General features: G+C 69.6%; 47 protein-coding genes, 2 pseudogenes and 1 other annotated feature (1 of these 50 cut by a window edge). Of the genes and pseudogenes, 13 read left to right on the top strand and 36 right to left on the bottom strand.

What is annotated here, in order from left to right; all coding sequences use genetic code 11:
- From MET9862_RS08510 to MET9862_RS08495, 4 genes are all read left to right on the top strand, one after another.
- Window positions 1-509 carry the 3' portion of a formate dehydrogenase subunit gamma gene (locus MET9862_RS08510; protein WP_142582609.1) on the top strand. Its footprint begins 214 nt before the window's first position, so only the last 509 of its 723 coding nucleotides appear in the window; its start codon lies off the left edge, out of view; the stop codon is at window positions 507-509.
- A gap of 3 nt (window positions 510-512) precedes the next feature.
- Window positions 513-1,487, top strand: coding sequence for a formate dehydrogenase accessory protein FdhE (fdhE, locus tag MET9862_RS08505; RefSeq protein ID WP_142582608.1), 975 nt, complete (start codon window positions 513-515; stop codon window positions 1,485-1,487).
- Window positions 1,488-1,684: 197 nt separating this feature from the next.
- Window positions 1,685-2,989, top strand: a complete 1,305-nt coding sequence (locus MET9862_RS08500; protein WP_142582607.1) for an MFS transporter — start codon at window positions 1,685-1,687, stop codon at window positions 2,987-2,989.
- A 118-nt stretch (window positions 2,990-3,107) separates the two neighbouring features.
- Window positions 3,108-3,485: a 4-fold beta flower protein gene (locus MET9862_RS08495; RefSeq protein WP_142582606.1), complete on the top strand. Its 378-nt coding sequence runs from the start codon at window positions 3,108-3,110 to the stop codon at window positions 3,483-3,485.
- On the opposite strand, the gene MET9862_RS08490 is transcribed toward MET9862_RS08495, so the two are convergent.
- The 22 genes and pseudogenes from MET9862_RS08490 to MET9862_RS08380 all read right to left on the bottom strand — a co-directional run bounded on the left by MET9862_RS08490 (window position 3,486) and on the right by MET9862_RS08380 (window position 29,017).
- On the bottom strand, window positions 3,486-4,247 hold the full coding sequence (locus tag MET9862_RS08490) for a 5-oxoprolinase subunit PxpA (protein ID WP_142582605.1): 762 nt from the start codon (window positions 4,245-4,247) through the stop codon (window positions 3,486-3,488).
- 15 nt (window positions 4,248-4,262) lie between these two features.
- The gene (locus MET9862_RS08485; protein WP_142582604.1) at window positions 4,263-5,531 is read right to left on the bottom strand and encodes an MFS transporter; all 1,269 of its coding nucleotides are present in this window, start codon (window positions 5,529-5,531) and stop codon (window positions 4,263-4,265) included.
- Between the two features lie 42 nt (window positions 5,532-5,573).
- Window positions 5,574-6,413 carry a putative hydro-lyase gene (locus tag MET9862_RS08480; protein WP_185156797.1) on the bottom strand — a complete coding sequence of 280 codons (840 nt, stop codon included), beginning with the start codon at window positions 6,411-6,413 and terminating at the stop codon, window positions 5,574-5,576.
- A 13-nt stretch (window positions 6,414-6,426) separates the two neighbouring features.
- Window positions 6,427-7,443, bottom strand: a complete 1,017-nt coding sequence (locus MET9862_RS08475) for a 5-oxoprolinase subunit C family protein (protein WP_142582602.1) — start codon at window positions 7,441-7,443, stop codon at window positions 6,427-6,429.
- Window positions 7,440-8,180 carry a 5-oxoprolinase subunit B family protein gene (locus MET9862_RS08470; RefSeq protein WP_244612631.1) on the bottom strand — a complete coding sequence of 247 codons (741 nt, stop codon included), beginning with the start codon at window positions 8,178-8,180 and terminating at the stop codon, window positions 7,440-7,442. The genes MET9862_RS08475 and MET9862_RS08470 overlap by 4 nt, the downstream gene beginning before the upstream one ends.
- Before the next feature lie 152 nt (window positions 8,181-8,332).
- Window positions 8,333-9,241, bottom strand: a complete 909-nt coding sequence (locus MET9862_RS08465; RefSeq protein WP_142582601.1) for a LysR family transcriptional regulator — start codon at window positions 9,239-9,241, stop codon at window positions 8,333-8,335.
- Between the two features lie 61 nt (window positions 9,242-9,302).
- Complete coding sequence (locus tag MET9862_RS08460; RefSeq protein ID WP_142582600.1) at window positions 9,303-9,515, bottom strand: dodecin; 213 nt, start codon at window positions 9,513-9,515, stop codon at window positions 9,303-9,305.
- A gap of 119 nt (window positions 9,516-9,634) precedes the next feature.
- A pseudogene (locus MET9862_RS08455) lies at window positions 9,635-10,606 on the bottom strand (L,D-transpeptidase family protein); the annotation flags it as partial.
- A 420-nt stretch (window positions 10,607-11,026) separates the two neighbouring features.
- A complete protein-coding gene (locus MET9862_RS08450) occupies window positions 11,027-11,800 on the bottom strand; it encodes a ferredoxin--NADP reductase (protein WP_142582599.1) in 774 nt (257 codons plus the stop codon).
- A 26-nt stretch (window positions 11,801-11,826) separates the two neighbouring features.
- Complete coding sequence (gene fdxA, locus MET9862_RS08445; RefSeq protein ID WP_142582598.1) at window positions 11,827-12,165, bottom strand: ferredoxin FdxA; 339 nt, start codon at window positions 12,163-12,165, stop codon at window positions 11,827-11,829.
- Window positions 12,166-12,265: 100 nt separating this feature from the next.
- A complete protein-coding gene (locus MET9862_RS08440) occupies window positions 12,266-13,126 on the bottom strand; it encodes an ABC transporter ATP-binding protein (protein WP_142582597.1) in 861 nt (286 codons plus the stop codon).
- 89 nt (window positions 13,127-13,215) lie between these two features.
- Window positions 13,216-14,106, bottom strand: coding sequence for an ABC transporter permease (locus MET9862_RS08435; RefSeq protein WP_142582596.1), 891 nt, complete (start codon window positions 14,104-14,106; stop codon window positions 13,216-13,218).
- Window positions 14,107-14,110: 4 nt separating this feature from the next.
- On the bottom strand, window positions 14,111-15,526 hold the full coding sequence (locus tag MET9862_RS08430) for an ABC transporter substrate-binding protein (protein ID WP_142582595.1): 1,416 nt from the start codon (window positions 15,524-15,526) through the stop codon (window positions 14,111-14,113).
- Between the two features lie 162 nt (window positions 15,527-15,688).
- Window positions 15,689-16,465 carry a Crp/Fnr family transcriptional regulator gene (locus MET9862_RS08425; protein ID WP_142582594.1) on the bottom strand — a complete coding sequence of 259 codons (777 nt, stop codon included), beginning with the start codon at window positions 16,463-16,465 and terminating at the stop codon, window positions 15,689-15,691.
- Between the two features lie 208 nt (window positions 16,466-16,673).
- Complete coding sequence (locus MET9862_RS08415; protein WP_142582592.1) at window positions 16,674-17,633, bottom strand: HEAT repeat domain-containing protein; 960 nt, start codon at window positions 17,631-17,633, stop codon at window positions 16,674-16,676.
- Between the two features lie 5 nt (window positions 17,634-17,638).
- Window positions 17,639-17,872: a 4Fe-4S dicluster domain-containing protein gene (locus tag MET9862_RS08410; RefSeq protein ID WP_142582591.1), complete on the bottom strand. Its 234-nt coding sequence runs from the start codon at window positions 17,870-17,872 to the stop codon at window positions 17,639-17,641.
- Window positions 17,873-17,899: 27 nt separating this feature from the next.
- The gene (locus MET9862_RS08405) at window positions 17,900-19,645 is read right to left on the bottom strand and encodes a fumarate reductase/succinate dehydrogenase flavoprotein subunit (RefSeq protein ID WP_142582590.1); all 1,746 of its coding nucleotides are present in this window, start codon (window positions 19,643-19,645) and stop codon (window positions 17,900-17,902) included.
- A gap of 59 nt (window positions 19,646-19,704) precedes the next feature.
- Window positions 19,705-20,058: a DUF971 domain-containing protein gene (locus tag MET9862_RS08400; RefSeq protein WP_142582589.1), complete on the bottom strand. Its 354-nt coding sequence runs from the start codon at window positions 20,056-20,058 to the stop codon at window positions 19,705-19,707.
- Window positions 20,059-20,393: 335 nt separating this feature from the next.
- The gene (gene lpdA, locus MET9862_RS08395) at window positions 20,394-22,247 is read right to left on the bottom strand and encodes a dihydrolipoyl dehydrogenase (protein ID WP_142582588.1); all 1,854 of its coding nucleotides are present in this window, start codon (window positions 22,245-22,247) and stop codon (window positions 20,394-20,396) included.
- 43 nt (window positions 22,248-22,290) lie between these two features.
- The gene (gene aceF, locus MET9862_RS08390) at window positions 22,291-23,727 is read right to left on the bottom strand and encodes a dihydrolipoyllysine-residue acetyltransferase (protein ID WP_142582587.1); all 1,437 of its coding nucleotides are present in this window, start codon (window positions 23,725-23,727) and stop codon (window positions 22,291-22,293) included.
- A complete protein-coding gene (aceE, locus tag MET9862_RS08385; RefSeq protein ID WP_142582586.1) occupies window positions 23,696-26,359 on the bottom strand; it encodes a pyruvate dehydrogenase (acetyl-transferring), homodimeric type in 2,664 nt (887 codons plus the stop codon). Before aceE ends, aceF begins: the two co-directional genes overlap by 32 nt.
- 261 nt (window positions 26,360-26,620) lie before the next feature.
- A complete protein-coding gene (locus tag MET9862_RS08380) occupies window positions 26,621-29,017 on the bottom strand; it encodes a PAS domain-containing hybrid sensor histidine kinase/response regulator (RefSeq protein WP_244612630.1) in 2,397 nt (798 codons plus the stop codon).
- 141 nt (window positions 29,018-29,158) lie between these two features.
- Between MET9862_RS08380 and MET9862_RS29255 the strand changes: the two genes are divergently transcribed.
- Window positions 29,159-29,374, top strand: a complete 216-nt coding sequence (locus tag MET9862_RS29255) for a hypothetical protein (RefSeq protein WP_185156796.1) — start codon at window positions 29,159-29,161, stop codon at window positions 29,372-29,374.
- Between the two features lie 129 nt (window positions 29,375-29,503).
- Here MET9862_RS29255 and MET9862_RS08375 read toward each other — a convergent pair whose 3' ends face one another.
- Window positions 29,504-30,823 carry an NAD(P)-binding protein gene (locus tag MET9862_RS08375; RefSeq protein WP_142582584.1) on the bottom strand — a complete coding sequence of 440 codons (1,320 nt, stop codon included), beginning with the start codon at window positions 30,821-30,823 and terminating at the stop codon, window positions 29,504-29,506.
- Between the two features lie 642 nt (window positions 30,824-31,465).
- The gene (locus MET9862_RS08370; RefSeq protein ID WP_142582583.1) at window positions 31,466-33,391 is read right to left on the bottom strand and encodes a DUF5722 domain-containing protein; all 1,926 of its coding nucleotides are present in this window, start codon (window positions 33,389-33,391) and stop codon (window positions 31,466-31,468) included.
- A 380-nt stretch (window positions 33,392-33,771) separates the two neighbouring features.
- On the opposite strand from MET9862_RS08370, the gene MET9862_RS08365 reads away from it, so the two are divergent.
- The 4 genes from MET9862_RS08365 to MET9862_RS08350 all read left to right on the top strand — a co-directional run bounded on the left by MET9862_RS08365 (window position 33,772) and on the right by MET9862_RS08350 (window position 40,402).
- The gene (locus MET9862_RS08365) at window positions 33,772-34,200 is read left to right on the top strand and encodes a TadE/TadG family type IV pilus assembly protein (protein WP_142582582.1); all 429 of its coding nucleotides are present in this window, start codon (window positions 33,772-33,774) and stop codon (window positions 34,198-34,200) included.
- Window positions 34,197-35,840, top strand: a complete 1,644-nt coding sequence (locus MET9862_RS08360) for a pilus assembly protein TadG-related protein (RefSeq protein WP_142582581.1) — start codon at window positions 34,197-34,199, stop codon at window positions 35,838-35,840. The genes MET9862_RS08365 and MET9862_RS08360 overlap by 4 nt, the downstream gene beginning before the upstream one ends.
- Before the next feature lie 440 nt (window positions 35,841-36,280).
- The gene (locus tag MET9862_RS08355) at window positions 36,281-38,707 is read left to right on the top strand and encodes a bifunctional diguanylate cyclase/phosphodiesterase (protein WP_244612629.1); all 2,427 of its coding nucleotides are present in this window, start codon (window positions 36,281-36,283) and stop codon (window positions 38,705-38,707) included.
- A gap of 94 nt (window positions 38,708-38,801) precedes the next feature.
- Window positions 38,802-38,857: a sequence feature (sul1 is cis-regulatory element that is thought to sense ions involved in sulfur or methionine metabolism; They are found in Alphaproteobacteria), on the top strand.
- 60 nt (window positions 38,858-38,917) lie between these two features.
- Window positions 38,918-40,402, top strand: coding sequence for a SulP family inorganic anion transporter (locus tag MET9862_RS08350; protein ID WP_142582579.1), 1,485 nt, complete (start codon window positions 38,918-38,920; stop codon window positions 40,400-40,402).
- A 91-nt stretch (window positions 40,403-40,493) separates the two neighbouring features.
- Here the strand turns inward: MET9862_RS08350 and MET9862_RS29250 are convergent, their stop codons facing one another.
- The 11 genes from MET9862_RS29250 to MET9862_RS08300 all read right to left on the bottom strand — a co-directional run bounded on the left by MET9862_RS29250 (window position 40,494) and on the right by MET9862_RS08300 (window position 52,472).
- Window positions 40,494-40,670 carry a hypothetical protein gene (locus MET9862_RS29250; protein ID WP_185156795.1) on the bottom strand — a complete coding sequence of 59 codons (177 nt, stop codon included), beginning with the start codon at window positions 40,668-40,670 and terminating at the stop codon, window positions 40,494-40,496.
- Window positions 40,671-40,738: 68 nt separating this feature from the next.
- Window positions 40,739-41,173, bottom strand: a complete 435-nt coding sequence (locus MET9862_RS08345) for a GlcG/HbpS family heme-binding protein (protein ID WP_142582578.1) — start codon at window positions 41,171-41,173, stop codon at window positions 40,739-40,741.
- A gap of 100 nt (window positions 41,174-41,273) precedes the next feature.
- Window positions 41,274-41,576, bottom strand: coding sequence for a hypothetical protein (locus tag MET9862_RS08340; RefSeq protein WP_142582577.1), 303 nt, complete (start codon window positions 41,574-41,576; stop codon window positions 41,274-41,276).
- Between the two features lie 117 nt (window positions 41,577-41,693).
- The gene (locus tag MET9862_RS08335; RefSeq protein WP_142582576.1) at window positions 41,694-42,662 is read right to left on the bottom strand and encodes an HpcH/HpaI aldolase/citrate lyase family protein; all 969 of its coding nucleotides are present in this window, start codon (window positions 42,660-42,662) and stop codon (window positions 41,694-41,696) included.
- 233 nt (window positions 42,663-42,895) lie between these two features.
- A complete protein-coding gene (locus tag MET9862_RS08330) occupies window positions 42,896-45,658 on the bottom strand; it encodes a phosphoenolpyruvate carboxylase (protein WP_142582575.1) in 2,763 nt (920 codons plus the stop codon).
- A gap of 247 nt (window positions 45,659-45,905) precedes the next feature.
- Window positions 45,906-46,796, bottom strand: coding sequence for a succinate--CoA ligase subunit alpha (gene sucD / locus MET9862_RS08325; protein WP_142582574.1), 891 nt, complete (start codon window positions 46,794-46,796; stop codon window positions 45,906-45,908).
- 20 nt (window positions 46,797-46,816) lie between these two features.
- Complete coding sequence (locus tag MET9862_RS08320) at window positions 46,817-48,004, bottom strand: malate--CoA ligase subunit beta (protein WP_142582573.1); 1,188 nt, start codon at window positions 48,002-48,004, stop codon at window positions 46,817-46,819.
- 456 nt (window positions 48,005-48,460) lie between these two features.
- Window positions 48,461-49,087: a methenyltetrahydrofolate cyclohydrolase gene (gene fchA, locus MET9862_RS08315; protein WP_142582572.1), complete on the bottom strand. Its 627-nt coding sequence runs from the start codon at window positions 49,085-49,087 to the stop codon at window positions 48,461-48,463.
- A 9-nt stretch (window positions 49,088-49,096) separates the two neighbouring features.
- On the bottom strand, window positions 49,097-49,957 hold the full coding sequence (locus tag MET9862_RS08310; RefSeq protein ID WP_142582571.1) for an NADP-dependent methylenetetrahydromethanopterin/methylenetetrahydrofolate dehydrogenase: 861 nt from the start codon (window positions 49,955-49,957) through the stop codon (window positions 49,097-49,099).
- Between the two features lie 167 nt (window positions 49,958-50,124).
- The gene (locus MET9862_RS08305) at window positions 50,125-51,069 is read right to left on the bottom strand and encodes a D-2-hydroxyacid dehydrogenase (RefSeq protein WP_142582570.1); all 945 of its coding nucleotides are present in this window, start codon (window positions 51,067-51,069) and stop codon (window positions 50,125-50,127) included.
- A gap of 194 nt (window positions 51,070-51,263) precedes the next feature.
- Window positions 51,264-52,472: an aminotransferase class V-fold PLP-dependent enzyme gene (locus tag MET9862_RS08300; protein WP_142582569.1), complete on the bottom strand. Its 1,209-nt coding sequence runs from the start codon at window positions 52,470-52,472 to the stop codon at window positions 51,264-51,266.
- Window positions 52,473-53,021: 549 nt separating this feature from the next.
- Here MET9862_RS08300 and MET9862_RS08295 point away from each other — a divergent pair.
- From MET9862_RS08295 to rnhB, 3 genes are read left to right on the top strand one after another with little or no spacing between them, the layout of a single operon-like run.
- Window positions 53,022-53,849, top strand: coding sequence for a UDP-2,3-diacylglucosamine diphosphatase (locus MET9862_RS08295; protein WP_142582568.1), 828 nt, complete (start codon window positions 53,022-53,024; stop codon window positions 53,847-53,849).
- Window positions 53,846-54,913, top strand: coding sequence for a glycosyltransferase family 4 protein (locus MET9862_RS08290; protein ID WP_142582567.1), 1,068 nt, complete (start codon window positions 53,846-53,848; stop codon window positions 54,911-54,913). Before MET9862_RS08295 ends, MET9862_RS08290 begins: the two co-directional genes overlap by 4 nt.
- A gap of 49 nt (window positions 54,914-54,962) precedes the next feature.
- Window positions 54,963-55,559, top strand: coding sequence for a ribonuclease HII (gene rnhB / locus MET9862_RS08285; protein ID WP_142582566.1), 597 nt, complete (start codon window positions 54,963-54,965; stop codon window positions 55,557-55,559).
- A gap of 13 nt (window positions 55,560-55,572) precedes the next feature.
- On the opposite strand, the gene MET9862_RS08280 is transcribed toward rnhB, so the two are convergent.
- Window positions 55,573-56,658, bottom strand: a complete 1,086-nt coding sequence (locus MET9862_RS08280; RefSeq protein ID WP_244612628.1) for a PA0069 family radical SAM protein — start codon at window positions 56,656-56,658, stop codon at window positions 55,573-55,575.
- A gap of 193 nt (window positions 56,659-56,851) precedes the next feature.
- Here MET9862_RS08280 and MET9862_RS08275 point away from each other — a divergent pair.
- Window positions 56,852-57,181: pseudogene (locus MET9862_RS08275) on the top strand (hypothetical protein); the annotation flags it as partial.

Here is a 57,181-nt window from a genome sequence, read left to right as displayed (position 1 = left end):
AGGCGACACGGGCGATCCATCCCTGGCTCGGCGTCGCGCTGGTGGTCAGCTTCGCGCTGCTCTTCATCCGCTTCTGGAAACTCAACATCCCCAACAAGGACGATGTCGAGTGGACGAAGCATATCGGTGACGTGGTGACCAACCGCGAGGACCGCCTGCCGGAGCTCGGCAAGTACAATGCTGGTCAGAAGGGCGTGTTCTGGGGCCAGACGGCCTTGATCGGGATCATGTTCGTCACCGGGCTGGCCATCTGGCACGAGTATTTCGCCGGCTGGACCTCGATCGAGACGCAGCGCTGGGCGCTGCTGTTCCACTCGCTGGCCGCCGTGATCGCCATCGCGATCATCGTGGTTCACATCTATGCGGGCATCTGGGTGCGCGGCACCGGCCGGGCCATGGTGCGCGGCACGGTGACGGGCGGCTGGGCCTACCGGCACCACCGCAAGTGGTTCCGGCAGCTCGCCGGCGGCAAGGTGGAGCGCGGCTCCGTGGACAAGCGCGGATCCTGAGCGTTGGCCCGTTTCTTCAAGCGCAACGCCGCGCCGAAGGGCGCGGCGCCCGAGCCCGCGTCCGACGCCCCGAGACGGCCCCGCGAGCTGAAGCCCGAGCCCGAGCGCATCGGCATCTCCGGCTCGGTGCCCTTCGTGCGCCTGCCCGCGCCCGACACGCTCTTCGCCGCCCGGGCCAAGCGCCTGCGGACGCTGGCGCCCGACCACCCGCTCGGCGGCTATCTCGCCTTCCTGGCCCAGGTCGCGGAGGCACAGGCGGCCGTCCAGGCGGAGCGCCCGGCCGCCCGGCCCCCCGCCGATGCCGACACCGCGCTGCGCCTGGAGCACGGCATGCCGCCGCTCTCGCGCCAGGGGCTCGACGCCGACTTCCCCGAGGTGATGGCCGCTTTGCTCGCGAGGCTCGAACTCGGCACCGCCCCGGCCCCGGCGCGCGACGCCGTCGACACCCTGCGCAAAAGCTCCCGCGAGGACAGACTCGACCTCGCCGTGCAGCTCTTCGAGGGCGCGATCCCCGTCGAGCGGGTGGCGGAATGCGTCTACGTGGCGGCAGCGCTGCAGATCTGCCTCGCCGGGCAGGCGGCCGGGCTCGACGCCAAGGCCCTGAAGCCGGTGGCGGACGGGGTCTGCCCGGCCTGCGGCGGCGCGCCGGTGGCGAGCCTGATCGTCGGCTGGACGCCCGCCGACAAGGCGCGCTACCTCGCCTGCTCCCTCTGCGGCACCCAGTGGAACCACGTGCGCATCCGCTGCACCGCCTGCGGCTCGGGCGAGGGCATCAGCTATTACGGGCTCGACGAGGTCTCGGGCGACATCCAGGTCGAGACCTGCACGACCTGCCACAGCTTCATCAAGCACCTGCACCAGCACCGCGACCCGGCCCTCGACCCGGTCGCGGACGACATCGCCTCCTACGGCCTCGACCTGAAGATCGCCGAGGAGGGCTTCCGCAAGGCCGGACTCAACCTCCTGATGATCGGATAAGGCTCGCCGAGGCGTGAACGCCGCGGGTGGTTCGGCCGCCGCCCGCGCGCCCTATCTCGCCTCGGCACGCGCACTGCCCGACGGGAGCCACGGCCGAATGCCTTCACGACCCGACCACCTCGCCGCCCGCTGCCGGCCGGCGCCGGTCCGCCCCCGGCACGAAGCCGGCCGCTGAGCGGATCGCGGGACCGACAGGCATGGATGCGAGATCCCCCGTCCAGGCGACGCACGCGGCCCTCGACCGCAAGGCGGTCGGCGCCGTGGTGCTCGGCAACGCGCTCGAATTCTACGACTTCACCGTCTACGCCTTCTTCGCCAAGCCGATCGGCGAGGCCTTCTTCCCCGATGCCGATGCGAGCCACAGCCTGCTCGCCTCCCTCGCCCTGTTCGGCATCGGCTACGTGATGCGCCCGATCGGGGGCGCCCTCATCGGCGCCTTCGCCGACCGGGCCGGGCGCAAGCCGGCAATGCTCCTCACCATCGGGCTGATGGCGCTGGGCATGCTGATGCTCGCGGCCTGCCCGGGCTACGCGCAGATCGGCGGCTGGGCGCAGGCCATCGTCGTCGCCGGCCGGCTGATCCAGGGCCTGGCGCTCGGCGGCGAGGTCGGCCCCTCGACCGCCTACCTGCTCGAGGCGGCGCCGCCGGGCCGGCGTGGCTTCGTGGCGAGCTGGCAGATCGCGAGCCAGGGTTGCGCGGCGCTCCTCGCCGGCCTCCTGGCCACGGCCTTGGCCCTCGCGGTCGGCGACGCCGCCATGACCGCCTGGGGCTGGCGCGTGATGTTCCTCGTCGGCCTCGCCGTCGTGCCGGTCGGCCTCGTCATCCGCAGCCACCTGCCCGAGACCGCCGGGACCGGCGCGGATCCGGGCGCGGCGGCCTCGACGGCGGCCGTGATCGCCCGGCTGCTGCGCGATCACGGGCGCCTCCTCGGGCTGACCTTCCTGGTCATCGCCGCCTCGACGGTCTCGAACGCGGTCGGCACCAACATGCCGGTCTATGCCGGCGCCACGCTCGGCCTCAGCGAGACCGCCGCGACCGCGGTGCCGATCGCGCTGGGCCTCGCCTCCGTGGCCTTCCCGCTGCTCGGCGGCCTCCTCGCCGACCGCTTCGGCCGCCGGCCGGTGATGATCTGGCCGCGCGCCCTCATCCTCGTCCTGGCGGTGCCGGCCTTCGCCTGGCTGCTGCGCTCACCGGGCCCGGCCGCGGTCTATGCGGTGACCTTCCTGCTCTCCGCCCTGTCCTCGATCAACGCGGCGGCGATCATCGTCGGCATCCCGGAGTCCCTGCCGCGCTCGGTCCGCAGCGCCGGGCTCTCCATCGTCTACGCCCTCGCCGTCTCCCTGTTCGGCGGCAGCACCAACTACGTGATCAACTGGCTGATCGCCGCGACCGGCGATCGGATGGCGCCGGCCTACTACCTCGCCGCCTTCAGCCTCGTCGGCACGCTGGCCGCCCTGATGCTGCCCGAGACGCGCGGGCGCGACCTCGACGCGGAGGTCTGAGACCCCCGTCGAACCACCGCGCGCGGGCGCCGCGACATTTCGGGCCGCAGCCCTTCACAGGCGGGGCCACCTTGCGCATATCGAGACCTCGGACCCTCAGCGCGGGAGATCTGCCGCGGTGGAGCCCCTGTTCTCGCCCGCCTGCGAGCTCGTCGGCTGGATCGGCGACGACACGTTCATCTTCGACCTCGATCTGGAGACCGTCGCCTTCGTCGCGGACGGCCATGCCTGGTCGATGCGCTCCTGCGTGTGGCTCGGCCCCGTCGATCGCCTCACCTGCATGGACCGGCAGGGCCGGCCGGTCGTCTGGAGCTGGGCCCGCGCGATCACCTCGCGCGGCAGCCCGGTGAAGCCGGGGCGCCCGAAGCGCCCCCTGCCGCCGAAGCGGCCGCTCCGCCCCTTGAACCCGCATCGCCCGCCGACGCCGCTGGCCCCGACCTCCGGCTGGTCCCGCCTCACCTTCACGGAATGGCTGGACGAAGCGGCCGTCGCCTGATCAGGCCGCGAAGGCCGCGAGCCGCACGCCCGCCCCTTCGAGCCGCGCGCGCACGGTGCGGGCCGTGGCGACGGCGTGATCGGAATCGCCGTGGACGCAGATCGAGCGGATCGGCGTCGGCAGGCGCGCGCCTTGCGCCGTGATGATCGCCCCCGCCTCCACCATGGCGAGCACCCGGTCGGCGGCCTCTTGCGCGTCCGTGATCAGGGCGCCCGGCTTGCCGCGGGCGATGAGCTGGCCGTCCTCGGTATAGCCGCGATCGGCGAAGATCTCCTGATGCACCGCGAGCCCCTGCGCCTCGCCGGCCTCCACCTGCGCGGTGAGCGCGATGGCGAGCAGCGCGAGGCCCGGGTCGACGGCCTTCACCGCGCGGGCGATGGCGTCGGCGACCTCCCGCTCGGCCGCGGCGAGATTGGCGAGGGCCCCATGCGCCTTCACATAGGTGACGCGGTGGCCGGCATAGCTGGCCAGCGCCTGGGCGGCCCCGACCTGATAGGCGACGAGCCGCTCGATCTCGGCCGGCGTGAACGGCATCCGGCGCCGGCCGAAGCCCCAGAGATCGGGGAAGCCGGGAGGGGCCCCCACCGCCACGCCCCGCGCGCGGGCGAGCCGGAAGGTCGCCGCCATGATCTCGGGATCGCCCGCATGCAGCCCGCAGGCGACGTTGGCCGAGGTGACGAGGCCGAGCATGGCCCCGTCATCGCCGCAGGCATAGGCGCCGTAGCCCTCGCCGAGATCCGCGTTGAGATCGACCTCACCCATCCTTCGTCTCTCCTCTCAGGCCGCCGCCGCCTGGTCCCGGCGGGCCGGCTCACCCTGCGTGTCGAGGTCGCGGCCCACGGTCTCCGGCAGGAGGAAGGCCGCGACGATCACGAGGCAGTAAGCCGCCCCCGCCACGACGCCAATGGCGAAACCGAGCGTCAGCGAGCCGCTGAGATGCCCGACCAGCGCCGGGCAGATCGCACCGACCGCCCGGCCGAAATTGTAGCAGAACCCCTGCGCCGAGCCCCGCACCCGGCTCGGGAACAGTTCGGCCAGGAAGGCGCCCATGCCGGAGAACACGCCGGACAGGAAGAAGCCGAGGGGGAAGCCGAGCACCAGCATCATGGCGTCGGTGACCGGGATCAGCGTGTAGGCGAGCACCAGGATCCCGGCGCAGAAGCCGAACAGGATGAAGCCCTTGCGCCGGCCGATGCGGTCCGAGAGCCAGGCGCTGGTGAGATAGCCGAGGAACGAGCCGAGGATCAGGATCAGCAGGTAGCCGCTGGTGTTGAGCACCGAGAGGTTGCGCTCGGTCTTCAGGTAGGTCGGCAGCCAGGTGGTCACCGCGTAGTAGCCGCCCTGCATGCCGGTGGCGAGCAGGCTCGCCAGCGCGGTGCGGCCGACCAGGTCGCGGGAGAAGATGTCGAGGAAGTTGCCCGCGTCGCCGACCCGGCGCATCGCGGCGCGGGTCTCGCGATAGACCTCCGGATCCGCGATGCTGCGGCGGATCCAGACGATCAGGATCGCCGGCAGCGCGCCGAGCCAGAACAGCACCCGCCAGGCGAGGGCCGGCTCGGCCAGCGCGAAGACCGCCCAGAAGGCGATCGCCGCGCAGGCCCAGCCCACCGCCCAGCTCGACTGGACGAGGCCGACCGCCTTGCCGCGGTAGCGCGCCTGGATCGCCTCGGCGATCAGCACCGAGCCCACCGACCACTCGCCGCCGAAGCCGAAGCCCTGCATGGCGCGGGTGAAGAGAAGCTGCTCGTAGGATTGGGTGAAGCCGCTCAGCACCGTGAACAGCGTGAACCACGCCACCGTGCCCTGCAGGACGAGGACGCGGCCGTAGCGGTCGGCGAGGATGCCCGCGGCCCAGCCGCCGACCGCCGAGGTGACGAGGGCGGCGGTGGCGATGTTGCCCGCCTCGACCTTGGTCAGGCCCCAGACCACGACGAGGGTCGGGATGATGAAGGTGTAGACCATGTAGTCGAAGGCATCGACGCCGTAACCGGCGAACGCCGCGCCGAGCACCCGGCGCTCCTCGGGATTGGTGTCCTTCAACCACATGGCAGGGGTCCTCCTCGGGCGGGTCGTCGGGCTTTCAGGGGGTCACAGGAACGGCAGGTCGCGGTTCATGAGGTCGGTGATCAGCATGTGGCCGGGGGCGTGGGTGATGCAGAGCGGGGGCCGCGCCGCCATCGCCACCGCCTGGGGCGTCACCCCGCAGGCCCAGAAGACCGGGATCTCGTCGGGCGCGATCGCGACCGGGTCGCCGAAATCCGGCTTGGCGAGGTCGGCGATGCCGATGAGGCCTGGGTCGCCGAGATGGACCGGCGCGCCGTGCACCGCCGGCACGCGCGCCGTCACTTGAACGGCCTTGATCGCATCGGCAGCCGTCATCGGCCGCATCGAGACCACGAGCGGCCCGTGGAAGGGGCCGGCGGGCTTGGTCTCGATGGCGGTGCGGTACATCGCGACGTTGCGGCCCTCGGCCACGTGCCGCAGCGGGATCCCGGCCTCGATCAGGGCCGCCTCGAAGGAGAAGGAGCAGCCGAGCACGAAGGTGACGAGGTCGTCCCGCCACAGGCCGGTGAGGTCTGTGACCTCGGCGACCATCTCGCCGTTCTCGAAGACGCGATAGGCCGGCACGTCGGTGGCGATGTCGAGGTCGGCGCCGAGCGCCGGCAGGTCGCGCGCCCCCGGCTGCGAGACCGCGAGCACCGGGCAGGGCTTCGGGTTCTGCTGGCAGAACCGCTGGAACTCCGCCGCCAGCGCCTGCGGCAGGATCATCAGGTTGCCCTGGACATGAGCGGGCGCGAGGCCCGAGGTATGGCCGCGCCAGGCGCCGCTCCGGATGGCGCGGCGGGCCGCGGCCGCGTCGGCGAAGGGGGAGACGGTGCGGTTCGGGGCGAGCGCCCCCTCACCGATAGGCTGGGTCATCGCGGTCATTCCGTGCGGGGGCTCATCCGACGACGCCGTCGATGAGGTTGCGGCCGAGCAGGAACTCGGAGCTGAACGTGGTGCGGATCACCGGCTCCAGCGCGATCGCCGGCTCCAGCGCGGCGGCCTCGGCGCGGCGCGCCGCCACCGCCTCGGCGACGGACACGGCGCGGAAGCGCAGCCGCGTTCCCCCCTGCGCCTGGGCGAGGCGGCCGAGATCGGCCCCGATCACGGTGGCGATCTTCGGGTAGCCGCCGGTCGGCTGGCGGTCGGCCATCAGGATGATCGGCAGGCCCTGGCCCGGCACCTGGATCGCCCCCATGGCGATCCCGTCCGAGACGATGTCGTGGCCCTTGGCGTGCGTCAGCGGCGTGCCGTCGAGGAAGCAGGCCATGCGGTCGCCCTTCGGGCTCACCGTCCAGTCGCGGGCGAGGAAGGCCGCGATCTCGGGCTCCGCGAAGTAATCGTCCTGCGGCCCGAGCACGACGCGGATCGCCTCGGGCGACCGGTCGAGCCAGGGGGCGACGAGGGCGGCGGGCTCGCCGAGACGCGCGCGGGCCTCGTCCGCCGCGAGCCCGTCCCCGGGCCTGAGCGCCCGGCCGTCGAGACCGCCGAGGCCGGAGCGGGTATGGGTCGCGGTCGAGCCGAGCACGGGCGCCACGTCGAGGCGGCCGGCGACCGCGAGATAGCACCAAGCGCCCGCCCGGCCGGCACGGATCCGCAGCGCCATGCCGGGACGCAGGGTCAGCGCGGCGGCGGGCGGCAGGGGCCGGCCGTCGCAATCGATGCGGAAGGCGCCCCCGGCGAGCGCGATGTCGAGGGGCGCCTCCTCCACGGTGAGGGCGAGGCCGCCGAGCCCCACCTCGATCGCGGTGGCACCGAGGGGGTTGCCAAGCGCCCGGTTGGCGGTGGCGTGGGCGAGCGGGTCCATCGGCCCGGCCGGCGTGATGCCGTAGCGCATGGCGCCGTGCCGGCCGGCATCCTGCAGGGTGGCGCCCCCATGGGCTTCGAGGATGCGCAGGATGGGCCGGACGCTCACGAGGCCCTCCGCGCGACGATCTCGCCCCCGGCGGCGCGCCGCTCCAGGCCGCTGAAGGTGTCCGCGTCCACCGGCTCGAAGCGCAGCGTGTCGCCGCTCTCGATCAGGAAGGCGGGGTCGCGCCCCTCGACGAAGAGGCGCTCGGGGGTGCGGGCGAGGACGTACCAGCCGGTCGGCATCGGGAAGGTGCCGATGGCCGCGAGCCCTCCGCCGATCATCACCGCGCCGGGCGGGTGCGGGGGCCGCGGGCTCGGACGGCGCGGCAGGGCGAGCGCCTCGGGCAGACCGCCGAGATAGGCGAAGCCCGGCGCGAAGCCGTACATGTAGACCCGGTACTCGGCTTCCGCATGGAGCGCCGCCACGGCCGCGACGTCGCGCCCGGCCAGCTCCGCGACCTCGGCGATGTCCTCGGCGAAGGCCGGATCGTAGCAGCAGGGCATGGTCCAGCGGCGGCCCGCGCCCCGCGCGGCGCCCGGCTCCGTGAGCCGGCCCTCGACCGCCGCGACGAGGGCGGCGCGGGAGAGGACCAGCGGATCGTAGTGGACCATCAGCGAGCGGTAGGTCGGCACCGTCTCGGCGAGGCCCCGGGGCGGCTCGGCAGTCAGGGCGGCGTCGAGGGCGAGTACCCGGTCGTTGATCGCCGGATCGACGCGCGCGCCGAACTCCACCACCAGGGCCGCCTCGCCCGCGTCGAGGAAGCGCGGGCGCAGGTCCGTCTCGGGATCGGGTGCCGCCAAGGAGGGCCTCCGGGTGATGCGTCCGCATGGGTCGGCGCCGCGTCGGGAGCGGTCGTCGCCCGGCGCGGCCGTCTGCCGCGCGAAGCATCACTGTCCCATCCTGCCGCTTTGCGCGCCAATCGTGGTTGCGAATGACTCGCGATAATCGGGCGTTATCGGTCCGCCGCGCCGGCCCCGTCCGTCCAGGCCTGCGCCACCTCCTGCGCGAGGCGCGCCGCCTCGGTCACGAGGTGGTGGTCGGGCCGATTGGCGTAGGTGGCGGTGAACACGATATCCGACAGGCTCTGCTCGGCCGGCAGGATGACGAGGTCCCCGGAGGCGAGTTCACGGCGTACCACATCGGGCGGGATCAGGCAGATGCCGAGCCCCTCGACGCCCATCTTCACGATGGTGGCGAGCGAGGCGCTGGTGTGGATCTGGCTCGGCAGGAGGTTCGCGCGCAGCACGAGGTCGCGCAGCTCCACATAGGGGCTGGTGTTCTTCGGATAGGTGATGAGCGGGTGGCGCAGCAACGCGCCGAGGCTCAGGGGCGCCTCCGCGGTGATCAGCTGCGGCGCGGCGATCCAGGCCACCGTGGTGCTGAACAGGGGCCGGTTGACGAGGTTCGGCAGGGTGATCGGCCCGACCAGGAAGGCGAGGTCGAGGTCGTTGCCGAGGAGCGCCGCCTGCATGTTCGGCGAGATGTCGACGGTGATGTCGACGCTCACGGCCGGATAGACCGCCCGCATGCGCTCGACGAAGCGCATCAGCCACATCTGCACGATGGTCTCGGAGACGCCGAGGCGCAGCGTCCCGGTCATCCGCCCGGGCTCCGAGAGCGCCGCCTCCATCTCCGCCCGCAACGCCAGGAAGCGCTCGGCGAAGCCGAGCAGCGCCCGGCCGCGCCCGGTCAGAACCACATCGCGGGTGCGGCGCTCGAACAGGGTGCCGTATTCGTGCTCCAGCGCGGCGATGCGCTGGGACACGGCGGGCTGGGTGGTGTTCACCTGCTCGCTCGCCCGGCGGAAGCTCGAGAAGGTGGCGACCCAGTAGAAGATCTCGAGGCTGCGGAAATCGGCCATGGGGCAGGTTCTCTCGGGGCGGGTGGCGCGCCCAGGCGCCCCGAAGCACGGCCCGGACCGCTCAGGCGCCTTCCATGGTGAAGCCGACCTTCAGCGTCACCTGGTAGTGCTGCACCTTGCCGTTCTCGATATGGCCGCGCGTCTCCATCACCTCGAACCAGCGCAGGTTGCGCACCGTCTGGCTCGCCCGTTCCACGGCGCCCTGGATCGCATCCTCGATCGACAGCTTGGACGAGCCGACCAGCTCGACGACCTTGTAGACATGCTCCGACATCGCGGCCTCCACATCACAACCGATCGAGGATTGTGGAGGCGTCGCGATCCGGATCAAGGGCTGCCCTGTCAGCGCCCGGCGCGCGCGGGCCGGGCGGTGTCCACGATCTCCTGCGGCTCGGCCAGCGTCTCGGGCCGGCTGACCTCGCCGAGGTCATGGCGGCCGTACTCCCTGGCGCTGTAGGGCTGCTCCTCCTCCTTGCTGCCGAGGCTCGCGAAGGCCGTCATGTTGGCGGGCCGGAAGACCGGGTTCTGCCCGCCATCCTGATAGACCACCCGCGTCGCCGGCGTGCCCTTGGCCACCAACTCGGCGATCTGCCGGTCGTCCTGCGCCCGCTTCTCCGCCACCTGCGGATCGACGGCCGGGTTGCAGGAGCCGGCCGCGGCGTCGGGCCCGCCGAAGACGTATTTGGTGCCGCAGACACCGACCTGCGGCTCCTGGCGCAGGGCCTCGAAATAGTCGGCGCCCTCCTTCAGGTTTCGCCAGTACGGCGCGTTCGGATCGTTGCGGAACTTGGCCATGTTCTGGGCTGTCATCCGGAACGGATAGGACTGGAACTGGAAGGCGCGCTGGCCGCCCGAGAAGGCCTCGCGGGCGATGGCGTAGATCTCGGCCATCGAGGCGTCGGTCATGGCGAAGCAGCCGGCCGACGAGCAGGTGCCGTGTACCATCAGGTAGCTGCCGGTGCGCCCGTTGGCGCGGTCGAAGGCGTTCGGGTAGCCGGTATCGAAGGAGAGATAGTAGGACGAGTTCGGGTTCATCTGGCCCGGGCTGATCGCGTAGAAGCCTTCCGGCGCCTGCCGGTCGCCCTCCCGCATTTTCGGCCCGAGCTGTCCGGACCAGCGGCAGATCGGGAAGGTCTTGAGCAGCGCGTAGCGGCCGGAGCCGTCGCGCTTCCAGACCTCCATCTCCGCCTCCTTCTTGTAGGCGCGGATCAGGATCGGGTCGGACTGGCTCATCCCCTTCGTCTGCATCAGCGACAGGGTCTGCGCGGGAATCGGGGCGAGATGCCGGGTCGAGGAATCCTGGCAGGCCCCGAGACCGAGCATCGACACGGCGAGGCCCGCCGCCGCCAGGGAACGCACACCCATCGCAAACCCTCGTTCCAAACTCTCGCCAGCCCCTCGCGACCGCATGTCCCGGCGACCCGCCCCAGTTCGCGGCACAGTTCCGGCGGATATGAGGCAGGGCCGCCCTCAGCGTCGGGCTTGTGAATTCCGGGCATTGCGCGCCTCGGGAGGGCCGATCCCATCCTTTGGCGGGTCCAGGGCGGAGCCGGAGGCGTTCTCGTCAGGGCTCCGCCCGGACACCCCAGCGAAGCGACTCGTCCCTCTGGGATCCCGGGACTCGCCTACGGGGCCGCCCCGTGGTCGCCGAGGCGGCCCCGTGCGGTTTCGCAGCGACGGCCTCGGCATCGGACCTCCAGCGGGCGGGCCCCCTGCGCCCGCCCTTGTACGGGCGGCCGAGACCCGAGCCGGCGACGCTGTGACGAGGATGCGCCGCGCAGCTCGCTACTTCTCGACGAAGGCCTTCTCGATGACGAAGTGCCCGGCCTCGCCGTGGTTGCCCTCCTCGTAGCCGCCCTCGACCAGGAGCTGGCGGGTGTCGCGGATCATCTCCGGCGAGCCGCAGAGCATGAAGCGGTCGGCCTCGCGGCTCATCATCGGCAGGCCGATGTCGGAGAACAGCTTGCCCGAGACCATCAGGTCGGTGATCCGCCCGCTGTTGCGGAACGGCTCGCGCGTCACGGTCGGATAGTAGATCAGCTGGCGCGAGATCATCTCGCCCAGGAACTCGTGGCGCGGCAGCGTCTCGGTGATGGTCTCGCCATAGGCCAGCTCCTCCACCCGGCGGCAGCCATGGACCAGCACCACCGTCTCGAAACGGTCGTAGGTCTCGGGATCCTTGATGATCGACAGGAAGGGGGCCAAACCCGTGCCGGTGCCGAGCAGGTAGAGGTGGCGGCCGGGCTCGAGGTTGTCGAGCACGAGCGTGCCGGTGGGCTTCTTGCCGACGATGATCGGATCGCCGACCTTGAGGTGCTGGAGCTTGCTGGTGAGGGGGCCGTTGGCGACCTTGATGGAGAAGAACTCCAGCTCCTCCTCGTAGTTGGCCGACACCACCGAGTAGGCGCGCAGCAGCGGCCGGCCCTCGACCTCGAGGCCGATCATGGTGAACTCGCCGTTGCGGAAGCGGAAGCCCGGGTCGCGCGTGGTGCGGAACGAGAACAGCGTGTCCGTCCAGTGATGCACCGACAGCACACGCTCCTCGAAATACTTGCTCATCGGTCGGGTCCTCCTGCTGTCGTGACTCAGGCGGCGGCGGGGTCCGCCGTGCCGAAGGCGGTGGCGAGCTTGTCCGGCCGACCATCCCAGGCAGCGGCATCCTCCGGCGGCTCGGCGCGGGCCGTGATGTTGGGCCAGAGGGCGGCATATTTGGCGTTGAGCGCCCTCCAGCCCTCCAGGCCCGGCTCCGTATCGGCTTTGATCGCCTCGGCCGGGCATTCCGGCTCGCAGACCCCGCAATCGATGCATTCGTCCGGATTGATCACCAGCATGGTCTCGCCGACATAGAAGCAGTCCACCGGACAGACCTCGACGCAGTCGGTGTATTTGCAGCGGATGCAATTCTCGGTGACGACGTAGGTCATGGGAATTTCACGCCTTCGGGCACGGCCCCGCGCGGGCGGAGCGGGCTCCGCCGCGGGTTGGCTGGGCAGGGTCGGAGCGGGCGGCGAGCCGCCCGCGGGTTCACAGCACCGCGGCCAGGTCCTGGCCTTCGAGGTCGATCGCCAGCCCCTTCATCGCGTCGGCGCTGACCTCGCCACCCATGGCGCGCAGGCTCTCCTCGCGGATCAGCGACATCAGCCCGCGGCGAAGCCCCAGGAACTCGGAGGACAAGGTCATGGCCGGCAGGCGCGGGCGTGGCAGCGGCACCGCCACCTCGGCCTTGATGCTGCCGGGGCGGGCGGTCATCACGTAGATGCGGTCGGACAGGAAGATCGCCTCGTCGATGTCGTGCGTGACGAACAGCACCGAGATCTTCAACCGCTGCCACATGTTGGTGAGGATCTGCTGCATGATCAGCCGGGTCTGCGCGTCCAGCGCCCCGAAGGGCTCGTCGAGGAGCAGGATGCGCGGCCCCGTGGCGAGCGCCCGCACGATGCCGACACGCTGCTTCATGCCGCCGGAGAGCCGGTCGGGATAATGGTTTTCGAAGGCCGAGAGCCCGGCGAGCCCGAGCAGCGTGCGGGCCTGCCGCTCCCGCTCGGAACGAGGCAGGCCCTTCATCTTCAGGCCGAACTCGACGTTCTCGCGCACGGTCTTCCAGGGGAACAGCGAGTATTGCTGGAAGATCATCCCCCGCTCGGCGCTGGGACCTGAGACCGGCATGCCGTCGACGGTGACCGAGCCGGAGGTGGGCGTCAGGAATCCGGCGAGCGCGTTCAAGAGCGTCGACTTCCCGCAGCCCGAGGGGCCGATGATCGAGACGAACTCGCCGGGCTCCACCGTCAGCGCTGCGTCCGAGACCGCCTCGACCGACCCTTCGAGGGTCTCGTAGCGCAGGCAGAAATCGCGGACCTCGATCCGGCCCCGGCTCGGCTCCACCATGTGCGGCTCCTTCTTCAGGTTGGCGACAGCCGGGCCTTCGCCCGGCCCGGGCGCGACTGCGCGTCGGCGGATATCCGCAGACCTCGGGATCAGCGCGCGGCCCAGGGCATGACGAGGCGGCCGAGCAGGCGGATCAGCCAGGAGGAGGCGAGGCCGAGCACGCCGATCGCGATCATGCCGAGCGCGATGTCCGCGTACTGGACCAGGGAATAGGCTTCCCAGGTGAAGTAGCCGATCCCGTACTGGCCGGAGATCATCTCCGCGGCGATCAGCGAGACCCAGGCGACGCCCATGCCGACGGTGAGGCCGGTGAAGATCTGCGGCAGGCAGGCCGGCAAGTAGACCTCGCGGAACAGGGCCCCCTCCCCTGCCCCGAGGCAGCGCGCCGCGCGCACCAGGACCGGATCGACATGCGCCATGCCCTGGAGCGTGTTGATGAGGATGGGGAAGAACGAGCCCAGGAAGGTGATGAACACGATCGAGGCCTCGTTGGTCGGCCAGAGCATGATCGCCATCGGCACCCAGGCGATGGCCGGGATCGGGCGCAGCACCTCGCAGACGGGGAAGGCCACCTCGCGCAAGGCGCGGAAGCGGCCCATCAGCAGCCCGAGCGGCACGGCGATGCCGCCCGCGAGCAGGAAGCCGAGCCCGATCCGGCGGCAGGACAGCAGGACGTGGTCGGCGAAGATCGGGTTGCGCAGGGCGGCGAGGCCGCGCCCGAGCACGTCGGCGGGCGTCGGGATATTGGTGAAGCGCACGTAGAACACGACGCGGTTCGTCGTGAGCAGGTGCCAGGCCAGCACGAACAGGGCGAGGGCGAGGAGGCCGACGCAGCCGGCCCGAATCTGGTCCCGGTGCAGGCGCAGCCAGCGGCCGAGCCGCCGGCCGGGCGCGGCCGGGGCCGGGGTGGGCTCGGCCCGCTTCGGGGCGGGAGCCGGCGCCGGCAGCGACGGCACGGGGTGGAGGGCGACGGCTTTCATGGGCTCAGCCTCCCGTCACGGCGGCCTTGAGGGCCTCGTCGAAGGGCATCACCTGACCCGTCCCCTTGGCGGCCTCCGCATCCTGCTTGAGGAGGTAGGGGCTGATGCCGCCCTTGCCGTCGACCACGTAGAAGGCCTCGCTCGCGAAGAGCTTGATGCCGCGCGCCGTGTCGAAGACGTAGGCGACGTTGACGGCGCGCCCCTTGGCCTTGAGGTCGGCGAACGCCGCGAGCGTGCAGGCGGCGCTCGCATAGGGCTTGATGTCGCCGTCCTTGATCCAGATCTCGCCGGCCTTGCGCGGCTCGGTGACCGGCTTCTTGCAGTAGCTGTCCTCGCCGCTCACCTCGTAATTGGCCGTCGCGGCGACCTGCCGGTCGTAGTCGAGCCCGCGCTCGGCGAAGACCTTGCGGATGTAGCCGTCGTTGACCCACGGGCCGACATCGAACTCCTTGATGCGGTCGAGCTTCTGCAGGACCTTCACGTCCTCGCGGGCGGCGTCGATCAGCGGGGCCTTGATGGTCGGGTCGACGGTCATGATCCCGCCGGGGCCGAGGAAGATGTAGACCACCTCCTTGTCGGTGCCGGTCCAGGCGGCGATCTGCTCGGCGGCGCGCTTCGGGTCGGCGCGCACCCAGTCCTGGGCGTCGAGCACTGCCTTGAGATAGGCCTCGACGATCTCCGGATACTGCTTGGCGAAGTCGGTGCGCACCACCACGCCGTGCCAGGTCGGCAGCTTGGTCTCGACGCCGTCGAAGATCTTGCGGGCGAAGCCCCGGAAGGGCAGCAGCTCGGCGAAGGGCACGAAATCGGCGTGGGCGTCGATCTTCTTCTCCTGGAGATTGGTCGAGCCGACCTCCGGGCTCTGGCTGACGAGGCGGAACCAGGTCGGCGGGTAGCCCTTGTCCTGCAAGGCCTTCAGGACCATGCCGTGCGCGGCCGAGCCGAAGGGCACGCTGACGAGCTTGCCCTTGAGATCCTCGAAGGAGAAGAACTCGGACTCCTTGTGCACCACGATGCCGTTACCGGATCCGTGCAGGTTGTAGGCGGCGACCGCGATCAGTTCCGAGCGGCTCTCGGGGTTGTTCTGGAAGGTGTAGCCGTTGACGACGAGGGGATAGTCGCCCATCGCGCCGAACTGGAGCTTGCCCGCCATCATGCCGTTGGTGACCGGCGGGCCCGAGGTGAAGTTCTGCCAGTCGAGTTTGATCGTCAGGCCGGCATATTTGCCGGTCTTCGGCAGGTGCTTCTCGATCAGCTTGAGCTGCCGCAGCACCACGCCCACAGTGGCCGTATTGGTCGTCGTGTCCTGCGTGCCGATGCCGATTGTGAGCGTCTCGGCACGCGCCGGCAGGCCGAGGCCGACCAGCGCCAGGAGCGCGAGGGCCGAGACGGAGGCACGACCCGAACGCTTCGCTCTCATGATCCGCTCCTGCGCTGAAGATGTCCGGTCGACATCGCAGGGGCATGATCGGGCGGTCTCGCGGCCGTGATCAAACGTCGATGGGGTTCGCCGGTCGATTAGTTGCGCAAAAACCGGGACGATGACTGGGCGTGCTGCTTGTTTGTGCGAAACGCTTGCGAATCATGCTGTCTCGTCGCCGCCCCGCATCTGGGCAAGCACATCGGCGCGGCAGATCACGATCTGCGAGCGCCGCGTCGCTACCACGCCCTGCTCGGCGAGCCGCTTGAGGCTGATCGTCACCCATTGCCGCGTCGCGCCGACCATGTGGGCGAGGTCGGCATGGGTGAAGGTCGCGGCGACGAGGACGCCGTCCCCCTCCGGCACGCCGTAGAGGTCGGCGAGGTGCAGGAGCAGGTGGGCGAGCCGCTCGGTGATCGAGCGGGTGCCGAGCATCTGAGCGAGCGTCGAGTAGCAGCGGCCCTTGAAGGAGAGGCCCTCGATCACGCCGAGGGCGAGGGTGGGAATCTGCACGACGAGCTGGCGGAGCGCGCGGCCCGGCAGGTGCAGCACCGTGGAATTGGCCGCCGCCATGCCCGACCAGCTGTGCAGCCCCTCCCCGAACACCTCCGGCCCGCCGACGAAATTGCCCGCGTTCCAGTAGGCCAGGGTGATCTCGCGGCCGGAGGGCGCGGAGTAGAACACGCGCATCCGGCCGGTCTCGATCAGCCAGATGCCGTCATGGGGCGTGCCTTGCGTGAACAGCGTCGCGCCGCGGTAGAGCACGCGGCGCCGGCCGCGCTCCATCACCAGGGCGAGCTCCCGCTCGGTCAGGCCCTGCAGAAGGGGGCGCGGTCCGCCGGCCTGCGGCTCCGTCTCGGCGAGGCGGAGCGCGCTCGCCTGGGCGGGGAGCGGCCAGCCCGGGGCGGGCGGCCAGGTCATTCCGGTGCTGCTCTCCATGGCCGGCTCCTGCATCCCCTCCCAGAGGCCGCAGCAAAGCCTGTACCAGTTCCAAACTGTACGGCCTGGCCCTCAGGACGCGACCGGCGCCGGGCCAGAAGGCCGCGGCGCCGCGCGTCGTCAGCGGAGGATCCCGGCGGGGCTCTTCGCCATCCGGTCGATCCCTTCGGGATGGCGGATGGCTTCGGCGCTCAGACGCCGCGCGGGCTCAGGCCCCGCGGCAGCGGCCGATCGCCCAGCGCACGAGCTTGCGCACGTCCGGATCGGGATCGTCGTAATCCGCCTCGAGGGCGGGTAGGGCGCGCGGATCGGCGATCTCGCCGAGCGCGGCGGCAGCCTCCTTGCGCAGGTTGCTGATCTCCGATCCCAGGGCCCGGCCCAGCACCTCGACGGCGGCGGGCGCCTTGATGCGGCCAAGCGCATTCGCGGCCTTGGTGCGGACCTGCCAGACCGGATCCTCCATGCGGGCGATCAGAGGCTCGACCGCCTCGGGCAGGCGGATCTTGGCGGCGGAGACGGCGGCCTCCTCGCGCACCTGCCAGTTCTCGTCGTCGAGGCCGGCGATCAGGGTCGCGATGCCGGGCCCGCCCGCGCGCAGGAAGACGAGGGCCGACATGGTGGCCCGGCGCACGCTCGGATCGGCGTCGCCCGCGGTGGCGATCAGGGCGGGCAGCGCCTCCTCGGCCTTGAGGTAGCCGATCACCCCGAGCCCCTCGCGGCGCACCTCCGGCGCGGGGCTGCGCAGAGCCTTCAGCGCGGCGGCGAGCGCGTCCGGCAGGACGAGCTCGCGCAACGCCCGCAGGGCCGCGGCCTGGACGAAGGGGTCCGTGTGCTCCGCGCGCGCGATGAGGAGCGGGCCGCAGGCGGGCTCCTTCTTCTCCGCCAGCGTGTCGGCGGCGACCCGGCGCACCTCGGCTTCGGCATCCTCCAGCGCGTGGACGAGGCCCTCGACCACGTCCGGGCCGTCATGCTCGTCGAGCGCCTTCGCCGCCGCGGCGCGGACGCTGGCATCGTCGTCGGCGAGCCCCTTGAGGAGCAGGACCTTGGCCTCCGGCCCGACGGCCTCGGCCAGTTCCATCATCGCGACGCGGCGGATGCCGGGATCGGGATCGGCGGCGCGTCCTGCGAGGTCGTCGAGATCCTCGTCGAAGCTGTCGAATACGGGCATGGCGCTCACCGCAGCAGGTAGGGGATGTTGACCTTGACAGCGTTCGTCGGGCAGTCGACCTCGCACGGCATGCAGTACCAGCATTCGTCGTACTTCATGTAGGCCTTCTGCCGGTCCTCATCGATCGCGAGGATGTCGAGCGGGCAGACATCGACGCAGACGCGGCAGCCCTTCTCGGCGATGCACTTCTCGTCGTCGATGACGACCGCGGCGCTCTTGGCCTGGGTGATGATCGGCATGCGGAATTCTCCGGATAATCTGTCGACTTACTCGGCTGCGGCCGGCGTCTTGATGCGGAGCTGGTGGTAGGCGCTCATCTCCTCCTCGGCGACGGGCACGATGAAGGGATCGACGTCGCGCTTGGCATGGGCCATCCGGCCCTGCTCGTCCTTGAACAGGACGGTGTGGCAGTTCCAGTTGGCGTTGTCGGTCTCGGGGTGATCGGTGCGCAGGTGGTAGAAGCCCCAGCGGCTCTCGGTGCGGTAGAGCGAGGCCGCCGCCGCCATGTCGGCGCAGTCGAGGATGGTCTGCATCTCCAGAGCGCGGTGAAGCTCGTGCGGGTCGCGCGCGCAGAGGTATTCGAGATCCTCGCGGATCTCCGCGAAGCGGCGCTGGCCGAGTTCCATCTTGGCCGTGACCTTCGGCGGCTCCAGGTAGTCGTTCACGAGGCGGCGCGTCTTGAACTCCATCTCGTGCGGGGTGAGCCCGTCCTCGCGGCGGGTGGGGGCGAGCACCCGCTCCTGCTCGGCGATGAGGTCGCCGTCGTCGTAATCGGCGAGGCTCGTGGCCGCGCAATAGGCGGCGGCGTCCGCGCCCGCGATACCGCCGTTCACGAAGGCGCCGAGCATGTAGTTGTGCGGCACGCTCGCCATGTCGCCGACCGCGTAGAGGCCGGGAATGGTGGTGCGGGCATTCTCGTCCACCCAGACGCCCGAAGCCGAGTGACCGGAGCAGAAGCCGATCTCGGAGATGTGCATCTCGACCGGGCGCTTGCGGTAATTGGTGCCGCGCCGCTCGTGGAAGCGCCCGCGCGAGGGCCGCTCGTTCGAGTGCAGGATGGTCTCGATCTCCGAGATCGTCTCCTCGCGCAGGTGGTCCATCTTGAGGAAGACCGGACCGTTGCCGCCCTGCAGCTCGCGCCAGAACTCGAGCATCATCTGACCCGACCAGTAGTCGCACTCGATGAAGCGCTCACCCTTGTTGTTGGCCGTGTATCCGCCGAAAGGACCGGTGACGTAGGCGCAGGACGGGCCGTTATAGTCCTTGATCAAGGGGTTGATCTGGTAGCATTCGAGGTTCGCGAGCTGCGCGCCCGCGTGATAGGCCATCGCGTAGCCGTCGCCGCAATTGGCCGCGTTCTCGTAGGTGCCGAACAGGTAGCCGGAGGCCGGCAGGCCGAGCCGCCCGGCGGCGCCGCAGGCGAGCACCACGGCCTTGGCCTTCACCACCAGGAACTCGGAGGTGCGGGTGTTGACGCCGACCGCGCCGGCAATGCGCCCGTCCGGCCCCTTGAGCAGGCGGGTCGCCATGTAGCGGTTGGTGACGCCGACCTGGAGGCGGCGCAATTGCCGGTAGAGGACCTTCTTGACGTTGTGGCCTTCCGGCATCGGCAGCACGTAGGTCCCCATATGGTGGACCTTGCGCATATTGTATTCGCCCGAGCCGTCCTTCTCGAATTTCACCCCGAGCTTGTCGAGGTACTGGATCATCGGGAAGGAGCCCTGCGCATAGGCCATCACGGCCTTCTGGTTCACGATGCCGTCGTTGGCGACCGTGATCTCCTTCACATACTGCTCCGGCGTCGCGTAGCCCGGCACGACGGCATTGTTCAGCCCGTCCATGCCCATGCTGATCGCGCCCGAGCGCTTCACGTTCGCCTTCTCCATCAGGACGACGCGGAGCTTCGGATCGGCCTCCTTGGCCTTGATCGCGGCCATCGGGCCGCCCGTGCCGCCGCCGATCACCAGAAGGTCGGTCTCGATGATCTCGGTCTTGAGCTGGATGGCGCTCATTCTGGTCCTCTCGCGGGGTGGGCGCGGGCGACCGCGCGGGGATGTCTGCGTGATCGGGGTCAGGCCGCCTGCGGCGCGCGCTCCGCCTCCGCGGCGTCGCGGGCGAGGTCGCGCAGGGAGACGAAGGGATAGATCCCGCGGGCATGACCGTCGGAGAAGCCGAGATGGAGCGCGTAGCCGCCCATCGGCGCGACCGTCGTCACCGCCACCGCCTCGAAGGCGGACGGGAAGCGGCCCTGAATCCGGTCGCGGGTGCACCACGCGCAGCGGCATCCGAGCCGAAGGGCCTCGGCGTCGAGGCTCGCGGCCGTGCCGTCGCCCCAGGCGAGGCGCAGCACGCGGCCGCCGCGGGCGAGCGTCACACCGGTGGGAATGGCGTCCGGATCGAAGGGCGGCTCGGCGGGAGGTCTCATGGCGGCATCCGTCATCGGCCTGTTGAGGCCGCTCCATTAAGGACGCGCCGACAGATGCGAGATAGCAATTAGTTGCCCGATCCCCGAAGATGCGGCCGCGAGGGCCGACCGCCGACGAATCGGCGAGACCTCGACAGCATAGGATTCGAGCGTTTCTTATCGAAACCAGGCAGGACGGCCGAAAAATCGGGCACGGCATTGGCCACCGCGCCGCGCGAACGGTCTCCAAGGGCCGGCGCGGTCGCGCAAGCCGCGGATATCAGGGCCCGCTCACCAGGTCATGCGGCCGTCGGGCTCCGCATCCCGCGCCGCCCCGCGCGGGACGCGGACGGCGCTCAGGTCGGGGCGCGATGCGGCTTCCTGGGCATGTAGAGGTCGGTGATCGTGCCCTCGAAGGCCTCGGCCGCCATGCCGACCGTCTCCGACAGGGTCGGGTGCGGATGGATGGTCAGCCCGATATCCTCGGCATCCGCCCCCATCTCGATGGCGAGCGCGGCCTCCGCGATCAGGTCGCCGGCCGAGGGGCCGACGATACCGCAGCCGACGATGCGGTCGGTCGCCTCGTCGAACAGCACCTTGGTGAGGCCCTCGTCGCGCCCGAGCGACAGGGACCGGCCCGAGGCAGCCCAGGGGAAGACGCCCTTGCCGACCTTCAGCCCCTTGCCCTTGGCCTCGTTCTCGGTGAGCCCGACCCAGGCCACCTCCGGGTCGGTATAGGCGACGGACGGGATCACCTTCGCGTCGAAGACGCTGTTCTTGCCGGAGGCGACCTCCGCCGCGACCTTGCCCTCATGCACCGCCTTGTGGGCGAGCATCGGCTGGCCGACCACGTCGCCGATGGCGAAGATGTGCGGCACGTTGGTGCGCATCTGCTTGTCGACGGGGATGAAGCCCCGCTCGTCCACGATCACGCCCGCCTTGTCCGCCGCGATCAGCTTGCCGTTCGGGCGGCGCCCCACCGAGACGAGGATGCGGTCGAAGATGTCGGTCGCCGGCGCCGATCCTCCCTCGAAGGTCACCCGCAGGCCCTCGGGCGTCGCCTCGACATGCGTGACCTTGGTCTTGAGATGGATCGCCTCGTATTGCTTGCCGATGCGCTTGGCGAGCGGGGTGACGATGTCCTTGTCGGCACCGGGGATGATCTGGTCCATCAGCTCGACGATCGTCACCTTGGCGCCCAGCGCGTGGTAGACGGTCGCCATCTCCAGGCCGATGATGCCGCCGCCGATCACGAGCAGGCGCTTCGGCACCCCGCCGAGTTCGAGGGCGCCGGTGGAGTCGATGACCCGCGGGTCGTCGTGCGGGATGAAGGGCATGGTGATCGGCTCGGAGCCCGCCGCGACGATCGCCTGATCGAAGCCGATCACCGTCGTCTTGCCCTCGTGCTCGACCGCGATCTGGCGTGGGCTGACGAAGCGGCCGGTGCCCGTCACCACCGTGACCTTGCGCTGCTTGGCCAGCCCGCCGAGGCCGCCGGTGAGGCGCCTGACCACGCCGTCCTTCCAGTCGCGCAGCCTGTCGATGTCGATCTGCGGCGCCGTGAAGCTGATGCCGTGGGCGGCCATCGCCTGGGTCTCGTCGATGACCTTGGCCGCGTGCAGGAGCGCCTTCGAGGGGATGCAGCCGACGTTCAGGCAGACGCCGCCGAGCTGCGGCCAGCGCTCGACCAGCACGACCTTCCGGCCGAGGTCGGCCGCGCGGAAGGCCGCCGTGTAGCCGCCGGGGCCGGCGCCGAGCACCAGCACCTCGGCATGCAGGTCCTCGCCCGGAAGCGGCGCCGCGGCCTCGGGGGCGGCCCTGGTCGGCGTCCCGTCGAGCGTCGCGGCCGCGGCCGAGGAGCCGTAGCCCGCCTGGCCCTCGCCGGGCTTGTGGCCGCCGGCGGAGAGGCCGGGCGTCGCCTGGACCGCCTTGCTCGTCTTGTCGGTGGTCGAGGGCTTGGGCGCTCCCGTCTCGGCGGTCGCCTGCATGATCAGGAGCAGGTCGCCCTCGGTGACCCTGTCGCCGACCTTGATGCTCACCTCGGCGACGGTGCCGGCGACCGGGGACGGGATGTCCATCGTCGCCTTGTCGGATTCGAGGACGATCAGCACGTCGTCGACCGAGATCTGGTCGCCCGCGCTGACGTTCACCTCGATGACCGGTACGTCCTTGAAGTCACCGATATCGGGAAGTTTGACCTCGTTGCTCATCGCTTCACCTTCCTGCATGACGGGACGATCGGGAGCGGCCGCGTCAGACGACGAGGCGGCGGACATCCTCCAGGACGTGGGCGAGGTGGCGTGTGAAGCGCGCGCCGAGCGCGCCGTCGATGACGCGGTGATCGTAGGAGACCGCGAGCGGCAGGATCAGCCGCGGCACGAACGCGCTGCCGTTCCAGACCGGGGCCATCTTCGAGCGTGGCACGCCGAGGATCGCCACTTCCGGCGCATTGACGAGCGGCGTGAACGAGGTGCCGCCGATGCCGCCGAGCGAGGAGATCGAGAAGGTCGCGCCCTGCATGTCGCCGGCGCCGAGCTTGCCGTCCCGCGCCTTCTTCGAGATCGCGCCGAGCTCCTGGCTGATCTCGATGATCCCCTTGCGATCGGCCTCCTTGATGACGGGCACGACGAGCCCGTCCGGCGTGTCCACGGCGACGCCGATGTTGTAGTATTTCTTGAGGATCAGCGCGTCCTTCTCCGGGCTCAGGGAGGCGTTGAACTCCGGGTAAGCGCGCAAGCCCGAGATCGCGGCCTTGATCAGGAAGGCGAGCAGCGTGACGCGATAGCCCTTGTCCTTGCCGGCCGCGTCGAGTTCCTTGCGGTAGGCGTCGGTCTCGGTGATGTCGGACTCGTCCGTATGGGTGACGAGCGGCACGTTGAGCCACGAGCGGTGCAGATGCGGCCCCGAGATCTTCTTGATCCGCGCGAGCGGCTTCATCTCGATCGGTCCGAATTTCGAGAAATCGACCGCCGGGATCTCCGGGATGCCCATGCCGCCGGACGCCATGACCGCGCCGCCCGCGGCGGCAGGGGCCGCCGAGCGGGCGAGATGGCCCTTCACGTCCTCCTTGGTGATGCGGCCCTTGTCGCCGGTGCCCTTGACTGCGTTGAGATCGACGCCGAGCTCGCGCGCGATGCGGCGCACCGCCGGGCTCGCATGGACGTTCGAGAAGTCGGGGAGGGTCGAGGCCGGGGCAGCCGGAGGCGGAGCGGCGGCCGGCGTGGCGGCGGGGGCCGGATCCGGCTCCTGCTTCGGGGCGACCGCCGCGGCGTCGGCGGGCGCGGCTCCACCGACGGTGGCGCCCTCGCCCTTGAGCAGCAGGATCGGCGAGCCTTCGCTGACCTTGTCGCCGATCTTGATCAGGAGCTTCTCGACGACGCCCGCGCCCGGCGAGGGCACATCCATCGTCGCCTTGTCGGATTCGAGCGAGATCAGCGGATCGTCCGGGCCGATCGTATCGCCCTCCTTCACGAAGACCTCGATGATCGGGATGTCCGTGAAGTCGCCGATATCGGGAACCTTGACCTCGATGCCCATGGGTTCTCTCCCTGCATTCCTCGCGGGCCATGGCCCGGCCCTGCTGTCGTGATGGCGGTCGATGGAAGGGCTGGCCTTGTCCGTCCGCCCGGCCGCGCGGACCGGACGGGGGCCGGTCGCGTCAGACCGTCCAGGGCGCGGGCTTGTCGGGATCGATCCCGTATCGGGCGATGGCGTCGGAGACCTTGCTGATTGGCACGGCGCCCTCCTCCGCGAGGCCGTGCAGCGCCGCCAGCGTGATCCAGCGCCGATCGACCTCGAAGAAGTCGCGCAAGCGGCGGCGATAGTCCGAGCGGCCGAAGCCGTCGGTGCCGAGCACGCGGTAGCGGCCGGGGATCCAGGTCCGGATCTGGTCGGCGAAGAGCCGCATGTAGTCGGTCGACGCGATCACCGGGCCGGAGCGGCCCTCCAGGCAGGTCTCGACATGCGACTTGCGCTTGGCCTCGCCCGGATGGAGCAGGTTCCAGCGCTCGCAGGCCATGGCGTCGCGGCGCAGTTCCGTAAAGCTCGGGCAGCTCCAGATGTCGGCGGCGATCCCGTGCTCCGCCTCCAGCATCTCGGCCGCCGCGATCACCTCCCGCAGGATGGTGCCGCTGCCGAGGAGCTGGACGCGCGGGCCACCCGCCGTCCCGCCCTTGCCCTCGCGGAACAGGTACATCCCCTTGATGATGCCGGCCTCGGCGCCCTCGGGCATGCCGGGGTGCTCGTAGTTCTCGTTCATCACGGTGAGGTAGTAGAACACGTCCTCCTGCTCGGCATACATCCGGCGCAGGCCGTCCTGCACGATCACCGCGACCTCGTAGGAGAAGGTCGGATCGTAGGAGACGCAGTTCGGGATCGTGGCGGACAGGATGTGGCTGTGCCCGTCCTCGTGCTGGAGGCCCTCGCCGTTGAGCGTCGTGCGCCCGGCCGTGCCGCCGATGAGGAAGCCGCGCGCGCGCATGTCGCCCGCCGCCCAGGCGAGGTCGCCCGTGCGCTGGAAGCCGAACATCGAGTAGTAGATGTAGAAGGGAATCGTCGGCGCGTTCGAGTGCGAGTAGGAGGTCGCCGCCGCGATCCACGAGGACATGGCCCCCGGCTCGTTGATGCCCTCCTGGAGCATCTGCCCCTTCTCGTCCTCCTTGTAGTACATGAGCTGGTTGGCATCCTCCGGCCGGTAGAGCTGGCCGACCTGGGAGAAGATGCCGAACTGGCGGAACATGCCCTCCATGCCGAAGGTGCGGCTCTCGTCGGGCACGATCGGCACGATGCGCGAGCCGATATTCTTGTCGCGCAGGAGCGTGTTGAGGATGCGCACGATGGCCATCGTGGTCGAGATCTCGCGCCCCGCCGTCTCCTTCAGCTGCGCGCCGAAGGCCTGGAGCGGCGGCACGTCGAGGGATTGCGACTTGCGCCGCCGCGCCGGCAGCGGCCCGCCGAGCGCCTGGCGCCGGGCCATCAGATAGCGGTGCTCGGGGCTGCCCTCGGGGAAGCGGATGAAGGGGATCTCCTTGATCTGCTCGTCGCTGAGCTCGATCCCGAAGCGGTCGCGGAACTGGCGCAGCACCGCCTCACCCATCTTCTTCTGCTGGTGCGTGATGTTCTGCGCCTCGCCCGCCTCGCCCATGCCGTAGCCCTTGACGGTCTTGGCGAGGATCAGGGTCGGCTGGCCCTTGTGCTTCACCGCGGCCGAATAGGCGGCGTAGACCTTCGCCGGGTCGTGGCCGCCGCGGGTCAGGCGGAAGATGTCCTCGTCCGACCAGTCCTTCACCAGCGCCGCGGTCTCGGGGTACCTCCCGAAGAAGTACTCGCGGATATAGGCACCGTTCTTCGACTTGAAATCCTGGTACTCCCCGTCGACGCATTCCTCCATCAGCCGCATGAGCATGCCGGTGGTGTCGCGCGCCAGCAGCGCGTCCCAGCCGGTGCCCCACAGGCACTTGATGACGTTCCAGCCGGCGCCGCGGAAATCGGCCTCCAGTTCCTGAACGATCTTGCCGTTGCCGCGCACCGGCCCGTCGAGGCGCTGCAGGTTGCAGTTGATCACGAAGATCAGGTTGTCGAGCTTCTCGCGCGCGGCCATGGAGATGGCGCCGAGGCTCTCCGGCTCGTCCATCTCGCCGTCGCCCATGAAGGCCCAGACCTTGCGGCCGTCGGTATTGGCATGGCCCCGGTGGTGCAGGTAGCGCAGGTAGCGCGCCTGATAGATCGCCATCAGCGGCCCGAGCCCCATCGAGACGGTGGGGAACTGCCAGAAATCGGGCATCAGCCAGGGATGCGGGTAGGAGGACAGGCCCTTGCCGTCGACCTCCTGGCGAAAGCCGAGCAGTTGCTCCTCGGTGAGCCGCCCCTCGAGGAAGGCGCGGGCGTAGACGCCGGGGGCCGAGTGGCCCTGGACGTAGATCAGGTCGCCGCCGCGCCCGTCCTGGTCGCCCTTCCAGAAATGCATGAAGCCGGTGTCGTAGAGCGTCGCCGAGGACTGGAAGCTCGCGATGTGACCGCCGAGCTCGGACGAGTCCTTGTTGGCGCGCAGGATGATGGCGATGGCGTTCCAGCGGATCGCCGAGCGGATGCGGTGCTCGATCTGCCGGTCGCCCGGATGCGCGTCCTGCTTGTCGACGGGAATCGTGTTCAGATAGGCGGTGTTGGCCGAGAAGGGCACCGGCGCGCCGCGCTTGCGCGCCTCCTCGATCACCTGGTTGATCAGGAAATGCGCCCTGTCCGGCCCCTCGACCTCGAGGACGCCGTCGAGGGAATCGAGCCATTCCTGGGTCTCGATCGGATCGAGATCGTGGGTGCGTTCCAAAGCGTCCTCCCTTGGCCTGCCCGCCGGCCGGATCGCGGAGGTCCGGAGGTTTCGGGTCACCTGTTGGCTGGGAAGCTAGAGCCGATCGGCCGGCGCAGCATCACCGATCGGTGACAATATTCTCGCGCTTGGCACTCGCCCTCGAATGCGCGCTCCGGTCGCTGATCCGGCATCGATGGGTGCGGCACCGGTCGTCCGCGCCGCGCAATATTGAATCGGGCTGGAATCGTGACGGGCCGGACGGCGCCCGTGCCGCCGGGGTCAGCCCTCGCCTTCGATCAGGCCGCGGATGCGGGTCGCGAGCGCCTCCAGGGCGAAGGGCTTGACCAGGACCTGCATGCCCGGGAGGAGATGGCCGTGGTTGAGCGCCGCGTTCTCGGCATAGCCGGTGATGAACAGCACCTTCAGGTTCGGGCGCGAGGCCAGGGCGGCCTCCGCCATCTGCCGCCCGTTCATGCCGCCGGGCAGGCCGACATCGGTGACCAGCAGGTCGATGCGCACATCCGATTGCAGGACCTTGAGGCCCGAGGGACCGTCCGCCGCCTCGATCGCCGCGTAGCCGAGGTCTTCCAGGACCTCCGTCACCAGCATGCGCACGGTGGGCTCGTCGTCGACCACCAGCACCGTCTCGCCGACCTTCGCCCGCGCCGCCTCCGACAGGTCGGGAACCGCCTCGGCCTCCTCGGCCTCGCCGATATGGCGCGGGAGATAGAGGCAGACCATCGTGCCCGCGCCGACCTCCGAGTAGATCCGCACCTGGCCGCCCGACTGCTTGGCGAAGCCGTAGATCATCGACAGGCCGAGCCCCGTGCCCTCGCCGATCGGCTTGGTGGTGAAGAACGGATCGAACGCCTTGGCGACGATGTCGGGCGCCATGCCGGTGCCGTTGTCCGAGACGCAGAGCGAGACGTATTGGCCGGGCTCCAGATCACGCTCCTGCGCGGCCCGGTGATCGAGCCAGCGGTTGCCCGTCTCGATGACGATGCGTCCGCCCACCGGCATGGCGTCGCGGGCATTGATGCAGAGGTTCAGCAGAGCGTTCTCGAGCTGGCTCGGGTCGACCAGGGTCGGCCAGAGGCCACCCGCGCCGACGACGTCGACGGCGACCGCCGGCCCGACGGTCCTGCGTACCAGTTCCACCATGCCCTCGATCAGGCGGTTCACGTCGGTGGGCCGCGGGTCGAGGGTCTGGCGGCGGGAGAAGGCGAGCAGGCGGTGCGTCAGGGCCGCCGCGCGCTTCGCCGCCCCCTGCGCGGCCCCGATATAGCGCTCCAGATCCCCCATCCGGCCCTGCAGCATGCGGGTCTGCATCAGCTCCAGCGAGCCGACGATGCCGGCAAGCATGTTGTTGAAGTCGTGGGCGAGGCCGCCCGTGAGCTGGCCCACCGCCTCCATCTTCTGGGCCTGCCGCAGCGCCTCCTCGGTCTTGGCCAGCGCCTCGGCCTGCTCCCGCTCGGCGGTGATGTCACGCCCGACCGCGTTGATCAGGCCGTCGCTCGGCCGGGTCGACCAGGAGATCCAGCGGTAGCTGCCGTCCTTGGCCCGGTAGCGGTTGTCGAAGCGGGCGTGGGAGGTCCCCTCCGAGAGCTCCCGGGCGCCCGCCACGGTGTGCGCGAGGTCGTCCGGATGGACGAGTTCGAACAGGCGCGTGCCGAGAAGCTCGTCCTCGCGCCAGCCGAGCATCTCCTTCCAGGCCGGATTCACCGCCGTGATGACGCCCTCGAAGGTGCAGCGAAGCATCAGGTCGCGGGAGAGCTGCCAGAGCGCGTTCCGGTCGGCCGTGCGCTCCGCCACCTGCCGTTCGAGCTCGGCGGCGTGGCGCTTGCTCTCGTCGATGTCGGTGTTCGTCCCGACCCAGCCGGTGATGGGGCCGGCCGCGTCCCGCACCGGCTCCGCCCGGACCAGGAACCAGCGGAACACCCCGTCGGTCCGCCGGATGCGGTACTCCACCTCGTAGACCGATCCGTCCGCGCACGCGCGCGACCAGGCCTCGGCGGCGGCCGGCCAATCGTCCGGATGCACGATCCGGCCCCAGCCATCGATATCCTCGATCTCCCCCGGCGCGAGGCCGGCATAGGCGGAGAGCTGCGCGTTGAACCAGGTCAGCCGGCCGTCGGGCCGGGCCGCCCAGACCTGATTTGGGACCGTCTGGGCGAGGACGCGGAACTGCTCCTCGCTCTCGCGCAGGGCCGCCTCGGCCCGCTTGCGGCCGGTGATATCCCGGAACAGCACCGAGACCTGGCGCCGGCTCGCCGGCTCGACCCGGGAGGCCGAGACCTCGATATGCCGGTCCGCGGCCACGAATGGCCGCTCGAACCGGACCGGCACCCCGGTGCGCAGCACCCCGCCGTAGAGTTCGAGCCACCCCTCGGCCTCCTGCGGCGCGATGTCGCGCAGCGTCCGCCCGACGATGTTCGGGATGCCGGTGTGCCGCTCGTAGCCGGGATTGGCCTCGACATGGACGTAGTCGCTCAAGGGACCGTGCGGCCCGTCGAAGAACTCGATGATGCAGAAGCCGTCGTCGATCGCCTCGAACAGGGCGCGGTAGCGCTCCTTGCTCTCGCGCAGAGCGTCACGGGCCACCTCCAGCACGTCGGCGCGCCGCCCGTCCGCGTCGGTCTCCGTCCCGGCCATCGTCACGCCGCACGCTTGGCGCACTGACGGGTCATCCGCGTGGCGCCCCGTTGCCACGACAGGCCGTGGGCGTCGTGGCTGGACTGGCCATCGCCGCCATGCGACCGGGCCACGGCCTGGGATGCGGCGCAGGCGGGCGCTACGGAGACGGGGCCGGCATTCGGGGTGGCGCGGCGTTCCATCGGCGCCTTCTGCCTCAAGCGCCCCGGCATTGCCAGCCTCGAGCGCCCCGTCGCGCCGAGCCGGCCGCCGGAGCCGACATGGCATCACCATGCCGTCCTGTCCGCCCAGGCGACACGGCGCCGGATCCCGGACCGGGTCGAGCGCTCTGAAGCCGACGTGGATGCCGGTTCGGCGAAAGAGAGCGCGTTGAAACAATGACTTGGAGCCGTTCCCGATTGCAACGCGATCGGGAACGGCTCTCGGCGCGATCCCGCATCCTGCACCCGTCATGCGCCGGCCTGTGCGGACCCCGGATCTTGGGCCCGCCCTGCGACGCGAATCGATCATTCAGGAGGGAGGCCCGGCCCCGTAGGTGCGCCCCGTCTCTTCGAGGGCTTTCCGGGCCGCGATGTCCGATGCGGGTATGTAGTCGAACAAGCCCTGGCGCCCGACCAGATCGATACCGGCCGACCGGATACGGTCCATATAGTGATCGCGGCTCGCTTCCGATCCGATTGCGTAGACTGGATAGGCAAAATCGGTCACCAGACTTCCGAGAAGATCCAGCGCTCCGGAGAAGAGGCCGACGGACCGCACGGACTCGGCGAAATCCGCGAACGCCTGGCCCTCCGCCGGCACAGACCCGATGCAGGTGACCTCAACGCTGAAATATTCGCGCCCGTCCGACCGACCGTAATAATCGGAGTGCATGGTCAGGCGCTTCCACGCACCCTTTGCGTGAAAATTATACAGAATGGTCGTGTCGAAATTTCTGCTCCCCTCGAAACTGCAGAACAGCGTCAGCATCTGCGTCGAAGCCGGCGGAGTCGCGTCCTCGAATCCGAGCAGGGCGCCGGTGATCTTCAGCGGGAACGTGCTGAGCACGCGATCGCACTGGATCGTGCTTCCTCGGGTCTCGACGACATAGTGGCCGTTGCTGCGCCGGATCCGCTCGACCCCGGCATCGAAGGTGGATTCCACGCCCATGTCCGACAGGGTCTCGACGGCCAGATGATACATCTCGCCGAAGCCGGATCTGGGCCGAGCGATGCAGGAGGCTGCGAACGGTTTCGGCCTCCGGGATTTCGGCAGAGTGGCCCGCTTCAGCCTCTCGCGAAGGCCGGCATTGGCTCCGATCCAGTTCATTCGCTTATGGGCGAATTCATAGCTGATCTTGCTGCTATGAAGGCCGTAGAAGCGCTCGACGTATTTATCGATGCCGGACTTTCTGGCCAGAAACGACCCCAGATAGTAATTGATGTAATCTTCGGCGGAATTCTGACGTCGATATCGGTACTTCGCATAGAGCAGATGCGCGACCGATCGGCCCATCTCCATCGCGCTCATGGACAGGAATTCGTCCTTGATGGAGTATGGATAGGTCGTGACGAGCCCACCGGGGTTTATGCGTTGAATCGTGTAATCGACCGGTACGCAGAGCGGCCTGATTTTGGGGAACATCGTGAAGAGTGGATTGTCGTCCCAGAAGAAGATCGCCCCGATATCGAAGGTATAGCCCGACATCGATCTCGAAATATGATTGCCGCCCGCGGTGGTGTAATTCTCGAGCAGGCACACGCCGTATCCGCGCCGCGCCAGATCGAAACTGGAGACCAGGCCACTGACCCCGCCGCCCAGAACAACGACATCGTAGCGGTTGTGTCTCATCCGAAACCACCCCCCAATGCATATCCGAAGACAAATACCCTCATCCCCCAGATCTTGCACGCGATTGAGCAAGATCTTTGGCCTGTCTCAAAAATCGACACGCAGATAGAGCTGACTGAAAGCCGATTGAGGGCAGCCGCCAGCCATGAAATATCTTTGCCCGTGATGTCAGGAAAATATGCGAGAGATTAGTTCTAATTCCGCAACGTGAACGCTCCTAACGAGCTTGATGACGGTTTGCCCGAGTGCAGAATCAGGTCTACGATAATTTCAAACGGTTGTCTGCATACGCGGATGCAAGAGGTTTACATCTATGTCTCGGGCGTCAAGGATCCGGCGATCCTATGCAGCGCCGGGATCTTTCACGCCTGGACTTGTTCCGCCGTCCGGAGGCGCATGCCGCCCCGCGTCAGAGCCTGTTGAGCCGATCGAGCGGGTATTGATCCGGCCTATCCCCTCCTCGACCTCATCCTGAGGTGGTTTGATGGGAGGAGCAGACTCTCCGCATGACGATCCGTCGATCCAGCTCCAGAGCCGCTCCCGATCGCGTTGCAATCGAGAACGGCTCCAAGTCTTTGTTCTGGCGCGCGCTCTCGCGCCGAACCGGCATCCACTTCGGCTTCAGAGCGCTCGAACAGGCTCTCAGAAGTCCGGTGCCGGCACGTAGCCGAGGGTGATCTGTCCGTTTGCGTCGGCGCCCCCCAGGTCAGCCGGCAGGCTGATGCGGTGACGACCGGTGGCGATGTCGGCCCCACGGCGGAGCGGCACGAGGCCCGGCCGCGCCGAGGCGGAGACATATCCGATGAGGCCGCCATCGGCGGCCTGGCCCTCGCAGGACGCGTCGCGCGAGAGGAAGCGGTCCGGCGCCTCGGTCCGGCAGCGGTAGAGCGGCACGCGGTCGTCGCCGCGCGCGGTGAAGATCGTGAAGGCCGTGCCGTCGAACGCCATGCCGGCCCTCGGGCCCTCGGCGAGATCACGCGCGTAGAGAACCGTGCCGCCGCGGTGCGAGCGGTAGACGGGCGCGGTGCCGTCCGGGATCCGGCAGCCGACGCCGGCCAGCCGGCAGCAGGCATGGGCGCTCGACCGCCCCCATTCGGTGGGGGCGGTCGCGAGATAGGCCGCGCCCGTCGGGTACTGCGCGACGGTGCTGAGGTCGATCGGCGCGGCGTAGGGGATCAGCCCGTAGAAGGCGCCCTGGTTGGAGCGGCCGCCCGCGCTCTCCTGCGGCTCGACCGACTGAAAGTAGTTGTGCGCCTGCGCCAGCAGCATCGGGGTCTGCAGCGCCAGGGCGTGCGCCTGGCAGAGGAACCGCGCCTGGCGCGTGATGCCGATCGACTGGGGCCAGCCCTGCTCGCTCGCGATCAGGTAGGCCTGCGGATGGTCGAGCGACGTCGTCGGCAGGCCGAGCGCCCTGAGCTTCGCCATCTGGTGGTCGATGACGAGGTCGAGATTGAGGAACGTGTAGGTGCCCGGCGCGGGTGCCCGGTCGAGGTTGCCGTAGGGATGGACGGCGACGCTCCAACTCACCCGCGCGCCGAGATGCTGCCAGAGCCCGTCGATCAGCCTGCGCGATCCGATATGAGCCGGATCGGCCGCGCCGATGCGGGGCTGTTCCCAGTGCAGATCGGTGCTCGCGTAGAGCATGACGCCCGCGCTGTTGCGCTGCACGGCGGCATGCGCGCGCGCGACGAGGTCCGCGTATTTCGCGAGCCAGCGGGCCTCGTCCTCCGGGCCGGGACGGCCGCGGGTCGCGACCGCTGGCGAATAGTCGAAGAAGACGGCGCTCGCGGCCTCGTTCCAGACGATGACGTGCGAGATCTTTCCGTGCCCGCCGCGCCCGCTGTAGCGGTTCGCGACGAAGGCGACGTAATCCTCGAAATCGTCCATCGCGTCATCGCGCGGAACGCAGCCGTCCTTGAGCGTCACGCCGCCGAAGGGCGAGCCGAGGCAGGCCGGATCGCGGTATCGCTCCGGCGCCGCCCAGAGCACGGCGCCGCTCTGCATCCCGGACGCGGCGTCGCGCGCGAGCTGGCCGTCGAAGAGCGCGACCTGCGCCTCCGAGAGGCAGCGGAACCTGTGAAAGCCCCAGGTCGCGCGCTCGGCCTCGCTCGCCGGGACCATGAAGCTGCCCGCGGGGCAGGCGATGGGCGTGGCGCTCGAAGGCACCGCCTCGATCTCCAGCCCGCGCCAGAAGAGGTTGTACTCCTTGTAGCCGAGCCCCATCCGCCGGAACGTCGCGTAGCGCGCATCCTGGATCTGCGCGGGATCGTCGTGGCGGAAATCGTGCACGCCCTGCTTCGAGGCTGGCGGTCGATAGGCCGCGGAGATGAAGCGCTGACGCGCGAAACAGGCATCGAACGCTGCCGTGCCGGTGAGACGACCGTTCGCGCAGCTGCGCCGCTCAGGGATGCAGACCGCGTCCACGCCGACGACGGGGGCCGGATAGGCCGTCACCGTACCGCCATGCGGGACGCTGCGGCCGTTCAGCACGCAATCGGCGGGTCCCGACGGGCCGGGCCCGGCCTGCGCGCCCGTCAGGACGACCAGGCCGAGAAGGGCTGCGGCCACCGCGGACCCGAGTGCCCCGGTCCGGCCGGCGCGCCGTATCGACCCGCGCGCCGGCTCCATCGTGGTCACGGCACGGCCTCGACAGGGACTTTCAGCGCGCAACACAGCGGGCTCGGCATCCTGAACGAGCCGATCCTCTCCGAGCAGCCGACGAGATCCGTCATCGAGCAAGTTTTCAGCGCGATCAACTACATGAACTCGAAGGAGTAGTCGCGCCACATCTATTTCGAGAATTGCATTCAATGCGCGAGATGACCCAGAGAGTGACATTTCCACACGGTCGTCAAATCGAAATCCGACTCTTATTCGCTGTTAAGATGCGCGCAATCTTTTCCGCGTCTTCTCAATCTGCAGTTGTTCACTCACAGGTTGTATAAGCGATGTGCCTCCGCCTCTGCGCGAGGATCCTGAGGCGAACGGACGGCGTCGCGGCCGTCGAATTCAGCCTCATCGCGCCCTTCCTGCTCGCTATGCTGCTGGGAATCATGGGGTTCGGCAGTTACCTCGGCTATGCGCACAGCCTCCAGACGGTGGCAAGCGAAGCGGCCCGCGCCGCGGTGGCCGGCCTCGACTCCGGGGAGCGCATCACGATCGCGACCGCCGCGGCGCAACGTAGCATTGCCACCAGCCCGCTGCTGCGGCCGAACGCCGTGACGATCGAGGCCGGCCAGGACGCCGGCGATCCGGATCTCTTCACCGTCACGCTGCGCTACGATCTCAACGCTACGTTGCTCAGCCTGATTCCGCCCCTGGTGCCGTTCCCCAAGTCGCTGTCCCGCACGGCGAGCATCCGCAGGGGCGGGCTATGAGGCTGCCCAGGCTGGTCCGCCGCGCGCGGCGGGACGAGACCGGATCGATCGTTCCGGTCACCGCGGTCGCGGCCGCGGCCCTGTTCGGGTTCGCCGGGCTGGGCATCGACCTCGGCATGGTCTTTCTCGAGAAGCGGCGCGTGCAGTCGCTGGCCGATCTCGCGGCCCTCGCCTCGGTCCGGTCGAGCAACAGCCTCGAGGCCGCGCGGCGTGCGCTGGCCGACAATGGCTACGGCACCGGGGCCCAACTGTCTGTGACGCCAGGAACCTATACCGCCAACCGCGCGATGCCGGCAGCCGTCCGCTTCGTGGCCGGCCCCAGCGGCGCCAACGCGGCCCATGTCCGCCTGACCACCAGCGTCCGCACGGGGTTCTCGCGGGTGATCGGGGGGCCTGCCAGCTACGCGGTCTCGGGCGAAGCCACGGCCATGCGCGCCGATCTTGCCGCCTTCGGGCTCGGTTCCCGCCTCGCCAGCCTCGATGCGGGCATCGCGAACGCCCTGCTATCGCGCCTACTCGGCACGACCATCACCCTGTCGATCCTGGATTATCGGGCCCTGGCGAGCCTCAGGATCGACGCGCTCGGCTTCCTCCGAGCCGCGGCACCGCGGGTCGGTATTCAGACCGGCACCTACGACGAGGTGCTGAAGGCCAGCCTGTCGGCGCTCGATCTCACGACGGCCCTCGCCGAGGCGGCGGACCGGACGAGCGCGATTGCCCCGGCCCTGGCAGTTCTGAACGCGCTGACGGCCGTCCTCAGCGGAACGGGCCTCTCGGTTCGCCTAGCCGGCTTGCTGACGGCCGGCGCCTATGGCCCGCTTCCCCTGACGCGCACGGGGGAAGCGCTCTGGGTCAACGCACTCGACCTGATCGCAGGGGCCGCCTTCGCGGCCAACGGCAACAATCAGGTCGGCCTGGACCTGGGCAGCGCCGTCCCGGGTCTCCTGCGCGCCCGGATCACGATGCGCATCGGGGAGGCTTGGCGCACCTCCGGCTTCGTCGGGTCCGGCGCCAGCCTGAACGCGGCCCAGCAGCGCGCGCTGGTCGAGATCTGGATCCCGGGCCCGGCCCTAATGCCCAGCCTTTACCTGCCGATCTATCTCGAACTGGCACCGGCACGTGCCACACTCAGGAAGGTGGTCTGCCCTTGGACCAGCCCGGGCGAGCGCGCGGTGACGCTCGACGTGACGACCGGCGTCGCCTACCTCGCGATCGGCGGCACGCCGGCGAGCGCAGTCGATTTTGGCCTCCCGCGCCCGCCCCTCGTCCCGGCCCCCATCCTGCAGGCGCCCCTTCTCAACGTGACCGGGACGGCGAGCCTCGAACTCGGCTCCTCGACGCAGTCCGTGACCTTCGGTGACGATGACATCCGGGCGGGGCGCCCGAAGACGGTATCGACCAACAATCTGATCGGATCCCTGTCTGCGGGATTGCTCGCGAATCTCGACCTGCGCATCAACGGAGGCGGTCTTCCAGGCATCCTCGATCCACGTGGGGTCGTCGCGACGGCACTCGGCGCCGCGGCTCAGCCGATCGACCTCCTACTGTTCTCGCTCCTCACCCTCGCCGGCGTGAAGGTCGGCTCCACCGACGTCTCCGTCACCGGCACCCGGTGCGGCGGCGCAGTGCTCGTGCAGTGATGCGCAAAGCGCGGTGTGCTGCAAATTCTACAACTTGAGCTTGAGCGCGCGGCGGAACGCTAATTTAAAATCGGCATTGCGATGACCGTACGGTTTAAGCGAAAATTATCAACCTTCGGTTAATACGAATACATACTTCGAGATAAAGATGATTATTGAAGTTCAAATTCAGAACAGCGGAAATGATCTGCGCGACCCGCTTTCCATGCCGGACCGTGCCCTACTGAAATGGATACCGGCCCGACGCGGGCAAGCGCGTCTAGACAAGGGCCGATGGAGCGATGGCCTGATCCAGCCCGGCTCGCCGCCGAGCCTTGCGATCGAGCCGCTCGCCCGCTCCGTCCCGGATGCGCGGTTCGATCCCAGCTCCCAGCGATCCCCGGCCGCCTCGACGGCCGACCACCCCTGCCCGTCTCCGAGGTCGTAGCCCGATGTACCGGATGTTCAGTTGCCTGGTCGATCAGCACGCCGCCTGGGTCGTCCCGCTGGCAGGTCTGGTGTGCTGGGTCTCCCTCCACACGGCACTGCAGCTCAACCGGCAATCCCTCGACAGCGAAGGGACGGCCCGACGGACATGGCTTCTCGCCGCCAGCTTCTGCGCCGGTGCCGGGATCTGGTGCACGCACTTCATCGGCATGCTCGGCTACGATCCCGGCCTCTCCATCGATTACCGCATCGACGGAACGCTCCTGTCTCTGCTCATCGCGGTCTTGGCGGTCCTGGCTGCGCTCGTCGCGGTCCGGGCCGGGAGCGGCCTTCTCGGGGCCGCTCTGGCGGCCCTGATCCTCGGGCCCGGCATCGCAGCCATGCATGTCGTCGGCATGCTCAGCATCCAGGTACCGGGCCTCCTGGCCTGGGATAGGCCCATGCTCTGCGGCGCCGTCGCGGGCGGCTGCGTCCTGGCCGCCGCCGCGTTTGCGATCCACCGGCATCCCCGGCTGGGACGCTCGCGCCTCCTAGTCGCGAGCGTGCTCACAGCATCCGTCGCGGTCCTGCATTTCACCGCGATGGCGGCGGTCGAGGTCGTGCCAGACCTGACGCGCGCCGCCGCAGCGCCGAGCATCCCGAGGCTCGCCCTCTCCGCCGGCATCACCGCGATCATGCTCAGCATCCTCGGCTTCGGCGTGCTCGCGCTGTTTGCCGACCGGATGCGCCGAGCCAACGCGGCGCTCCGCGCCAGCGAGGCCGCGCTCCGTCTCAGCGAGGAACGCCTCGCCCTCGCCGTCGATGCCGACGGCCTCTGGGAGATCACCCTGGCCACGGGGGAGATGTGGCTGTCCGACCGCTGGTTCACGATGCTGGGCTACGAGCCCGGCGAACTCCACGCCCATACCGAGACCTGGGAACGCCTCGTCCATCCGGAAGACAGGGCCGGGACGCAGCGCCTGCTGACCGACCATCTGGAAGGCCGCAGCCCGGTCTACGAATGCGAGCATCGCCTGCTGCGCAAGGATGGCGACTGGTGCTGGGTCCTGGCCCGCGGCAAGGTCGTGACCCGGACCCCGTGCGGCCGGCCACTGCGCATCGTTGGGCTCCAGTTCGACACCACCGTCCGGCGCGAGGCGGAACGACAGATCGCCCATATGGCGCTGCACGACGCGCTGACTGGCCTGCCCAATCGCGTGCTCTTCCGCGAGCGCCTGAACGACCAGTTCGCCCGGATGCCGATCACGGGGAACGCCTTCGCGGTGCTGGCCTGCGATCTCGATCGCTTCAAGGCCGTGAACGACACCTATGGCCATCCTGCCGGGGACGCGCTCCTGAAGGTGATCGCGCAACGGCTGCGCAGCGTATTGCGGGCGACCGACACCATCGCCCGTCTCGGCGGTGACGAGTTCGCGATCATCCTCGGCCAGATCGATGGGCCGCAATCGGCCGAGATCGTGGCACAGCGCCTGATCGAGGCGGTCGAGCGGCCGGTCGATCTCGGATCCTTCGTGGCCGGGGTCGGGATCAGCATCGGCATCGCGACCGCGCCGGAGGAGCGGGATGCCGACGACCTCTTCAAGAAGGCCGACATCGCGCTCTACCGGGCCAAGGCCGAGGGCCGGAACACCTTCCGCTACTACGCGCCCGACATGGATGCGGGCATCGCCGGCCGCAGCGGCTTGGAGCGCGACCTGCGCGCCGGCCTGCGCGCAGGCGAATTCCAGCTCCACTATCAGCCGGTCTTCGGTGCCGAGGATGCGGATCTGCGCGGCTTCGAAGCCCTGCTGCGCTGGCAGCATCCCGGGCTCGGCCCGATCTCGCCCGCGGAGTTCATTCCGATCGCGGAGGAGAGCGGCCAGATCGTACCGCTCGGCGAATGGGCCCTGCGGGAGGCCTGCCGCATGGCGGCGCACTGGCCGGACGACCTGCGGGTCTCGGTGAACGTCTCGGCGGTGCAGCTTCGCCAACCCGGCCTGGAGCAGGCCGTGATCGACGCCCTCGCCGCTGCCTCGCTCGCGGCGACGCGGCTCGAACTGGAGATCACCGAGAGCGTGCTCATCCGGGACAGCGAGGCGTCGATGGCCTGCCTGCACCGGCTGCGGGCGCTCGGCGTGCGCATCGCCCTGGACGATTTCGGCACCGGCTACTCTTCGCTGAGCTACCTGCGCCGCTTCCCCTTCGACCGGATCAAGATCGACCGCTCGTTCATCCGCGACATCGCCGATCCTGACACGGCCGCGATCGTCCGGGCCATCGTCGGGATCGGGAGCCGGCTCGGCGCCGCAGTGACAGCCGAGGGCGTCGAGACGGCGGACCAGCTCCGGCAGGTGCGGGACCAGGATTGCACCGAGATCCAGGGCTTCCTGTTCGGCCGGCCGATGCCGGCGGAGGAGGCGGTCCGCCTCATTGAGGGCCGTGCCGCGCTCCGGGCAGCCTGATACCGCTCTGCCGCCGGATCGGCGGCACCCATGCGCCACGTCCAAATCCGGCATGTTGCGCTGCAGCGCAGGTCTGATAAACGAAGGGCATCCGCCTGGACCCGGTGAAAGCCCGGGTGGCTCTTCCGGCCGCCGATCCGCCGGACCACGCAATCGAGACGCATCACAGCCTCGCGCAAGGCGCAGGCAGCGGTCTCCTGCGGACATTCCATGACACCCATTCCGACGCGCAGCCGCGCCTCCGTCGCACGGATCCGTGCCGACATCCTCTCAGGCATCGTCGTCGCCCTGGCGCTCATCCCGGAAGCCATCGGCTTCTCGGTGATAGCCGGCGTCGACCCGAAGGTCGGCCTCTACGCCTCCGTCGTGATCGCCTGCGTGATCGCCTTCGCGGGCGGGCGCCCGGCGATGATCTCGGCCGCGACCGCGGCCACCGCCGTTGTCATGGTCGACCTCGTTCGCGAGCATGGGGTGCAGTACCTCTTCGCCGCCACCATCCTAATGGGCGTGATCCAGATCGCGGCCGGCCTGCTCAAGCTCGGGCGGCTGATGCGCTTCGTCTCGCAATCCGTGATGACGGGCTTCGTCAACGCACTCGCCATCCTGATCTTCCTGGCCCAGCTTCCCGAGCTGCGGGGCGTGACGCCGGCCACCTACGGCCTGGTCGGTCTGGGGCTTGCCATCATTTATGGCGTCCCGCGCCTTACCCGGGCCGTGCCGGCGCCGCTCGTGGCGATCGCGGCGCTCACCCTGATCACTGCCGTGTTCCACCTCGACGTGCGCACGGTTGCGCATCTCGGCGCATTGCCCTCCACCCTGCCGAGCTTCGCCCTGCCGCAGGTGCCCCTGACCGTCGAGACCCTGCGCATCATCCTGCCCTACGCGGCGACCCTCGCCGCCGTTGGCCTGCTGGAGAGCCTGCTCACGGCCCAGATCGTCGACGACATGACCGACTCGCCGAGCAGCAAGAACCGGGAATGCATGGGCCAGGGCGTCGCCAACATGGCCTCCGCCGTGTTCGGCGGCATGGGCGGCTGCGCGATGATTGGCCAGTCGGTGATCAACGTCTCGTCGGGCGCGCGCGGCCGGCTCTCGACCTTCGTGGCGGGCAGCGTCCTGCTCGTGCTCCTCGTCGCGCTCCAGGATCTGCTCGCCATCGTGCCAGTCGCCGCTTTGACCGCAGTGATGATCATGGTCTCGCTCAACACCTTCCAGTGGCGCTCGCTGGCCCGGCTGCGGACGAATCCCCTGCCCTCCTCGGCGGTCATGCTGGCGACCGTGGCGGTCGTCGTCGCCACGAAGGACCTCGCCCTCGGCGTCCTGATCGGCGTGCTGTTGTCGGGCGTTTTCTTTGCGGGCAAGGTCTCGCGGCTCAGCCAGGTCACGTCGGAGCTCTCGGCCGACGGCCGGGTGCGGACCTACCGGGTGACGGGCCAGATCTTCTTCGCCTCGGCGGGCACGTTCGGCGAGGCCGTCGATGTGCTGGAGCCGGTCGAGCGCATCGTCATCGACGTGCATGCGGCCCATTTCTGGGACATCTCGGCGATCGGTGCCCTCGACCGCGTGGTGACGAAGGCGCGCCGCCAGGGCAAGCAGGTGGAGATGATCGGCCTGAACGCAGCCAGCGCCACCCTGGTCGAGCGCTTCGCCACCCACGACAAGGGCGGCAGGGACGCCACGCTGCCGACGCATTGAGGGCGCGGCGGCCCGCCCGCCGCCGCGCCGATTGGATTGCCCCGCAGCCCAATCGGATCACGCGGTCTCTCTCGACGGCGTTGGAGATGGATCAGGCCCGCGCCGGCGCCTTCTTCAGGGCGGCGGCGAAGGCCTTGAGCTGGCGGTTGAGGTCGGCGAGTTCGTTCAGGGCGATGGTCTTATGCCCGTCCTTCACGGCCCGCTCGATGTCCTCGACCTGTGTCGCCACGAGCCGACGCAGGGCATCGGCGAGTTGTTCACGGTTCATCGTCGCGCTCCCCGGCTGGCCATGGCCCCGTCATAGGGCGGTAGCCTTAACCGGGGGTTTCGCGGGGCTCAGGTCCGCCAGGGATGGGCCGGCAGCTCGGTCTTGCCGATGGCCTTGGCGCCGGCCTCCGCCACCGCATCGTCGTTCTCCACCGTCGAGCCGCTGACGCCGATTGCGCCCGACATCACGCCGTCCGCATCCACGATCGGGATGCCGCCGGGGAAGGTGATCAGACCGTCGTTCGAGTGCTCGATGCCGTAGAGCGAGCCGCCGGGCTGCGAGAGCTGGCCGATCTGGCCGGTCTTCATGCCGAAGAACACGGCGGTCTTGGCCTTCTTCTGCGCGATGTCGATCGAGCCGACCCAGGCGTCGTCCATGCGGTAGAACGCCTTCAGGTTGCCGCCCGAATCAACCACCGCGATGCACATCTGGGTGCCGAGCTCAAGCGCCTTGTCGCGGGCAGCGCGGATCGCGGTGTCCGCCTGTTCGATCGTGACGTGCATGGTGGATCTCCTCCGAACTGGACCGCTCGGGCTTGCGGATACTCAAGGGCCTGGAGTCGTGCCCCGATCCAATGGGACCGGAATCGGTCTTCAGGCAAGGTCAGATAGGGCGGCCGGCTCCGCTTGCGGAGCCGCGCGCCAGCCATGTCACCGAGGCATAGGCGCCGACCCAGGAGCCGAATGCCGCGAACAGGACGTAGAGCGCGTTCTGCGTGTAGTTGATGACCGCGAAGGCGGAGAGCAGGTACCAGACCGCGCTCCAGTTCGCGGCGCGGATGCGGTGCCGGGCGCCGACCGCGGCATTGAAGAATACGTACGCCGCATCGGTCACGGCGGTCGCGGCGACGACACCGAGGGTGATGAGCGGATCGAGATCCGCGTACGGGATGCCTGGGACCTGCATGGGTGCCTCCTCCCGCCCGCGGGGCGGGCGCAGGAGGCTGCCCGAGACGCACGGGCCCGCCAAGCGGGCCGGCTGCCCCGCGCGCCGCGGACCTCGCGCGCGGGGACCACGAGCGGCTTACTTCATCGCGTCGGCCTTCTCGATCAGCGCCTCGGCCATACGGATCGAGGCGATGTCGATGAGGCGGCCGTCGAGGGAGACGGCGCCGCGGCCGGCCTTGGCCGCCTCCTCCATCGCCTCCAAGATGCGGCGGGCCTTCGTCACCTCGGCCTCGGACGGGGTGAAGACCTGGTTTGCCAGCTCGATCTGGGTGGGGTGGATCGCCCACTTGCCCTCGAAGCCGAGGGCGGCGCAGCGCCGGGCCGCCGAGATGTAGCCGTCCGGATCCGAGAAGTCGCCGAACGGGCCGTCGATCGGGCGGAGCCCATAGGCGCGGCAGGCCACCAGCATGCGGTTCTGCGCGAACAGCCACGGATCCTGCCAATGGGTCTGCCGGGCGCCCGACTCGTCCTTGTCGGTGAGCACCGAGAAGTCGGGGTTCACGCCACCGATCACGGTGGAGCGGGCGCGGGTGGAGGCGGCGTAGTCGGCCACACCGAAGGACATCGCCTCGAGGCGCTTTGAGGACTGGGCGATCGCCTCGACATTGGCCATGCCGAGCGCAGTCTCGATCAGCACCTCGAAGCCGATCTTCTTGTCGCGCTTTTTAGCCTGCTCGATCTGCGTGACCAGCACGTCGATCGCGTAGACATCCTGCGGCACACCGACCTTGGGGATCAGGATCATGTCGAGGCGCGGACAGGCTTCGACGATGTCGACGACGTCGCGATACATGTAGTGGGTGTCGAGACCGTTGATGCGGATCATCATGGTCTTGTTGCCCCAATCCAGGTCGTTGAGCGCCTGGATGATGTTGGTGCGGGCCTTCTCCTTGTCATCCGGGGCGACAGCGTCCTCAAGGTCGAGGAAGATCACGTCCGCGGCGGAGTTGGCCGACTTCTCCATGAAGGTCGGGTTGGAGCCGGGCACGGCCAGTTCGGAGCGGTGCAGCCGGGCCTTGGCCTGCGGGATCAGGGTGAAGCTCATCTCTTGTTTCTCTCCTCGTGAAGGCTCTTCCGGCCGCTGCGCGACCCGCGCGCGGCTGGAACCGGCCTAGCCGCATCGTGACCGGGCTCGGCTCCAGCTTGTGTTCCAACGCGCTCTCTCGCCGAACCGGCGTCGAATCCGGCTCGGGGGGCTCTAGAGCGCCCGAGCCGCCGGGTTCAACATGGCGCCCGCCGCGAGCCGCGACAGGGCCGTGAAGTCGTTTCGCCTCGCGCTCAGCCCGTGGCGCCAAAACCGACAGCGATGCAGTTGATGGACAAGAGGAGCGCGGATTTGACTGCCTCGCGGCGATCGTCGTCGCTCTCCGCACGGAAACGGCGCAGCAGCTCGACTTGCTCGCGGCTCACCTGATTGATTGTCGGCAGGCGGCCCTGCAGACGGTCGCGGAAGAGCGGGAAGCGCTCCGCGAGCTCGCGCCCGCCGCTCACCCGCAGCACCATCTCCTTGGTCAGCGCGTATTCCGCCTCGACGAGGCGGAAGATCCGCGCGCGGATGCCTTCGTCGGCGACGAGGCCCGCATAGTCCCGGGCGATGTCGAGATCGACCATGAGCAGCGTCTTCTCGACCTCGTCGAGGACGAGGCGGAAGATCCGCGATTCCTCGAACAGGCGCCGGAGCTGCGCCTCGCCCTCGGGGCCGCGCACGTCGAGGAAGCTCTGGATGCCCGAGCCCACCCCGTACCAGCCGGTGATGACGTGCCGGTTCTGCGACCAGGCGAAGACCCAGGGGATCGCCCGCAGGTCCGAGAGCGAGCGGGCACCGAAGCGGCGGGCCGGCCGCGAGCCGATATTGAGGAGCGCGATCTCGTCGAGGGGGCTCGCCGCCTGGAAATAGTCGACCAGACCGTCCGTCTGCAGCAGGTTGACGTAGGCCGCCCGCGAGGCGCCCGACAGGGCCTCCATGGCGTCGTCGGCGCCCAGCCGCGCCGCGCCGTTGCCGTTCGGCTCCGGCGCCAGGGCGTGCTCCAGCACGGAGGCCGCGAGCAGCTCCATCTGGTAGGCCGCCGTGCCGCGGTTGGCGTATTTGAACGAGACGACCTCGCCCTGCTCGGTGATGCGGAAGCGGCCCTGGATCGAGCCCGGCGGCTGGGCCATGATCCCGCGATGCGTCGGCACGCCGCCGCGGCTCACCGAGCCGCCGCGGCCGTGGAAGAAGGCGATCGGCACGCCGACATGGTTGCCGAGCACGGTGAGCCGCGCCTGGGCCTTGTACAGCTCCCAGTTCGAGGCGACGAAGCCGCCGTCCTTGTTGGAGTCGGAATAGCCGATCATCACCTCCTGCACGCCGCCCTGCCAGCGGGTGGAGCGGCGCACCACGGGGATGCTGAGCAGCTCCTTCATGATGGCGGGCGCGGCGCGCAGGTCATCGATCGTCTCGAAGAGCGGCACGATCGGCAGCGGGCAGATCTCGGTGCCCGCCGCGTCGAGGAAGATGCCGGCCTCCTTGGCCAGGAGGTAGGCGCCGAGCACGTCGTCCACGGAGCGCGTCATCGACAGGATGAAGGCACCGAAGGCCTCGCGGTCGAGGGTGTCGCGCATCTCGCCGACCAGGGCGAAGGTGTCGAGGGTCTCGCGGGCGGCGTCGGGCAGGTCGTCGAAGCTGCGGTCGGGATTGCGGGGCCGGGCGAGCTCGGTCACCAGCCAGTCGCGCCAGTGCGGCGTGTCCGGCTCGGGCGGCGTGCGCGCTGCGCCGTGCTGCTGAATCCAGAGAGCCTGGAGCGTCTGGGTGGTGCGCGTCGAGTTCTCGCGCAGGTCGAGCCGCACGGTGGAGAAGCGGAAGATCTCGACCATGCGCCGCACCGGGCGCACGAGGTCGGTGGCGAGACCGGTGCACTTCGCCTCGGCGAGGCCGCGCTCCAGGGTGCGCAGGTCGTTGATCAGCCCGTCCGCGCTCGGATAGTCGGGCCCCTTCGGCACGCGGCCCTCGTTGCGCGCGATGGTGGCTTCGAGCTTGCGCAGGATGCAGGTGATGAACTGGCGATAGGCCTCGCCGGGATTGCGGCCGGCGATCGCCCGCGCCTCGCCGCTCTCGTTGAGCGCGTGGGCGAGTTCGGCCTTGAAGGCCTCCGGCACCGGCAGCGAGCGCTCCGTGAGCGAGAGCATGCGGGCGAGATGCTCGATGCCGTCGCGGTAGCGCCGCAAGGAGGCGAGCGCGTTGCGCTTCAGGGTCTCGCGGGTGACGCTCGCGGTGACGTAGGGGTTGCCGTCGCGGTCGCCGCCGATCCAGCTTCCGAACTGGAAGAAGGGCGGCACCTCGAAGGTCTCGTCCGGGTAGTAGCGGCCGAGCACCTCCTCGAGGGATTCCATCACCTCGGGCAGCATCTCGAACAGGGTCTCGTCGAAGAAGTGGAGGCCCCAGGCGACCTCGCGCTCGACGGTGGGCTTCTCGAGATGCAATTCGCCCGTCATCCAGACCAGCTCGATCTGGGCGCGCAGCTCGTTCATCAGGCCGTTGCGCTCGCGCTCGGTCCAGCGCGGCATCTCCAATTCGCGCAGGACGAGGTAGATGCGGCGGAACTTCTCCAGCACCGTCACGCGCTTGCCCTCGGTGGGGTGCGCCGTGATGGTCGGGCGGATGCGCAGGTCCTTGAGCAGGGTGTGGATCCGGGGGGCCTTGATGCCGCGCGAGGCGGCCTCGGCCAGGACCTTGGCGAAGGAGCCGCCGAGCGCCTCGCGGCCCTCCGAGCGCTCGATCTGGCGGCGGCGGCGCATGGCCGCGTTCTGCTCGGCGATCGAGATGAGCTGGAACCAGATGCCCTGCACCTGGAGGGCGCGGGCGAGCATCTCCGGCGTGAAGCGCGAGATGTCGGCGGTGCCGTGCAGCACCGCCTCCAGCTCCGGCTCGTGGCGGCGGGCCACGTCGAGCAGGGCGTGGAACAGGATGTCGAGAGGCTCCTTCGCCGAGGTGCCGGTGATGACCGGGGGCGCGAAGGCGTTCTCGTCGGCGTGGCCGGGGGAGGCGTGCAGGGTTCTGGTCATGGGGCCACCTCGGGCAACGGGTGCGCCGTCTTGCGGACCGCCGGTGCAGTCCGCCGTGGCGGATGAGGATCGAGCGCGGGTCCCCTCTCCCGTTCGGGAGAGGGACAGGGTGAGGGTCGAGAACTGTCCGGAGAGGGCTTCGCAAGAGCCGCTGCGCCGTTGCGATCAATCCTGCGCGTTCTCATCCCTCACCCCAGCCCTCTCCCGGTCGGGAGAGGGGGCCCGTCGCGGTTCCGGCGCGGCGGCCTCAGGCCGCCTTCTTGAGGACCTGGGCCACGGTCTCGCCGAAGGAGCCCGGGTCCGGCGCCACGGTGAGGCCGTAGGAGCGCATGATCTCGGCCTTCTCGGCGGCGCTGTCACCGGTCGCCGAGATGATCGCGCCGGCATGACCCATGCGGCGGCCCTTCGGGGCGGTGAGGCCGGCCACGAAGCCGATCACCGGCTTCGTCATGTGCTCCTTGATCCAGGCCGAGGCCTCGGCCTCCTGGGGGCCGCCGATCTCGCCGATCATCAGCACGGCCTCGGTCTCCGGATCCTTCTCGAACAGGGCGAGATGGTCGAGGAAGGAGGAGCCGTTGATCGGGTCGCCGCCGATGCCGACCGAGGTCGAGATGCCGAGCCCCAGCGCCTTCATCTGCGAGGCCGCCTCGTAGCCGAGGGTGCCCGAGCGCGAGATCACGCCGACATTGCCCTTGAGGTAGATGTGGCCCGGCATGATGCCGAGCATCGCACGTCCCGGCGAGATGATGCCGGCGCAGTTCGGGCCGACCACCATGGTGCGGCGCTCGCGCGGATAGCGCATCAGGTAGCGCTTCACCCGCATCATGTCCTGGGCCGGGATGCCGTCGGTGATCGAGCAGACGAGCTTCAGGCCCGCATCTGCCCCCTCCATGATCGCGTCCGCCGCGAAGGGGGGCGCGACGAAGGTGATCGAGGTGGTGGCGCCGGTGGCCGCCACCGCCTCCTTGACGGTGTTGAACACCGGCACGCCGAGATGCGTGCGCCCGCCCTTGCCGGGGGTGACGCCGCCGACGACGTTGGAGCCGTAATCCAGCATCTCCTTGGCGTGAAACGTGCCCTTGTCGCCCGTGATGCCCTGGACGATGATCGGGGTCTTCTCGTCGATGAGAATGCTCATGGCGTGATCTCCCCCTTAGCTCAGCGGTTGCCCATGGTGGCCTTGGCGCTCTCGCAGGCGTCCACCGCCTTGCGCGCGGCCTCCGACAGGGTGTCGGCGGTGATGAGGTCGAGCCCGCTCTCGGCCAGGATCTTCTGGCCGGCCTCGACATTCGTGCCGGCGAGCCGCACCACCAGCGGCACCTCGATCTTCACCTCGCGTGCGGCCTTGACCACGCCCTCGGCGACCCAATCGCAGCGGTTGATGCCGGCGAAGATGTTGACGAGGATCGCCTTGACGTTCCTGTCGGACAGAACGAGCCGGAAGGCCGTCGCCACCCGCTCCGGCGAGGCGCCGCCGCCGACGTCGAGGAAGTTCGCCGGCTCGCCGCCCGCGTGCTTGATCATGTCCATGGTAGCCATGGCGAGGCCGGCGCCGTTGACGATGCAGCCGATCTCGCCCTCCAGGCCGATATAGCTGAGATTGTGCTCGGCGGCCTGGGCCTCGCGCGGATCGCCCTGCGAGGGATCATGCATGTCCGCGATGTTGCGGCGGCGGAACATGGCGTTGTCGTCGAAGCTCATCTTGGCGTCGAGCGCCAGCACCCGGTCGTCCTTGGTGACGACGAGCGGGTTGATCTCCAGCATCGTGCCGTCGCAGTCGCGAAACGCCCGGTAGGCGTTCATGATGGTCTTCACCGCGGCCGAGACCTGCTTGATGTTCAAGCCCAGCTGGAAGGCGATCTCGCGGGCCTGGAACTGCTGCAGGCCGACGGCGGGCTCGACCACGATCTGGATCAGCGCGTCCGGATCGGTCGCGGCGATCTCCTCGATATCCATGCCGCCGCGCTGGCTGGCGATGACGCGCACGCGCTCGGCCTTCCGGTCGAGCACGTAGCCGAGATAGAGCTCGCGCTCGAACGGGTCGGCGGTCTCGACATAGACCCGCTGCACCGGCTTGCCCTCGGGACCGGTCTGGATCGTGACGAGGCGCTTGCCCAGCAGCTCCCGCGAGGCGTCACGCACCTCGTTATAGGTGCGGCAGAGCTTGATTCCGCCGGCCTTGCCCCGCGCCCCGGCATGGATCTGCGCCTTCACCGCCCAGAACGAGCCGCCGAGCTCGGTCGCGGCGTAGACCGCCTGATCGGGGCTGAACGCGACGGCCCCCTTCGGCACCGCGACGCCGAAGCTCGCGAGAAGCTCCTTGGCCTGGTACTCGTGGACGTCCATCCGCACCTCCTCCGAACTGTTTGAGAGCGCCGGTCTTCCGGGCCGGGCTTCGCGGCTCTGTCGGCCGTGGGCCTGTTATAGCCGCAAGATTTGTTTCGCGGGAGCGGCCGAGAAGATCAATTTTTTTGACATCCGCGTTGAAGGCGCCTTTAGGCACGGCGGAATGTTGATCGTATTCAATGGTGCAGTGCACGAATTCTCGAATGCCACTGCCGGGCGGCGCGGCGCGCCGATCCAATCCTTTGGGCACTCTGCACCGACGCGGAGACCGTTCCGGCGGACGGACGCGCGTGTCACGAAACGCCGCCGGCCGGTCGGGTGGTCAGCGTCCCGCGGTGCCGGGCGCCGTCTCGCGATCGAACAAGCCCCGGGCCGCGGACGACCGGTGATCGTCCGCGGCCCGGGGCAAGACGTGGGGCCGGGGCCGATCGGCCCCGGCGGCGGAGCGCGTCCGCCTCAGCTCACCTTGCCCTTGACCACCTCGAAGACGTGCTCGTTCAGCGCGCCCGCCTCGGCGAGCAGCCCCTCGAGTTCGGTCAGACGCGCATTGGCGAAGGCGCGGTCCTCGAGGCCCTTGGCATTGACCCAGACGTTGAGGGCGGCGCTGCGCAGGCCCGCATAGGCCGAGAGCACGGCGACGCCCGCGTCGCTGATCACGTTGAGGTTGCCCTTGTCGGCGGCGATCGCGGCGAGGTCGATGACGGCGCGGCAGGCGCGGCAGCAGGCCAGCGGCACGTCGGTGGCGACCTTCAGCGCCTCCTGGATCTTCGCCGCGCGGGCGGCCTTCTGCTCGTCGGTCTCCTTGGGCAGGCCGTAGGCAGCCATCACCGCGTCGAAGGCCGTCACGTCCTCGGCGATCATGCCGGTGAGCGTGGCGCGCAGGGCCTCCGACTTGGCGAGCACGTCCTTCAGGTCGGCCTCGACCTCGGCGTACTTCTTCTTGCCGATGGTGAGGTTGCACACCATCGAGACCAGGGCCGCGCCCATGGCGCCGGAGATGGCGGCGGCGCCGCCGCCGCCCGGAGTCGGGCTGGAACTGGCCAGCCCGTCGAGGAAGGTCTTGATGGTCTCGTTCTCTGCCATGATGCCTCCTCAGGCCATCTTCTTGGCGAGCGCGTAGATGTCCTCGGCGTCGAGCACCTGCTCGGTGTTGTCGAACAGCTGGCCGACGCAGGCGCGATGGAGCTTCAGCTTGAGCCCACCGATGCCCAGCGCGCCGAACGACTTCTTGCCGTGGCGGTCCTTGCCCTTGTCCATCGCCTCGATGCCGCCGATCCCGAGCGGGGGCTGGGCGTTGTAGTCGGCCACGAACTCGATCGAGGCCTCGTCCTTCCAGGCTTCCTCGGGGACGAGTTCCAGGCCGATGGCGCCGGCCGAGAACACGATGTTCTGGCCCTTGATGATCCGGGCGCGGGAGCCCGCATCCGGGGTCTCGGCGGCGACGACGCTGACGCCGAAGCGCTTGTTGACGGCGTCGGTCGAGGCCTGCGCCTTGTCGAGGGAGCGGCCGCACAGGGTCACCTGCGCGCCCTCGCGGGCGAGAAGGGCGGCCGAGCGCATGCCGACCGGGCCGGTGCCGGCGAGGACCACGGCCTTCTTGCCTTCCAGCGAGCCCGCGGCCTTGGCGACGAGCGCCACGCCCGCCGCGGCCGTGGTGTTCGAGCCGTTCGAATCGAGCATCACCGAGACGCGGAAGGGCCCGAAGAAGCGCTTCTTGACGGCCGCCAGCACCGCCTCGCCGGCCGCCATGTTGCCGCCGCCGACGAAGATCGCCGTCGACTTCTTCTCGGAGCCGCCGCGGGTATAGATCGTGCCGTCGACCAGCGCGCCCACGTTCTCGGGCGTCACGTTGCCGTAGCCGGTGATGTGGTCCGCCCCGCCGTCGTAGCCGACGACCGTGTCGAACACGCTCGGCACCGGGTCGGTGTCGAAGAGGAACAGCAGCTTCTTCATCGGTTTCGTCCTTATCGCCCGAGAGCGGGCGTGATGGGGTGTGTCCTCAGGTCATGGGATCCCCAAGGGACACGTCCCTTGGGCGGGGCGCCGGGGCAGCGCCCCGGCATGTTCCAGGGCTCCGCCCTGGACCCGCGAGAGGGGTGCCCCCTCTCGACACCCGAACTTCAGCCCTCGACCACGTTCTGCGGCTTGCCGGCGACGAAGGCCTCGACGTTGTCGACGAGCTGGTCGGCGAGGATCTGCATCGCCTCCTTGCTCGCCCAGGCCACGTGCGGGGTGACGATGAGATTCGGCAGGTCGGCATCGCACAGGATGTTGCCGTCCTTCGGGGGCTCCTGCGCCACCACGTCGAAGCCCGCGCCCGCGATGGTGCCGTTCTTGAGCGCCTCCAGGAGCGCCGCCTCGTCCACCAGGCCGCCGCGGGCCGTGTTGATGAGGATCGCCGACCTCTTCATCTTCGCGAGCTGCTCGGCCCCGATCATGTTGCGGGTGTCGGGCGTCAGCGGCACGTGCAGCGTGATCACGTCGGATTGCGTGAGGATCGTCTCGAAATCGACGAGGCCCTCCTGCGGGAAGACGTCATAGGCGATGACCTTCATCCCCAGCGCCTCGGCCCGCTTGGCGATCGACTTGCCGAGCGCCCCGTAGCCGACGATGCCGAGCGTCGAGCCGGCGATGTCGTAGATCGGGTAGTCGAAGTAGCAGAACTGCGTGGACTTGGCCCAATCGCCGCGCCGCACCGAGTTGGCGTAGGGCACGATGGCGCGCCGCAGGGCGAACATCAGCCCGACCACGTGCTCGGGCACGGTGTTGAAGGCGTAGTTGCGGATGTTGACGACCGTGATCCCTTGCGCCTTGGCGGCGGCCTTGTCGACCACGTCGGTCCCGGTGGCGGCCACCGCGATCAGCTTCAGATCGGGCAGCTGCGCCAGGGTGTCGGCGCGCATCGGCACCTTGTTGATCAGCGCGATCTCGGCGCCCGTCAGGCGCTCGACGATCTCCTCCGGCGTCCAGGTCGACTCGTACTCCACGTACTCGTGCGGGAAGGTGAACGCCCGAACCTTGGCGTCGAGGGATTCGCGGTCGAGGAACACGATCTTCTTCGTCATGAAACCCTCATCGATCTCTGGCGGGACCCGCGCACGCGGCGGATCCCGGCTGCGTTCGTCCATCGAGGCCGGACGCGGCGGCTTTCCTCCCGGCGCCGGTTGATCCGGCCGCCTCGTTGGACCCGAGACGGGTCCGGCCGCGGGACGAGTTCCCGCGGCCGCTGGTTCGGCTCAGCCCCTCGGGGCCTTCCGGCTCAGGCCTTGGCGAGGGGGTTCTCGCGCAGGTAGCTCGAGGCCGCGGCGACGCCCGAGCCCGGGGTCACCTTGATGCCGTTGTCGAGCATCGCCATCTCGGCGCCCGCGATCGCGCCGAGCAGCGACAGCTCGTTGAGATCGCCCACGTGGCCGATGCGGAAGACCTTGCCCGCGACCTTGTTGAGGCCGGCGCCCAGCGCGAGGTTGTAGCGCACGAAGGCGTGCTTGATGATCGCGGCGGCGTCGACACCCTCCGGCACCACGATCGCGGTGACGGTGTCGGAGTTCCACTTGGGCTCCTTGGCGCAGGTCTTCAGGCCCCAGGCGGCCACCGCCTGGCGGGTCGCCTCGCCGAGCACGTGATGGCGGTGGAAGACGTTCTCCAGCCCTTCCTCGAACAGGCAGGCGAGCGCCTCGCGCAGGCCGTAGAGCAGCGGCAGGGCCGGAGTGTAGGGGAAGTAGCCGGCGCCGTTCTGCTTCTTGTGGTCTTCCCAGTCGAAGTAGACGCGGGCGAGACGGTCGTTGCGGCCGGCGGCGCCCTCGGCGACCTTGATCGCCTTCGGGCTGACGCAGATCACGCCGAGGCCGGCGGGGAGCATCAGGCCCTTCTGCGAGCCGGCGATCGCGCAGTCGACCTTCCACTCGTCCATCTTGAAGGGCAGCGAGCCGATCGAGGACACGCCGTCCACGAAGAGGAGCGCCGGATGGCCGGCCGCGTCGATGGCCTTGCGCACGGCGCCGACATCGCTGGTGACGCCGGTGGCGGTCTCGTTATGGACCACCATCACCGCCTTGATCTCGTGGTTCTTGTCGGCGCGCAGCGCCTCCTCGATCTTCTGCGGATCGGCGCCGGCGCCCCACTCCTCGTCCTGCACGATCACCTCGAGGCCGAGGCGCTGGGCCATGTCGATCCAGAGATGGCTGAACTGGCCGAAGCGGGAGGCGAGCACCTTGTCGCCGCGCGACAGGGTGTTGGTGAGCGCCGATTCCCAGATGCCGGTGCCGGAGGCCGGGAAGAGGAAGATCGTGCCGTCGGTCGAGCCGTAGATCTTCTTCGTGTCCTGGAACAGCGGCTTCGTCAGCGCCGGGAAGTCGACCGAGCGGTGATCCTCGGAGGGCACCAGCATGGCGCGCTGGACGCGATCCGGGATGTTGGTCGGCCCAGGGACGAACAGGTGATTGCGACCGGGGCGTCGGGTTGCCGCCATGATGTTTCCTCCAAAATCCCATGCAGGACGCCGGCTCTTCTTCAGGCCCGGCGTCGGGTGATCGTTCATTCGGCAGGCTGCGCGTGTCCGGAAGGCCCGGACGGGGCCGGATCGGACGGTCGGTCGTCGACGGAGCGGCAGGGCGGCCTCTTGCCGCTCGCGGTCGCGGCATGCCTGCATGCCGGTCGCCTCCGAATGACCGTGTGCTCTCCATGCGACGGCAGACGCGGCGCCGCAAGCGCCCGGAGCCGTCCCCAACACCTTCCTTGGCTGTCCTGCCTCGCGCAGCCTTGCCGTCGTCGCCTCGCCGACCTTCGGCTCGGGCGGGATTATGACCGCCCAAGTCACGGAAAGAAAACCGGAAAAACTTCGGGGCTCCGGAAAAAAAATTTGCCTTGCAGTGCAGCACAACGCCTCTGCGATTGAGGGGTTTTTACTGCACTGCGGCATCGGCGGACCCGATGAAAGCCGGCCCGAAGCCGGCACAGCGTCATCAAACTGAGATGGGTTTGCGGTTTGGCTCCGCCCGCCATCTGCCGGGAGGCGCGCATGGGTGAAGACTCGGAAGCCATCCGCGTTCGAACGCTGTTTCTGTCGGACCTGCATCTCGGGACGAAGGGCTGCCAGGCCGGCCTGCTGCTCGAGTTCCTGAAGGACTACGACGCGGACACGATCTACCTCGTCGGCGACATCGTCGACGGGTGGCAGCTGCGTTCGGGCTGGTACTGGCCGCAGGCGCACAACGACGTGGTGCAGAAGCTGCTGCGCAAGGTGCGCAAGGGCTCGCATCTGGTCTACGTGCCGGGCAACCACGACGAGTTCCTGCGCGACTATATCGGCACCACCTTCGGCGGCATCGAGATCGCCGACAGCCGCATCCACGAGAGCGCCGACGGCAAGCGCTACCTCGTGATCCACGGCGACCAGTTCGACATGGTGGTGCGCCATGCCCGCTGGCTCGCGCATCTGGGCGACGGCGCCTACACCTTCGCGCTCTTCGTCAATACCGGCCTCAACCGGATCCGCCGCCGGCTCGGCCTGTCCTACTGGTCGCTCTCGGCCTGGGCCAAGCTCAAGGTGAAGAACGCCGTCAACTTCATCGGCCAGTTCGAGGAGTTCCTCTCCGACGAGGCCCGCCGCCAGGGCGCGGACGGCGTGATCTGCGGCCATATCCACCACGCGGCCAACCGCGAGATCGCGGGCCTGCGCTACCTCAACACCGGCGACTGGGTCGAATCCTGCACGGCGATCGTCGAGCATTACGACGGGCGCATGGAGGTGCTGAACTATCCGAGCCTGCTCCGCGCCCGGGCAGCGGCCGCGGAGACGCGCCGCGAGGCGCCCGAGCCGATGCCCGGACGGCGGGCTGTCGCGTGAGGCTCCTGATCGCCACCGATGCGTGGCATCCGCAGGTCAACGGCGTGGTGCGCTCGCTCCAGCACATGGTCGATGCCGGCCGCGCGCTGGGCTGCGAGCCGGTCCTGCTGACGCCCTCCGATTTCCGCTCGATGCCGATGCCGGGCTATCCCGAGATCCGCCTCGCCTACGCGACGCGGGCCCGCGTCGCGCGGCGCTGGGACGGCCTGGCCCCGAGCCATGTCCACATCGCGACCGAGGGCACGGTGGGCTACGCCGTGCGCCGCCACTGCCTCGCCACCGGCCGCCCCTTCACCACGAGCTATCATACGCGCTTCCCGGAATATCTCGCGGCCCGCGCCCCCGTGCCGGAATCGTGGAGCTATGCCTGGCTGCGGCGCTTCCACGGCGCGGCGCGCGGCACCATGGTGAGCACCGCCTCCCTGGAGCAGGACCTGCGCGCCCGCGGCTTCCGCAACCTGATGCGCTGGACGCGCGGCGTCGACACCGCCCTGTTCCACCCCGATGCCGGCCCGGCGCCCGTCGCGCTCGCCGGCCTGCCGCGCCCGCACTTCCTGTTCGTCGGGCGACTCGCGGTGGAGAAGAACGTCGAGGCCTTCCTGAAGCTCGACCTGCCCGGCAGCAAGGTCGTCGTGGGCGACGGGCCGGACCGGGCGCGGCTCGCGGCGCTGGCGCCGGAGGCCTGCTTCCTCGGCACGCGCACGGGGAGCGAGCTCGCCGCCCTCTACGCGGCGGCCGACGTCTTCGTCTTCCCGAGCCTGACCGACACCTTCGGCATCGTGCTGCTCGAGGCGCTCGCCTGCGGCACGCCGGTGGCGGCCTATCCGGTGACCGGCCCCCTCGACGTGATCGGCCAGACCGGCGCCGGGGTGCTCGACACGGACCTGCGCGAAGCGGCGCTCGCAGCCCTCGCCGTGCCGCGCGCGGCCGCGCGGTCCGAGGCGCTGCGCTACAGCTGGGCCGAGAGCGCGCGCCAGTTCTACGCCAACATCGCGGACGCGCACGAGGCGGACCCGCCGCAGATCCGCGGCCCGGCGCCCTTCGGCCTCGAATCGACGGCGTGACGGCGGCGGGAGCAGCTGCCAGAAGGGGCCGGAACCCCGGACCCGAGCGATGCCCCCTTTCGATCCCGCCTCCGCCGCCAGCTATCCCGCCGTGATCGGCTGCGACGAGGTCGGGCGCGGCGCCCTGTGCGGGCCCGTCGTGGTGGCCGCGGTCTTCTTCGACCCCGCCGCGCTGCCGCCCGACCTCCTCGCCCGGCTCGACGACAGCAAGCGGGTGCCCGAACCCGTCCGCGAGGCGCTGACGCCGCTGATCCGCGCCCATGCCCGCGTCGCGGTGGCGGCCGGCTCGCGCGCCCTGATCGACCGGGTCAATGTGCGCGTGGCGACCCTCGACGCCATGGCCCGCGCGGTGCGCCGCCTCGGGCTCGATGCCGCCGTCCTGGTCGACGGGCGCGACCCGGTGCCGGGCCTGAGCCAGGCCTGCCGCGCGGTGATCGGCGGCGACCGCCTGGTGCCGCAGATCGCGGCGGCCTCGATCGTCGCCAAGACCGTGCGCGACGGCCTGATGCGCCGCCTCGCCCCCCGGCATCCGGACTACGCCTGGGAGCGCAATGTCGGCTACGGCACCGCGGCCCACCGCTCCGGCCTCGCCGCCCGTGGCCGCAGCCCGCACCACCGGCTGACCTTCACGCGGGCCTATGGGTGATCGGCGACGCGGTTCAGAACAGCGCGAGCTGCGCTCCCGGCACCGCGAAGGCCTCGCAGTTCAGCCGTAGCCGCTCCTCCGGATAGCCGAGCCGGGCCCGGGCCAGGCGCATGCGCTGCGTGATCAGCGCGGCGTAGGGCCCCTGCCCCGTCATGCGGCTTCCGAAGGTGGCGTCGTAGAGGCGGCCGCCGCGGGATTGCGCGACGAGGGACAGGGCGCGGGCCTGCCGGCCCGGATAATGCTCGGCGAACCAATCGGCGACGAGATCTTTCAGCTCGTGCGGCAGGCGCAGCAGAACGTGGCTCGCCTCCCGCGCGCCGCAGGCACGGGCCTGTTCGAGGATCGCCTCGATCTCGTGATCGTTGAGCGCCGGGATGATCGGGGCGACGATCACCATCACCGGCACCCCCGCCGCGCTCAAGGCGCGGATCGCCTCCAGGCGCTTGGCCGGATGTGGCGCGCGCGGCTCCATGCGCCGGGCGAGCACCGGGTCGAGGGTGGTGACCGAGATCGCCACCTTCGCGAGGCCGTCCGCCGCCATGGCCGCCAGGATGTCGCGGTCGCGCAGGACGAGGTTCGACTTGGTGACGATGCCGACCGGGTGGCGGAAGCGCGCCAGCACGCCGAGCACGGCGCGGGTGATGCCGTGCTCGCGCTCGATCGGCTGGTAGGGGTCGGTGGCGGTGCCGAGCGCGATGCTGCGCGGCCGGTAGCCGGGCGCGGAGAGTTCGCGCTCTAGGAGCCGGGCGGCGTCGGGCTTGGCGAAGAGGCGCGTCTCGAAGTCGAGTCCCGGCGACAGGCCGACATAGGCGTGGTTCGGCCGCGCGAAGCAGTAGATGCAGCCGTGCTCGCATCCTCGATAGGGGTTGATCGAGCGGTCGAAGGAGATGTCGGGGGAGGTGTTGCGGGTGATGATCGTCCGCGCCCGCTCGCGGGTGACCTCGGTGCGCCGGCGCGCCGCCGGCTCGACCTCCCAGCCATCGTCGAAGGTCTCGCGGGCGTGAGGCTCGAAGCGCCCGTCGGGATTGGCCGTCGCGCCGCGGCCGCGCCGCGCCTCGGCCGGGACTGCCAGACCCGCCGCGCCTCGGGCGTGCGGCATCCTGCCCCTGTCCGCCTCGTCCATGATGCCGTCCGCTCCGCGTGATCGCATGGCAGAACATAGAGCGAACAGATGTCGGAGAGAACGCCTATAAATCAGGCACTTCGCTGTTTTCGGGCGTCAGCCCGTGCGTGAGTACCGGATTTGCCGGGGCTGCAGGTTCCCTCGCCGCCAAAATCGGTTATCGGCGCGCATGCTCTCCGCGGTGACCTATATCGCGCGGCCCGCCGAACCGGACGCGATCGACCAGCTTGCCGACACCCTCGGAACCCTCGTGGCCGGGGTGGCGGCCGGATTGGTGAGCGATGCGGTGATCGTGGCCGGCGCCGAGAATGCGGCGGTGGCCACCGTCGCCGAGGCGACCGGCGCGACGCTGGTCCTGCGCCCGCGCGGCGGCAGCCCATGGATGGCGGGCGCCCGCATCGCCCGGCGCGACTGGGTGCTGTGCCTCGCGGCGGGCGACGTGCCGGCGGAGGGCTGGATCCGCACGCTCGACCGCTTCATCGGCACGGCGCGGCCCGAG

It is taken from the genome of Methylobacterium symbioticum (assembly GCF_902141845.1).
In the GTDB taxonomy this organism is placed as follows: Bacteria; Pseudomonadota; Alphaproteobacteria; order Rhizobiales; family Beijerinckiaceae; genus Methylobacterium; species Methylobacterium symbioticum.
The sequence above is the reverse complement of the archived record's forward strand: the minus strand, read 5'-3'. Positions and strand labels throughout refer to the sequence as shown.

What these genes read in the sequence shown, in the direction of transcription:
- MET9862_RS08295 (WP_142582568.1), top strand. Translation starts at nt 53,022, where the DNA reads ATGGGTGAAGACTCGGAAGCCATCCGCGTTCGAACGCTGTTTCTGTCG.
- MET9862_RS08430 (WP_142582595.1), bottom strand. Translation starts at nt 15,526, where the DNA reads ATGAGAGCGAAGCGTTCGGGTCGTGCCTCCGTCTCGGCCCTCGCGCTC.
- fdxA (WP_142582598.1), bottom strand. Translation starts at nt 12,165, where the DNA reads ATGACCTACGTCGTCACCGAGAATTGCATCCGCTGCAAATACACCGAC.
- MET9862_RS08300 (WP_142582569.1), bottom strand. Translation starts at nt 52,472, where the DNA reads ATGGCGGCAACCCGACGCCCCGGTCGCAATCACCTGTTCGTCCCTGGG.
- MET9862_RS08375 (WP_142582584.1), bottom strand. Translation starts at nt 30,823, where the DNA reads ATGAGACACAACCGCTACGATGTCGTTGTTCTGGGCGGCGGGGTCAGT.
- MET9862_RS08490 (WP_142582605.1), bottom strand. Translation starts at nt 4,247, where the DNA reads ATGGGTGAGGTCGATCTCAACGCGGATCTCGGCGAGGGCTACGGCGCC.
- MET9862_RS29250 (WP_185156795.1), bottom strand. Translation starts at nt 40,670, where the DNA reads ATGAACCGTGAACAACTCGCCGATGCCCTGCGTCGGCTCGTGGCGACA.
- MET9862_RS08350 (WP_142582579.1), top strand. Translation starts at nt 38,918, where the DNA reads ATGACACCCATTCCGACGCGCAGCCGCGCCTCCGTCGCACGGATCCGT.
- MET9862_RS08435 (WP_142582596.1), bottom strand. Translation starts at nt 14,106, where the DNA reads ATGAAAGCCGTCGCCCTCCACCCCGTGCCGTCGCTGCCGGCGCCGGCT.
- MET9862_RS08280 (WP_244612628.1), bottom strand. Translation starts at nt 56,658, where the DNA reads ATGCCGCACGCCCGAGGCGCGGCGGGTCTGGCAGTCCCGGCCGAGGCG.
- MET9862_RS08320 (WP_142582573.1), bottom strand. Translation starts at nt 48,004, where the DNA reads ATGGACGTCCACGAGTACCAGGCCAAGGAGCTTCTCGCGAGCTTCGGC.
- MET9862_RS08400 (WP_142582589.1), bottom strand. Translation starts at nt 20,058, where the DNA reads ATGAGACCTCCCGCCGAGCCGCCCTTCGATCCGGACGCCATTCCCACC.
- MET9862_RS08345 (WP_142582578.1), bottom strand. Translation starts at nt 41,173, where the DNA reads ATGCACGTCACGATCGAACAGGCGGACACCGCGATCCGCGCTGCCCGC.
- rnhB (WP_142582566.1), top strand. Translation starts at nt 54,963, where the DNA reads ATGCCCCCTTTCGATCCCGCCTCCGCCGCCAGCTATCCCGCCGTGATC.
- MET9862_RS08355 (WP_244612629.1), top strand. Translation starts at nt 36,281, where the DNA reads ATGTTCAGTTGCCTGGTCGATCAGCACGCCGCCTGGGTCGTCCCGCTG.
- MET9862_RS08450 (WP_142582599.1), bottom strand. Translation starts at nt 11,800, where the DNA reads ATGAGCAAGTATTTCGAGGAGCGTGTGCTGTCGGTGCATCACTGGACG.
- MET9862_RS08340 (WP_142582577.1), bottom strand. Translation starts at nt 41,576, where the DNA reads ATGCAGGTCCCAGGCATCCCGTACGCGGATCTCGATCCGCTCATCACC.
- MET9862_RS08440 (WP_142582597.1), bottom strand. Translation starts at nt 13,126, where the DNA reads ATGGTGGAGCCGAGCCGGGGCCGGATCGAGGTCCGCGATTTCTGCCTG.
- MET9862_RS08410 (WP_142582591.1), bottom strand. Translation starts at nt 17,872, where the DNA reads ATGCCGATCATCACCCAGGCCAAGAGCGCCGCGGTCGTCATCGACGAC.
- MET9862_RS08310 (WP_142582571.1), bottom strand. Translation starts at nt 49,957, where the DNA reads ATGAAGAAGCTGCTGTTCCTCTTCGACACCGACCCGGTGCCGAGCGTG.
- MET9862_RS08425 (WP_142582594.1), bottom strand. Translation starts at nt 16,465, where the DNA reads ATGGAGAGCAGCACCGGAATGACCTGGCCGCCCGCCCCGGGCTGGCCG.
- lpdA (WP_142582588.1), bottom strand. Translation starts at nt 22,247, where the DNA reads ATGAGCAACGAGGTCAAACTTCCCGATATCGGTGACTTCAAGGACGTA.
- MET9862_RS08465 (WP_142582601.1), bottom strand. Translation starts at nt 9,241, where the DNA reads ATGGCCGATTTCCGCAGCCTCGAGATCTTCTACTGGGTCGCCACCTTC.
- MET9862_RS08335 (WP_142582576.1), bottom strand. Translation starts at nt 42,662, where the DNA reads ATGAGCTTCACCCTGATCCCGCAGGCCAAGGCCCGGCTGCACCGCTCC.
- MET9862_RS08360 (WP_142582581.1), top strand. Translation starts at nt 34,197, where the DNA reads ATGAGGCTGCCCAGGCTGGTCCGCCGCGCGCGGCGGGACGAGACCGGA.
- MET9862_RS08330 (WP_142582575.1), bottom strand. Translation starts at nt 45,658, where the DNA reads ATGACCAGAACCCTGCACGCCTCCCCCGGCCACGCCGACGAGAACGCC.
- MET9862_RS08485 (WP_142582604.1), bottom strand. Translation starts at nt 5,531, where the DNA reads ATGTGGTTGAAGGACACCAATCCCGAGGAGCGCCGGGTGCTCGGCGCG.
- MET9862_RS08480 (WP_185156797.1), bottom strand. Translation starts at nt 6,413, where the DNA reads ATGACCGCGATGACCCAGCCTATCGGTGAGGGGGCGCTCGCCCCGAAC.
- MET9862_RS08365 (WP_142582582.1), top strand. Translation starts at nt 33,772, where the DNA reads ATGTGCCTCCGCCTCTGCGCGAGGATCCTGAGGCGAACGGACGGCGTC.
- fchA (WP_142582572.1), bottom strand. Translation starts at nt 49,087, where the DNA reads ATGGCAGAGAACGAGACCATCAAGACCTTCCTCGACGGGCTGGCCAGT.
- MET9862_RS08415 (WP_142582592.1), bottom strand. Translation starts at nt 17,633, where the DNA reads ATGCCCGTATTCGACAGCTTCGACGAGGATCTCGACGACCTCGCAGGA.
- MET9862_RS08405 (WP_142582590.1), bottom strand. Translation starts at nt 19,645, where the DNA reads ATGAGCGCCATCCAGCTCAAGACCGAGATCATCGAGACCGACCTTCTG.
- sucD (WP_142582574.1), bottom strand. Translation starts at nt 46,796, where the DNA reads ATGAGCATTCTCATCGACGAGAAGACCCCGATCATCGTCCAGGGCATC.
- MET9862_RS08500 (WP_142582607.1), top strand. Translation starts at nt 1,685, where the DNA reads ATGGATGCGAGATCCCCCGTCCAGGCGACGCACGCGGCCCTCGACCGC.
- MET9862_RS08305 (WP_142582570.1), bottom strand. Translation starts at nt 51,069, where the DNA reads ATGACGAAGAAGATCGTGTTCCTCGACCGCGAATCCCTCGACGCCAAG.
- MET9862_RS08460 (WP_142582600.1), bottom strand. Translation starts at nt 9,515, where the DNA reads ATGTCGGAGCATGTCTACAAGGTCGTCGAGCTGGTCGGCTCGTCCAAG.